At 43.3% G+C, this 57671-nt stretch carries 50 protein-coding genes (1 of these 50 running past the window's edge); 26 read left to right on the plus strand and 24 right to left on the minus strand.

Annotation, left to right across the window (positions count from 1 at the left end; all coding sequences use genetic code 11):
• Positions 1-385, plus strand: a 385-nt coding sequence (locus tag JO154_RS04100) for a T9SS type A sorting domain-containing protein (protein WP_291942081.1), incomplete at its 5' end; no start/stop codon positions are given.
• 57 nt (positions 386-442) lie between these two features.
• On the opposite strand, the gene JO154_RS04105 is transcribed toward JO154_RS04100, so the two are convergent.
• Both JO154_RS04105 and JO154_RS04110 read right to left on the minus strand, forming a co-directional pair.
• Entirely contained in the window at positions 443-2701 is a 2259-nt protein-coding gene (locus JO154_RS04105) for an excinuclease ABC subunit UvrA (RefSeq protein ID WP_291942084.1), read from the minus strand.
• A gap of 99 nt (positions 2702-2800) precedes the next feature.
• Positions 2801-3691, minus strand: coding sequence for a hypothetical protein (locus JO154_RS04110; protein WP_291942087.1), 891 nt, complete (start codon positions 3689-3691; stop codon positions 2801-2803).
• Positions 3692-3856: 165 nt separating this feature from the next.
• On the opposite strand from JO154_RS04110, the gene JO154_RS04115 reads away from it, so the two are divergent.
• Positions 3857-6223: a TonB-dependent receptor gene (locus tag JO154_RS04115; protein ID WP_291942088.1), complete on the plus strand. Its 2367-nt coding sequence runs from the start codon at positions 3857-3859 to the stop codon at positions 6221-6223.
• Positions 6224-6365: 142 nt separating this feature from the next.
• Here the strand turns inward: JO154_RS04115 and JO154_RS04120 are convergent, their stop codons facing one another.
• Positions 6366-6932 carry a hypothetical protein gene (locus JO154_RS04120; RefSeq protein ID WP_291942091.1) on the minus strand — a complete coding sequence of 189 codons (567 nt, stop codon included), beginning with the start codon at positions 6930-6932 and terminating at the stop codon, positions 6366-6368.
• A gap of 311 nt (positions 6933-7243) precedes the next feature.
• Between JO154_RS04120 and JO154_RS04125 the strand changes: the two genes are divergently transcribed.
• A complete protein-coding gene (locus tag JO154_RS04125) occupies positions 7244-8590 on the plus strand; it encodes an outer membrane beta-barrel protein (protein WP_291942093.1) in 1347 nt (448 codons plus the stop codon).
• 54 nt (positions 8591-8644) lie between these two features.
• On the opposite strand, the gene JO154_RS04130 is transcribed toward JO154_RS04125, so the two are convergent.
• Positions 8645-9994, minus strand: coding sequence for a sigma-54 dependent transcriptional regulator (locus tag JO154_RS04130; RefSeq protein WP_291942096.1), 1350 nt, complete (start codon positions 9992-9994; stop codon positions 8645-8647).
• Between the two features lie 26 nt (positions 9995-10020).
• Positions 10021-11097 (minus strand): histidine kinase dimerization/phospho-acceptor domain-containing protein, encoded by a 1077-nt coding sequence (locus tag JO154_RS04135; protein ID WP_291942099.1) that lies wholly within the window; start codon positions 11095-11097, stop codon positions 10021-10023.
• Positions 11098-11419: 322 nt separating this feature from the next.
• Here JO154_RS04135 and JO154_RS04140 point away from each other — a divergent pair, with 322 nt between their 5' ends.
• Positions 11420-11785 (plus strand): DUF4180 domain-containing protein, encoded by a 366-nt coding sequence (locus JO154_RS04140; RefSeq protein WP_291942101.1) that lies wholly within the window; start codon positions 11420-11422, stop codon positions 11783-11785.
• A gap of 19 nt (positions 11786-11804) precedes the next feature.
• Positions 11805-12623, plus strand: coding sequence for a tetratricopeptide repeat protein (locus JO154_RS04145; RefSeq protein ID WP_291942103.1), 819 nt, complete (start codon positions 11805-11807; stop codon positions 12621-12623).
• Here the strand turns inward: JO154_RS04145 and JO154_RS04150 are convergent, their stop codons facing one another.
• The 3 genes from JO154_RS04150 to JO154_RS04160 all read right to left on the minus strand — a co-directional run bounded on the left by JO154_RS04150 (position 12624) and on the right by JO154_RS04160 (position 15107).
• Positions 12624-13343: a metallophosphoesterase family protein gene (locus JO154_RS04150; RefSeq protein WP_291942106.1), complete on the minus strand. Its 720-nt coding sequence runs from the start codon at positions 13341-13343 to the stop codon at positions 12624-12626. It abuts the gene before it with no gap.
• A 133-nt stretch (positions 13344-13476) separates the two neighbouring features.
• The gene (gene bioB, locus JO154_RS04155; protein WP_291942110.1) at positions 13477-14460 is read right to left on the minus strand and encodes a biotin synthase BioB; all 984 of its coding nucleotides are present in this window, start codon (positions 14458-14460) and stop codon (positions 13477-13479) included.
• 35 nt (positions 14461-14495) lie between these two features.
• Complete coding sequence (locus JO154_RS04160) at positions 14496-15107, minus strand: hypothetical protein (protein ID WP_291942113.1); 612 nt, start codon at positions 15105-15107, stop codon at positions 14496-14498.
• Positions 15108-15228: 121 nt separating this feature from the next.
• On the opposite strand from JO154_RS04160, the gene JO154_RS04165 reads away from it, so the two are divergent.
• From JO154_RS04165 to JO154_RS04185, 5 genes are all read left to right on the plus strand, one after another.
• Complete coding sequence (locus JO154_RS04165; RefSeq protein ID WP_291942115.1) at positions 15229-16716, plus strand: PLP-dependent aminotransferase family protein; 1488 nt, start codon at positions 15229-15231, stop codon at positions 16714-16716.
• 95 nt (positions 16717-16811) lie between these two features.
• Positions 16812-17666 carry an alpha/beta hydrolase gene (locus tag JO154_RS04170; RefSeq protein ID WP_291942118.1) on the plus strand — a complete coding sequence of 285 codons (855 nt, stop codon included), beginning with the start codon at positions 16812-16814 and terminating at the stop codon, positions 17664-17666.
• An 87-nt stretch (positions 17667-17753) separates the two neighbouring features.
• On the plus strand, positions 17754-18179 hold the full coding sequence (locus tag JO154_RS04175; RefSeq protein ID WP_291942120.1) for a hypothetical protein: 426 nt from the start codon (positions 17754-17756) through the stop codon (positions 18177-18179).
• 43 nt (positions 18180-18222) lie between these two features.
• Positions 18223-23256 (plus strand): DUF4132 domain-containing protein, encoded by a 5034-nt coding sequence (locus JO154_RS04180; RefSeq protein WP_291942123.1) that lies wholly within the window; start codon positions 18223-18225, stop codon positions 23254-23256.
• Positions 23257-23300: 44 nt separating this feature from the next.
• The gene (locus JO154_RS04185) at positions 23301-23684 is read left to right on the plus strand and encodes a VOC family protein (RefSeq protein WP_291942126.1); all 384 of its coding nucleotides are present in this window, start codon (positions 23301-23303) and stop codon (positions 23682-23684) included.
• 259 nt (positions 23685-23943) lie between these two features.
• Here the strand turns inward: JO154_RS04185 and JO154_RS04190 are convergent, their stop codons facing one another.
• The 3 genes from JO154_RS04190 to JO154_RS04200 all read right to left on the minus strand — a co-directional run bounded on the left by JO154_RS04190 (position 23944) and on the right by JO154_RS04200 (position 26294).
• A complete protein-coding gene (locus JO154_RS04190; protein WP_291942129.1) occupies positions 23944-24771 on the minus strand; it encodes a glycoside hydrolase family 16 protein in 828 nt (275 codons plus the stop codon).
• Between the two features lie 19 nt (positions 24772-24790).
• Positions 24791-25342, minus strand: a complete 552-nt coding sequence (locus tag JO154_RS04195; protein ID WP_291942131.1) for a 2OG-Fe(II) oxygenase — start codon at positions 25340-25342, stop codon at positions 24791-24793.
• Between the two features lie 85 nt (positions 25343-25427).
• The gene (locus JO154_RS04200; RefSeq protein ID WP_291942133.1) at positions 25428-26294 is read right to left on the minus strand and encodes a DMT family transporter; all 867 of its coding nucleotides are present in this window, start codon (positions 26292-26294) and stop codon (positions 25428-25430) included.
• A gap of 311 nt (positions 26295-26605) precedes the next feature.
• Here JO154_RS04200 and JO154_RS04205 point away from each other — a divergent pair, with 311 nt between their 5' ends.
• The 4 genes from JO154_RS04205 (at position 26606) to JO154_RS04220 (ending at position 35677) form a co-directional block, all read left to right on the plus strand.
• On the plus strand, positions 26606-30682 hold the full coding sequence (locus JO154_RS04205) for a DEAD/DEAH box helicase (protein ID WP_291942136.1): 4077 nt from the start codon (positions 26606-26608) through the stop codon (positions 30680-30682).
• Between the two features lie 174 nt (positions 30683-30856).
• A complete protein-coding gene (locus JO154_RS04210) occupies positions 30857-33643 on the plus strand; it encodes an outer membrane beta-barrel protein (protein ID WP_291942139.1) in 2787 nt (928 codons plus the stop codon).
• 8 nt (positions 33644-33651) lie between these two features.
• Positions 33652-34404: a GLPGLI family protein gene (locus tag JO154_RS04215; protein ID WP_291942142.1), complete on the plus strand. Its 753-nt coding sequence runs from the start codon at positions 33652-33654 to the stop codon at positions 34402-34404.
• Between the two features lie 745 nt (positions 34405-35149).
• The gene (locus tag JO154_RS04220; protein WP_291942144.1) at positions 35150-35677 is read left to right on the plus strand and encodes a hypothetical protein; all 528 of its coding nucleotides are present in this window, start codon (positions 35150-35152) and stop codon (positions 35675-35677) included.
• A gap of 79 nt (positions 35678-35756) precedes the next feature.
• On the opposite strand, the gene JO154_RS04225 is transcribed toward JO154_RS04220, so the two are convergent.
• The gene (locus tag JO154_RS04225; protein ID WP_291942147.1) at positions 35757-36188 is read right to left on the minus strand and encodes a thioesterase family protein; all 432 of its coding nucleotides are present in this window, start codon (positions 36186-36188) and stop codon (positions 35757-35759) included.
• Positions 36189-36397: 209 nt separating this feature from the next.
• Between JO154_RS04225 and JO154_RS04230 the strand changes: the two genes are divergently transcribed.
• From JO154_RS04230 to JO154_RS04260, 7 genes are all read left to right on the plus strand, one after another.
• Positions 36398-36940, plus strand: coding sequence for a carboxymuconolactone decarboxylase family protein (locus JO154_RS04230; RefSeq protein WP_291942148.1), 543 nt, complete (start codon positions 36398-36400; stop codon positions 36938-36940).
• A 57-nt stretch (positions 36941-36997) separates the two neighbouring features.
• Positions 36998-37411: a nuclear transport factor 2 family protein gene (locus tag JO154_RS04235; protein WP_291942151.1), complete on the plus strand. Its 414-nt coding sequence runs from the start codon at positions 36998-37000 to the stop codon at positions 37409-37411.
• A 192-nt stretch (positions 37412-37603) separates the two neighbouring features.
• Positions 37604-38437, plus strand: a complete 834-nt coding sequence (locus JO154_RS04240) for a helix-turn-helix domain-containing protein (protein ID WP_291942154.1) — start codon at positions 37604-37606, stop codon at positions 38435-38437.
• Positions 38438-38719: 282 nt separating this feature from the next.
• On the plus strand, positions 38720-39493 hold the full coding sequence (locus tag JO154_RS04245) for an alpha/beta hydrolase (RefSeq protein ID WP_291942157.1): 774 nt from the start codon (positions 38720-38722) through the stop codon (positions 39491-39493).
• A gap of 57 nt (positions 39494-39550) precedes the next feature.
• Positions 39551-40285: a helix-turn-helix domain-containing protein gene (locus JO154_RS04250; protein WP_291942159.1), complete on the plus strand. Its 735-nt coding sequence runs from the start codon at positions 39551-39553 to the stop codon at positions 40283-40285.
• 64 nt (positions 40286-40349) lie between these two features.
• Positions 40350-40895 (plus strand): dihydrofolate reductase family protein, encoded by a 546-nt coding sequence (locus JO154_RS04255; protein ID WP_291942162.1) that lies wholly within the window; start codon positions 40350-40352, stop codon positions 40893-40895.
• 94 nt (positions 40896-40989) lie between these two features.
• Positions 40990-41229, plus strand: a complete 240-nt coding sequence (locus JO154_RS04260; protein ID WP_291942165.1) for a GlsB/YeaQ/YmgE family stress response membrane protein — start codon at positions 40990-40992, stop codon at positions 41227-41229.
• 67 nt (positions 41230-41296) lie between these two features.
• Here the strand turns inward: JO154_RS04260 and JO154_RS04265 are convergent, their stop codons facing one another.
• The 10 genes from JO154_RS04265 to JO154_RS04310 form a co-directional block, all read right to left on the minus strand.
• Positions 41297-41749, minus strand: coding sequence for a nuclear transport factor 2 family protein (locus JO154_RS04265; RefSeq protein ID WP_291942168.1), 453 nt, complete (start codon positions 41747-41749; stop codon positions 41297-41299).
• Positions 41750-41850: 101 nt separating this feature from the next.
• Positions 41851-42720, minus strand: a complete 870-nt coding sequence (locus tag JO154_RS04270; RefSeq protein ID WP_291942171.1) for an MBL fold metallo-hydrolase — start codon at positions 42718-42720, stop codon at positions 41851-41853.
• A gap of 240 nt (positions 42721-42960) precedes the next feature.
• On the minus strand, positions 42961-43803 hold the full coding sequence (locus tag JO154_RS04275; protein ID WP_291942174.1) for an alpha/beta hydrolase: 843 nt from the start codon (positions 43801-43803) through the stop codon (positions 42961-42963).
• Positions 43804-44113: 310 nt separating this feature from the next.
• Positions 44114-44767: an RloB family protein gene (locus JO154_RS04280; protein WP_366935568.1), complete on the minus strand. Its 654-nt coding sequence runs from the start codon at positions 44765-44767 to the stop codon at positions 44114-44116.
• 26 nt (positions 44768-44793) lie between these two features.
• A complete protein-coding gene (locus JO154_RS04285; RefSeq protein WP_291942176.1) occupies positions 44794-46089 on the minus strand; it encodes an ATP/GTP-binding protein in 1296 nt (431 codons plus the stop codon).
• A 131-nt stretch (positions 46090-46220) separates the two neighbouring features.
• Entirely contained in the window at positions 46221-47204 is a 984-nt protein-coding gene (locus JO154_RS04290) for an AraC family transcriptional regulator (protein WP_291942180.1), read from the minus strand.
• Between the two features lie 190 nt (positions 47205-47394).
• Positions 47395-47847 (minus strand): SRPBCC family protein, encoded by a 453-nt coding sequence (locus tag JO154_RS04295; protein ID WP_291942182.1) that lies wholly within the window; start codon positions 47845-47847, stop codon positions 47395-47397.
• Between the two features lie 17 nt (positions 47848-47864).
• Positions 47865-48602 (minus strand): DUF72 domain-containing protein, encoded by a 738-nt coding sequence (locus JO154_RS04300; RefSeq protein WP_291942185.1) that lies wholly within the window; start codon positions 48600-48602, stop codon positions 47865-47867.
• A gap of 40 nt (positions 48603-48642) precedes the next feature.
• On the minus strand, positions 48643-49884 hold the full coding sequence (locus JO154_RS04305) for an MFS transporter (protein WP_291942187.1): 1242 nt from the start codon (positions 49882-49884) through the stop codon (positions 48643-48645).
• 96 nt (positions 49885-49980) lie between these two features.
• Positions 49981-50310, minus strand: coding sequence for a rhodanese-like domain-containing protein (locus JO154_RS04310; RefSeq protein ID WP_291942191.1), 330 nt, complete (start codon positions 50308-50310; stop codon positions 49981-49983).
• 424 nt (positions 50311-50734) lie between these two features.
• Between JO154_RS04310 and JO154_RS04315 the strand changes: the two genes are divergently transcribed.
• A complete protein-coding gene (locus JO154_RS04315; protein ID WP_291942194.1) occupies positions 50735-52672 on the plus strand; it encodes a LuxR C-terminal-related transcriptional regulator in 1938 nt (645 codons plus the stop codon).
• Positions 52673-52716: 44 nt separating this feature from the next.
• Here JO154_RS04315 and JO154_RS04320 read toward each other — a convergent pair whose 3' ends face one another.
• Both JO154_RS04320 and JO154_RS04325 read right to left on the minus strand, forming a co-directional pair.
• On the minus strand, positions 52717-53052 hold the full coding sequence (locus tag JO154_RS04320; protein ID WP_291942196.1) for a DUF4870 domain-containing protein: 336 nt from the start codon (positions 53050-53052) through the stop codon (positions 52717-52719).
• 190 nt (positions 53053-53242) lie between these two features.
• Positions 53243-53911: a metalloregulator ArsR/SmtB family transcription factor gene (locus JO154_RS04325; protein WP_291942199.1), complete on the minus strand. Its 669-nt coding sequence runs from the start codon at positions 53909-53911 to the stop codon at positions 53243-53245.
• A gap of 268 nt (positions 53912-54179) precedes the next feature.
• On the opposite strand from JO154_RS04325, the gene JO154_RS04330 reads away from it, so the two are divergent.
• The 4 genes from JO154_RS04330 to JO154_RS04345 all read left to right on the plus strand — a co-directional run.
• Positions 54180-55295 (plus strand): transglutaminase domain-containing protein, encoded by a 1116-nt coding sequence (locus JO154_RS04330; protein ID WP_291942201.1) that lies wholly within the window; start codon positions 54180-54182, stop codon positions 55293-55295.
• A gap of 211 nt (positions 55296-55506) precedes the next feature.
• Positions 55507-56271: a hypothetical protein gene (locus JO154_RS04335; RefSeq protein WP_291942204.1), complete on the plus strand. Its 765-nt coding sequence runs from the start codon at positions 55507-55509 to the stop codon at positions 56269-56271.
• Between the two features lie 67 nt (positions 56272-56338).
• Entirely contained in the window at positions 56339-56938 is a 600-nt protein-coding gene (locus JO154_RS04340; protein ID WP_291942206.1) for an RNA polymerase sigma factor, read from the plus strand.
• Positions 56939-57032: 94 nt separating this feature from the next.
• Positions 57033-57671 carry the 5' portion of a FecR family protein gene (locus tag JO154_RS04345; protein ID WP_291942209.1) on the plus strand. It continues 327 nt past the right edge of the window, so only the first 639 of its 966 coding nucleotides appear in the window; it begins with the start codon at positions 57033-57035; its stop codon lies off the right edge, out of view.

A 57671-nucleotide genomic window follows, 5' to 3' on the forward strand; every position in this document is an offset into this window, starting at 1 on the left:
AACAGGCACGTATAATATTCAACTGTTCACCCGATTGGGAGAATGTGCGGACGCGATCACGAAAACAGTGATAGTAGTGCCAGAACAGGACAGAGGTACAGCGGATAGCATCTTGGGATATCGGGAAAAACTAATCAGAAATATCACCATCTATCCGAACCCCACTACTGGCCAGTTTAAAGTAGGTGTGGAATTGTCGAAAGAAGCGGCGGTAACTATCCGCTTGATTTACTTCAATGATGGCAACTTGATGGAAATGCGTACTAGTCAAAGTGCGAAGAAGCATGAAGTGCCGTTCAGTATAGGGGCTTTACCACAAGGTACTTACCTGATAGGCGTTCAGGCGGATAAGGAATATGAGGTCCGAAAAATGATAAAACTATAATGCAACGAAAAAGGATTGTCAATGGACAATCCTTTTTCGTTTATACGTTTAGTATCATCATTGAATCACTCCAATATGGTTTTGCAAATAAGTAGCGGTAATAGTGTTGGCATTGTTGATTAAGGCAGACACGGTTCCCTCGAACACAATCTGGCCGCCATATTTGCCGGCTCCAGGCCCGATGTCTATGATCCAGTCGGCCTGCGCAATGATATCCATGTTGTGTTCGATTACTATCAAGGTATTCCCAGCATCGACCATCTCATTCATCATATGGAGGAGACGTGCGGTATCTGCCGGGTGAAGTCCAGTGCTAGGTTCATCCAACACAATAATGCTATTCCGGTTATTCAGTTCTTTAGATAGTTTCAGCCGTTGCCTTTCTCCGCCGGAATAGGTATCCAGGCGTTGACCCAGCGTGATATAATCCAATCCCAACCGGGTAAGTAGCTGAAATTGTTCTCGTATATGCTTCTCTGTGAAAAACTGTGCGGCCTCTTCTACGGTCATGTTCATGATATCCACAATGTTTTTCCCCTGGTAACGATAGGGGAGTACCTCTGGAGAAAATCCGCTGCCATCGCATACATCACAAGTTGTTTCGGTATCGTCCATAAAGGCCATATCAATTTTCAGCACGCCATATCCTTTGCAAGCAGGGCAAGCGCCTTCACTGTTCCGACTAAACAAGGCGGCTCTTTTATGATTGGCTTTGGCCAATAGGTCCCGGATATGATCGGAAATACCCAGGTAGGTGAGGCAGTTGGAACGCACATTCCCCGCAAAGAGAGATTGATCAATCACCTTCACGTCCGGGTATAGCAGGGGCAGCTCATCGCTGATCAAACTACTTTTGCCCGATCCGGCTACGCCAGTAACCACGGTCATCACGGAAAGGGGTATACGCACATTTACATGCTGTAAATTATGAAGGGTAACATCTTTTACTGGTAAATAATCGCTCGCCGTACGTGGGTGAGCGTTATAGGTGCGTGGATGGGAAAAGTAGACCCCTGTTTTTCCCGTAGACTTAGGAAGCCCCTTGAAATCGCCCTGATAAACGATCTCGCCACCATGCGAACCAGAGCCTGGTCCCATGTCGATTATGTGATCGGCTATACGAATAATATCAGGATCATGCTCTACAATCATGACCGTATTGCCTTTATCTCGGATCTGACGGATGATGCGGATGATTTTGTCTACATCCGCAGGATGTAAGCCTATACTGGGTTCATCAAAGATATACAGCATATCGGTAAGACTATTGCCGAGATGCCTGACCATTTTTATGCGTTGAGACTCGCCGCCAGAGAGGGTATTAGTGGTCCTGTCCAGGGTGAGATATTGCAGTCCTATGGTCTTCATGTTCTCGAGTTTCCGACGCACCTCTTGGAGGACGGGTTCATAAGCATCGGCTGTTATCTCCCGTAAAAAATCCAGTAGATCATCCACAGGCATGGCAGTACAATCAGCAATGCTATGGCCTTTTATCTTGCAAGAGAGGATTTTTTCGTTTAGTCGTTGTCCTTTGCAGCTCGGGCAAGGCATTTCAGATACGATCGTAGCAAGGGATTTACTGTGAAGGTCTTGTTCCCTGGAATCTTTTTTTAGGAAAGCCTTCTCAATGCGAGGAATAATTCCTTCGTATTGCACGGTCTTCCCCCAGCCTTGCCCCGGATGTTTGGGCTTATGGGCAGGCGCATGCAAGAGTAAATCCCATTCTTCCTTCGTATAGTCCTGTATTTTTTTATTGACATCGAAATAGCCGGAATTCGCATATCTCGTCCATCTCCAGCCACCAGGCTGGAAAGTCGGGAAACGGATAGCACCCTCCTCCAACGATTTCGTGCGATCAATCAGTTTGAGTTCATCAATTGATTTGACAAATCCTAATCCTTCGCAGGTAGGGCACATGCCGGATGGATGATTAGGACTGAATATATTGGAGTAACCCACGAAAGGCTGGCCTATCCTGGAAAATAGGAGTCGCAAGGATGCGCTGATATCTGTAGCTGTACCTACGCTAGAACGTATATTCCCTCCCAACCGCTGCTGGTTAATAATAACAGGATAGTTGAGGTTTTCAATCTTATCTACCTCTGGAATGCCTAGGTGTAGCAACCTGTTCCTTGCAAAGCTATGTTGCGTTTCATTGATCTGGCGTTGCGCTTCTGCACCAATGGTTTCAAATACCAACGATGATTTACCCGAACCGGAAACGCCTGTGAATACAGTGATACAGCCCCTGGGGATCTCCAGGGAAAGGTTCTTTAGATTGTTTTGCCTAGCTCCCGTTATACTTATTGGTTTCATCTATTAGCATGGTTAGTAGTTCTAAGTTAAGTATTTTCTACACGGGTGTAACAGGTATTGCAAAATAAAAAACGGGCGCCTGTAGAGCGCCCGTGTGGATTATTTCTTCTGTTTGGTGATGCGTTTATTTTCTGGGTCCCAGTTGTAATAGACCTTACCTTTATCGGTGGTTTTCATAATGTGAGCACCGTCTTTACCTACTTTATCTGTGGCTTCCTCTTCCTCCATATCCCAGATCACCATATCCGGCTGACCACCTTTTTCATTGGGGAATATAAATTGCTCCGAATGATAGAAGGCATCAGCATCGCCGATATTGGTTTTGTCTGGAAATCTTACGAGTTGGTTATCCTTTGTTAAAGCAAAATAGTAATCATATGTTGGGATACCGCAAGCTTCTCCGCTGAAAGTCAATACCACTATGTTTTGCACATTGGTGAGGCCCATGCCACTCATGACTTTCCCGCTGGAATAGCTGGCACTTTCATCATCGCCGGTAATAACACTGCCCTTAGCAATCACGGCTCCATTTTGAACTACTTTCAATCGTACAAAGTAGCGACGAACAGTATCCCGCTCTTTGTATTCATTGACATAAGCACTATCCGCCCGGCGTTCTACACCATATACGAATTTGATATCGCCACGGCGCATAGGGGTACAACTGATAAGTCCTTGCCATACATAACCATTACGTTGTTCTCCGTTTTTGTTATATAGAATTTTCAGCCAAGGACCTTGGAGACCGCGGATGGTAAGCGCCTGATTGGTGATTTGGGTAACGATGATATTATCCCCTGCAAACAAGGTATCTAATGGGGCTTGTTTGGTATTCGGCGCTGGACGTATAAACGCAGTATCTGAAAATATATACCGCTCCGAGCTGTCCGAATTAAGGCTCCAGACACGCATGTCCGGAAAATAGGGCTCCTCCTGGGCGTATGCAACATGCCCAAGACAGATAAACAATAAGAATAAAAGCTTTTTCATGGCCGCAAATATCCTAAATATGTGCTTATAGCGGTACTTTCCGAAAGAAGAAATCGTGTCTGGATATAAAAAAATAACAGATCGGGAAAAATATTGCACGCGAAAATTTCCCGAATCGATTAAAGCTCCCGCCTGCTGCAGCTTACCTTTGCGGAAATTTTTTCTATGTCAGCATTTTTTAGGCAACTTATCTTGACCATTGTAGTTATCTGCCCGTTATTCGCAATGGGGCAGTCGGAAGAAAGCAACAAGAACGAAGGGAGTATAGGAGGACAAGTACTGTCGAATGCAGGACAGCCACTGGAGCTAGTATCCGTGTCTATCCAACAACTAGAAAAAAGTACATTGACAGACAACGAAGGTAAATATCTCCTGGAGCATATCCTCCCAGGCACTTATATCGTGCGTATCCAACTGTTGGGCGCTGCCGAAAAGGATTTCCAGGTAATAGTGCGCAAAGGGGAAAAAGCAATTCTGGATTACCGTCTGCCGAAAGAGAATATCCAATCTTTGCAGGAAGTACGTATAGTCGGCAACGTTAATAAATTTTCCAAGAAAGAAAGTAGTTATGTCAGTCGGCTTCCCCTGAAGAACCTGGAGAATCCACAGGTATACAACATTGTACCGAAAGAGCTGATCCAAGAGCAAATGGCGCTGGATTTAGGGAGTATTTCTAAGAATGTGCCTGGTGCGGGGATTCCTATGTTGGCGAACCAGGGTAGAGTTACTTTCCGTTCTCGTGGATTTGAAACGGAGCCTAATGCGCGCAATGGCGTTGCCGGGCAGGCATTCTCCGCTATAGATCCGGCCAACTTAGAAAGGGTGGAGGCCATCAAAGGGCCTTCTGCTACGCTCTTTGGCACCAATGTTTCTAGTAGCTACGGCGGATTGTATAACCGTGTTACCAAGAAGCCTTACAATGGCTTTGGAGGGGAAGTAGCCTACTATGGCGGGAGCTGGAACTTCAATCGTTTAACCGTAGACGTTAATACGCCTGTTAATAAGGATAAAACAATGCTTTTCCGCCTCAATGGCGCTACTACCTTCGAGAAAAGCTTCCAGGATATGGGCTTTACCAAAAGTCTGAGTCTGGCCCCTAGCTTCTCTTATCAGATCACCGATAAGCTCTCTTTATTACTGGATGTAGAATTCGGTCAGGCGAAAGGTACTTCTGTGGTGCGTTTCAACCCATATACCGGCGGTACCAAAAACTTATCCATCGCTACAATGGGATTTCCGTATAACAAAATGTTCCTCAGCAATGATATCGCCTACAATACCCAGATGATGAACATTTTCGCGCAGGTAAATTATAAGATCTCCGAAAACTGGACTTCCCAGACCATCGTTTCCCGCGCTAGATCCTCCATTGATGGGTATATCACCGCGCTCAATGGTCGTACGGATTCCACCCTACGTGCAAATGTGATGGTCGGTAATACCGCTTTCATTGCAACAGATATTCAACAGAACTTCATCGGGGATTTCAAACTGGGTAACTTCCGTAATCGCCTGGTAGTGGGACTGGACTATTACAACAACTCCAATTCCTTTGATAGGGTGGCGGTCAACGGACCTACTGTGAATTTCATAAACCCCGGAAAGAATTATAAAGTATACCGTTATCAAATAGATTCCCTGCTGCCAACAGGTACGCCACGTACAGAGAACAACGGGGACGATAGCTATGCCGCTTATGCCTCCGATGTATTTAACGTAACAGATCGACTCATGGCGATGCTGAGTCTTCGTGTAGACTTCTACCGCAACAGAGGCGTTTATAATATAGCCACTGGCGTTAGAACCGGTACTTATAGCCAGACGGCACTTTCCCCTAAATTAGGGTTGGTATACCAACTAGTAAAAGACCGTGTATCCCTGTTTGGTAGCTACATGAATGGGTTCTTCAATAAAAATGGCTCCGACCTGGATGGTAATAGCTTCAAACCAGAAAGAGGCAATCAACTGGAATATGGGGTGAAGGCGGATGTACTGGATCACCGACTGGTAGGAACAATCAGTTATTATGATATTGAGATCAGTAATGTATTGAGAATTGATCCCCGCGATGTCAACTATTCTATCCAGAATGGTACGCAGCGTAGTAAGGGGATTGAAGTGGAAATTACCGCCAATCCATTACCAGGACTTAATATCGTGGCTGGTTATGCCTACAACGACAGTAAATACCTGAAGGCAGATTCTACTGTGCAAGGGCTTCGCCCTGCTTTATCGGGGCCTGCCAATATGCTGAATGGTTGGATCAGTTATAACTTGACGAAAGGTAAGCTGAAAGGGCTGGGTGTAGGTTTTGGTGGGAATGCCGGCAGCTCTTCCTTCCAAACCAATACGCAGAAAGTGAAAATTACGATCCCTTCTTATGTAATGCTGGATGCATCTGTTTTCTACGATCAACCTAAGTTTCGTGTAGGCGTTAAAGTAGATAACCTGACTAGCGAGAAAGCTTGGTCTGTACGACTTATACCGCAGGCGCCAGCAAGGTTTACGGGTAGTTTTGCATTGAAGTTTTGATAATAAAACATGGGCGCTGAGTTTATCAGCGCCCATGTTTTACTATCTTGATATCTTTCTCCATACATCGCGTTTGAGCGTAAATAAAAAAGCACCTGTAAAAACAGGCGCCATCGTTTGACTCTATATAAAAAAAGCAACTTTACTTTAACAGCCATTCCAGTTTGTACATATGGTGATAGCTGTCGTATGCCATTAATTCATTATCATGTTTAAAGTTCGTATCGAGTAAATCAGCCCAGTCATGTTTATCTGGGAAGGCCGCTTTCAACTCCATACTTGTCAATGGGTGTATAACGCCATCGGCCGTACTAAAATAGTAACTGTAACGATCATTACGGTATTCCCTATTGGAAGATAATGTACGCTTGCGATATAATAGCAGTCGGGCATTTTTGTTCATTACCTCGTAGGTGTCGCCGCCATGGATACAAAATACTTTCCCCTCGATAGTGGCATAGCCAAACAATTGACTTACCGGTATCCGAGAGTTATTGCCATTAAAAGATAAATCCACGTAGTCTTTCGGCGCCAGCAGGTGCAGCTTCAGTTTTCCTGGATTGGCTGCAGATGGGCCATAGCTGGTTATTCCTTTTACATAATCTGCTGGTGTACGGTACAGCGCATTGGTTTTTACCTGCGCATCCCCATTTATGGAAAATAGACATATCACCAGGAGCAGGGCAAAACAATTTAATACTATTCTCATAGATCAGGATCTTGTTGTAGGAAGATAACAGCAATCAGGATGCCTTAGTTACATGGAAGCATTAAATTCTGATTAAAATCAATAGGAGAGGGCAATCCCGCCTAAAATGAGCGCTGTTTCCATTTGCTATTTGCTGCGTATTGACCTTCCCAAAATGATAAAGTTTATCATTTTGATAGGGTCATGCCAACATCGCTTATGAATCATTTGCTACTTGAAACGAAGTACAATGGCGGGTTTGCAAAGAAGTACCTATGGTTGGACATATATTTGAATAGCCTAGGCCCAAATCGCTTAAATAAGCCAAAAACATGAAAAATGGAATTTTAACTGTGCTGGCGCTGGTAGGCTCTCTCACGGCCGGATTCGCGCAGCAGGACTCAACAAAAAGCACTACTGTAGTCCCAGATGGTTCTAATGGCAGAAGTCTGCCTTCTCCTATCTCCGCACCGCCATTCCCTAGCAGTGAATGGGTGGGCGCTTCCCTCATCGGTAGCCCGGCGGACGCCCCGGATTACCCATTAACTAAAGCATTAGGACTGGCGAAAAGTAAAAGTCGCATCAAAGTGTACGGTTGGCTGGACGTCGGCGGTAACTTCAGTACCTCGAGAGTTTCCAACGCACCTACTTCCTATAACCTGGTACCCAACAGCGTTGTGCTGGATCAACTGATCCTCCGGGTAGAACGACAGCCCAATACAGTCCAACAGGATCATGTAGACTGGGGCTTCCTAGTTGATAATATTTACGGAACGGATTACCGCTATACCATCTCCAAGGGGATTGTCAGTGATCAGTTGTTGAAAAAGAATAGTCTCTATGGCTACGATCCCGCTCAAGTATATGCCATGCTCTATATCCCCAAAGTAGCCCAGGGACTGCTGATAAGGGTTGGTAGATTTATCAGTCCCGCTGATATAGAAGCGCAGTGGGCGCCGGATAATTACCTGTACTCCCATTCTCTGATGTTTACTGTAGATCCTTATACTTTCACGGGTGTACACGCTACCTTGCGCCTGAGCCCTTATTGGCAGGTATACCTGGGCGTACATGGTGGAAATGATATGGCGCCATGGAGTAGTTCCAGCAGTGTAAACGGTCTGGCGATGATGCGCTGGGTATCTCATAATAACCGGAACTCTATTTACGGTGGGATCAACTCTCTCGGAAAGGGGAATTACAAGGACGAGCATGATAACCTGCAAATGCTGGTATTCACCTGGGGCCATAAATTCAGCGAACGTGTACACATGAATACGGAGGCTTATTACATGTGGCAGCATCATGCAGCCGTGGGTGGTACTGCTATCGATGGTCCTGGAAAAGATTGGTACATGGGTACTGGCTTAGGCCCAACCATTTCTGGTCTTGCTTCTGCCGTAGGCCTGGTCAACTATTTCGAGATCCAGTTATCTCCGAAGAAAGATTATCTCTCCATTCGTAATGATATGCTAAACGACCCTCAGGGCAACCGTACGGGCTTCAATACTTGCTATTCTAGTCATACCATCGGTTGGGTACATCACTTCAGCCCGTTGTTAAGGATACGCCCGGAAGTCCGTTATGAAAAGGCCTGGACAAACGATCAAACACCATACGACAATGGTACACGAAGGGATCAGTTTACATTAGCTATGGATGCTATTGTTAGATTCTAACGACGACATATAAACGAAAAAGCAGGCGTTTTTTTTATCGCCTGCTTTTTTCGTTTATCCTATACCGTATTCTTCCATTTTTCGGTAGAGGGTGGAAAGTCCAATATTCATGAGGCGTGCGGCCCTGGACTTATTCCCTTTTACATATTCCATTACCCACTTGATATGCATTTTCTCCATTACTGCCAGGTCGAAATTACCTTGCTTCTGTGGGGCCGGACGCTGATCCAGTTTGAATTCCAGGGGTAAGTCGTCTGTAGTGAGGGTGGTGTTATTGGTGATAATCACCGCGCGTTCGATGGTATTTTTCAGTTCCCGGATATTCCCTCGCCACGGATGCGTTTTCAACTGATGGAGAAATTCAGGGCTCATATCTGTTACCTGTTTATTTGTTTTCGCAGCGAAATATCGCAGGAAATGAGCAGCAAAGGTGGGGATGTCTTCTGCTCGCTCTCTCAACGGAGGTAAGGAGATCGTGAATACATTCAGTCGGTAGTATAAATCTTCCCGAAACCTTCCCTGTTCTATTTCTTCTTGTAAATCGCGGTTGGTAGCCGCAATAATGCGTATATCCACTCGCGTTACTCGGGTGTCGCCTACTTTGATGAACTCTTTTGTTTCGAGTACTCTTAACAGTTTGGCTTGTAGGTCCAATGGCATTTCCCCGATTTCATCCAGAAAGAGGGTACCGTTATTGGCTTCTTCCATCAATCCTTTTTTGTTTTTGGCCGCACCAGTAAAGGCGCCGGCCTTATAGCCAAAGATTTCACTTTCCAGGATATCCTTACCTATAGCACTGCAATTGATGGCAAGAAAATCTTTTTCCGCGCGTTTGCTGGCCTGATGAATGGCTTGGGCAAACATTTCTTTGCCGGTGCCTGTTTCACCTAATAGTAATACAGGCGCATCGCTGGGAGCCGCTTTGGCCGCCAGTTCCCTGGCCGCTGCGATAGCGGGAGAGTGACCAATGAGTCCATGGAAGGTGGCGTATTTGTTGGCGATTTTTTCCTGCAAATGTTCCACCCTATTTTGTAAGTGGACGCGCTCCAAAGCGCGATGTATCAAGGGAATAATCCTAGCGTTGTCATTCCCTTTGGTAATGTAGTCGAAAGCCCCTGCTTTAATGGCTTTTACGCTGTCTGGGATATTGCCGTAAGCCGTGAGCATGATGATGGCAGTACTAGACGGGGATTCATGAATATATTCTACCAGGGAGAGGCCGTTGCCATCAGGTAGCATGACATCACAGAGTACCACATCGATTTGTTCTGTTTGCAACTGTTTCCTGGCGACTTTCAGGTTTTCAGCCGTGAGTACACGGAAGCCTTCCAGGGAAATGATTCTATAGAGCAACTGGCGGAGCTTTTCTTCATCTTCCACCAGCAAAATAGTGCCGTTGTTCATGTTTTGGTGTATTGAAACGTAATAAATTATACCGCATCGGAGGGTGGTATGGAGGATATTTTTTCCTCCGTGATATCGAGTAAATCACTGCTGATCTTTAAAATCCGATCTACATCCTCCCGAATACTGTTCAGTAAATCTTGTTGGTTGGGTGCCAATGGCCCGGTGCGACTATCCTGTAGCAGACTTATACTCATCTGCATAGAAGATATGGGCGTTTTGAGTTCATGTGATGCAGCGGCAATGAATCGGGTTTTAGCATGGGCAAATGCCTCCAGGGCGCTGATGTCTCTCAAAACTATCACATATCCCATCGGGTCTCCTTCGTTGGTAATACTGATTTTTTCTTTTATGAAGATGCCATATCCCTCTGCACCGGGTAAAGTAATTCGTTGCTGTGTAGGAAAATTCATCACCGCAAGGAGCATTTCTTCTTTTGTTTTTTGTTGAGCAGTACATAACCGCAGCATTACATCATTCATGAACAGGATATTATTATCCATATCATAGCCAATGACGGCATCTTTCATCTGGTTGATGATGGCCTCTATGCGGTTTTTTTCTGTTTTTATCTGCTGCATTAAAAGCAGTATTGGTTTTTCCACCAACGATGGATAAGTGAAAACAAAGATGATGGATACACCCAGCAGAATAAATGTCACAATGGATAAACCCACAATCGCTTTATCAGAATGGGCAGATAGACTTTCATTTTTATGAATCACTGCTTGCTGGTTGATAGCTGATACCTGCAATATCGCCTCTCTAAGTTGGTTGATCAGTTGCTGATCGTTGGGCTGCTGTTGCAGCGCCTTTACCAAGGCGGCTGCTTTGGCAGTAGCCGTATCTTCTCCTGGTTCGGTGATGTTCTGCTGCTGGAGGCGCAGGTTCTTTTCCAAATCTTCCAGTCGGACCGGACTGGATTCCATAGCCATAAGCATATTGTTGGAAAATACGATGGACTGAAGGTTTTGATGCATGATCAATTTGGCCTCTCCATTCATTTTGTAAATCTGGTATACGCCTTCCATACTAATAGCCAGTGTTAGGAGGAAGAGAAATACAAGACCCAAGGTCACTTTAGTCCTTAAATTAGACAACATATCATTGCAGTGTTAATACTTGATAATTTTCGGGCGCTAAAGGAATGCCAGTTGAAAGAAAGTGATGGTTAAATAGTATTAATTATTGATAGTTAATTAGTTATAATAGATTTGCTAAACGAGGCAAAATGAGAACCATGCCAAAATGGAAGGGTGTTTCCCATTTTGAAAGACTATTACCCAAAATGACTGCTTGGGTTCGTTTTGCTGGTAACAGCTTGGGGAAATACTGCTACAGGTTTCTATGGAGATTCTAATGGAGATTTTCCATTATTTAATCTGGTTATGTATAAATTTGTCTTTTATCCGATAACTAAAAGTAATGGAAGTAATAACACATATAGCTGGAGCGTATAAAATTGCAGAATTGCAGGCAGACACGGTGCTGTTGGATAATGCGGATAACGCTTTGCAAATATTCGTGGATCTTTATTATCAGGATTTCGAGCGAGTGATCGTACATGAACAGAACATCATTCCGGCATTCTTTGATTTGTCGTCCGGGATTGCAGGAGAGATATTGCAGAAATGTTCCAACTATAAAATGCATTTGTATATCGTAGGTGATTTCGAGAAATACCCAGGTAAGAGTATACGCGATTTTATCTTCGAAAGTAATAAAGGGAAACTGGTGAATTTCCATCCTACAGTAGCGGCTGCACTAGAAAAATTTAATCAGTTTAAGTAATTCCCGCCTGTCCCGATTTATGAGAACGATACTATTCTTATTGCTGTCTATTTTGTGCCTCTCTGCAAATGCGCAGCAGGACCCTCTGAAAGTATTGGCTGCGCAAATACAGAAAGAAGGCCCAGCAGCCAAACAGCATGTGCAGCAGAAAATTATTTCAGGAAAAGCCACTGGCACTGATTTCATCAAAGCTGTTTTATTGCTGTATGGCAGTAATAGCGAAGTGGCGGTAAATTTACTCACCGCCGCTATTCCCAAATTATCACCACAAGATCCGCTGTATCGCGAAGCGTTTCGCCTGCGTTCAGAAGCCTATGTGCGACTGGTAAATATCGACAGCGCCATTGCTGACCTGGAAAAGTACCATAAGCTGGCGCCGCATGATGTGGCTTCGATGATAAATTTATCTTACCTCTATGGCTTGGATGAAAACTATCCGATGGCCATTGGATTGTTACAGACGGCGTTACAATCAGATTCAACAAACCCCAATCTATACGCCAACTTGGCCTACTATCATGCAGAAGCCACTCAGTACGACAGTGCTATTTACTATGGCACCCAGGGTATGCGTTTTGCAAAAGATCCCAAGCTGGTAGGGAGTATCCTCAGTAGTGTAGGCTATGCGCAAGGCATGTCTGTTTCAAGAGAAAAAGGGATGGCCGTGATAAGAAAAAGCCTGGAAGTATATCCGGATAATTCTTTCGCATGGTTTAATATCGGGAGGATTTACTTGAGCATGAATAACCGCGATGAAGCCTGCGAAGCCTTTCGCAGAGCGAAAAGCCTGGGAGGTGTAAACTTGACCGCAGCGTATTTGGAGTCCTTTTGTCAGTAGTTATTTACCGAGGAGGAAGTCGCCATAAAAATTGGGTATCTCACTGTTATAAATCGCATCTGCTACGCGATGACGATCATAAGGAACTTTCACAATGGCCGCGGTAGGCCCTTGTGCGCTGATGGAAATAACAGCATAAGAGGCAAGCCTGTCGGCCTCTTTACTTCTGCCCACTGCGCCACAGTTGATCGCGTGAAAACCAGTACGCGTAATGCGATGATAGGAGAGATGGGTGTGACCCATGATAATCGTGTCTGCCTTAGCTTCTCTAAACATACTTTCTACATCCTCCTCTGCATGGTTTTCATAAATGTATTCCTCATTACTGCGGGTACTTCCATGCACGAGCAATACGTTATAACCCTCATGGGTAAACGAAATCTGTTTCGGTAAGGTGGCCAGCCATTGTTTGTTGGATGGGGAGATACGTTCCTTGGAATGAGCAATGGCTGCTCGTCTGTGGCCCGTTTCGATAGCATCATGATGCGGTAGCGGCATCACCTGGTAATCGAATGCTACCCGCTCATCATGATTTCCCAGCAGACATGGAATACCCCGACTTTTGATAATTTCAATCACTTCATTGCCCCATGGCGCGAAATCGACCAGATCTCCCAGGCAGTATATCTCTTGGATGCCTCGTTGTGAAATATCGTCCAATACGGCTTCCAGGGCAGGCAGGTTGGCATGTACGTCACTGAAGACGGCTATCTTCCTCATTCCTTTTTTTGAATGCTAAGGTAACTGTCATGGATATACTGAAATTGTACATTTTCCAGCAATTTTTGTAAAAATCAATAAAAAACCGGCTGGCACTCGTAGCGCCAGCCGGTTATATAAAGATGCTCCTGTATTAGCAGGTAGTAGCTGTTTTCTTATTTTCCATTGGTTTCAGACCAAGGTTCTGGAACATCTGCATGTCTTCTGTAACACCTGGGTTAGGTGTTACCAGTAAGGTTTGACGCTCGCCGGTAAAGATGGAATTGGCGCCTGCCATGAAGCACCATGCTTGTTCCGCTTCGGTCATTTCAATACGACCAGCGCTCAAACGCACTACGGAAGCCGGCATTACGATACGTGCAGTGGCAATCATGCGCACCATATCCCAGATATCCACTTTCGGATTATTTTCCAATGGGGTACCTTTCACGCGAGCCAGCGCATTCACAGGTACGGACTCCGGATGCTTAGGCATAGTGGCCAAAGTCAGGAGCATAGACATACGATCGGCATGCGTTTCTCCCAGCCCGATGATACCGCCGGAACATACAGTAATGCCAGCTTTACGAACGTTATTGATGGTGTTGATGCGGTTATCGAATTTACGGGTAGATATGATCTCCTGGTAATACTCTTCGGATGTATCGAGGTTGTGGTTATATGCATGCAAACCAGCTTCCTGCAGGCGCTGGGCTTGTTCTTCTGTCAGCAATCCCAGTGTGCAGCATACTTCCATACCCAGCTCATTTACGCCTTTCACCATGTCGATCACGCGATCAAAGTCGCTGTTATTGCGTACTTCCCTCCAAGCGGCAGCCATACAAAATCTGGTAGATCCAGTTTCTTTTGCTTTCTGGGCATGTGCAATCACGGTTTCAGTAGGCAATAATGCTTGCACTTTGATATCGGTATGATACCTGGCTGCTTGTCCGCAATAGGAGCAGTCTTCCGGGCATCCGCCGGTTTTGATAGACAGGAGGGTGCATACCTGTACCTCATCTGCTTTATGATACTCGCGATGTACGGTAGCTGCGCGGTAAATAAGCTCCATTAAAGGGAGGTCATATATTTCCTGGATTTCGTCTTTGGTCCAGTTATGTCTGATGGGAGATGTCATAGCTTCCTTATAGATTTTTGAAATATCGTGTATGCTTATGCGTAAACTTGAATATCTTTTTCGATGGCGTACATCCAGTTGATAAACAACTGTTGTTCGAGGGTTTGCACGTGTTGGGCGTGCTTTTCCCAATCTGGGGAGAAGCCTTTCAGTTGGGCCATCATTTCTTCTAAGTGGCCTTCTTCTTCCACGATAATGGAGCGTACCATTACTCTGCTACCCGCTTTGTCTAGGGCCTCTTGGTAGACCGGATACAAGGCGTCTGCCCGTACTTCTATGGCGTAAGTAACAAAGAGATAGGCGGCATATTTCAGCGATTGCCCACTGAGCTTGAATGTTTGTTTCAGGTAGCGGCAGGTCTGCATGTCTAGTTGATGGAGATAATGCTTCGTGGCAAATGGCGCCAGCAAAGAGGCATCTCTATAATCAGGGCAGGCTTTTGCATCCAGCTTACCAATTTGTTTTTTCAGGTAATAGGCATGACGATGTTCTTCGGCGGCATGTTTCAGTTGGATGATATCCACTTTGGTCTTGTCTTCACAGGCGGAAATTTTCCGGGCGCCGGCATTTTCCATAAAAGACAATGTATTTAACCACCTGGTATGTAATTCGTTATGTTCAACTATATGTTGCAGCAGAGGAGACATATATATCTTATTTCGATTCAAATGTAGGGGCTGTCCGGGCTATCAAACTAGGCCGGATTGTATATTTAAGCTAGTCCGGTTAAATTGTGCTATATTGCCGGTCTGTCTAAAAAATAGAAATATGAGTAGTCCGGTGGAGGTGCCATATAAGAGTTTTGTTTCGATAGACCGCCAGTCCACGACAGCAGTCTATCTCCAAATAGCCAACCAGCTCATCAACGCTATACAGCGCGGTTTCCTCCTCGCAGGAACCCGCCTTCCCGGTACCCGCAGCTTCAGTGAGCTGCTGGAAGTACATCGCAATACCATTGTGGCAGTATACGAAGAGCTGGATGCCCAAGGATGGGTGGAAACAAAACCCAATAAAGGAACCTTTATCATCGGGAAAATAGATGCCCGTCCACAAAAAATCCGTACCGCCACCGAAACACAACTAGTACAGTATCCGAAAGTAACAGGGTTTCATTTTCGCAAATCCAGTTTGCTCGATAATCCCTTCGAACACGCCGCCTGCGATTACATCTTCAACGATGGTACCCCGGATATCCGCCTCACACAAGTGGCCCAGTTATCTAGTCTATATAGCGCCAACCTGAAACGGAAAAGCAATCATAAAAAACTGGGCTATTATAACCAGGATGGCAGCGAATTCTTCAAACGCAATCTGTCTAATTACCTCAACCTCTCCCGAGGACTGCATATCTCCAATGATAATATCCTCATTACCCGCAGTACGGAGATGAGCGTTTATATTACCGCGGAAATCCTGCTGAATAAAGGCGATATCGTGCTGGTAGGGGCGCTCAGCTATTTTTCTGTGAATATGATCTTCCAGAAATCAGGCGCCCGTATTATGTCGGTGCCCATCGATGAGGAAGGCATTGATGTGGAAGCCGTACGGCGTATATGCGAGCAACATACCATACGTATGCTGTACATCACCCCGCATCATCATTACCCTACCACCGTGACCCTCAGTGCCAAGCGCCGATTGGAACTCTTGGAACTAGCTGCTGTATTCGGTTTTGTTATTTTGGAAGATGATTACGATTACGATTTCCATTACGATAAAACACCCGTATTGCCGCTGGCCAGTGCTGATAGGAATGGCATGGTGGTCTATATCGGGGCCTTCGGGAAATCGCTGGCGCCGGGCTTCAGAACTGGTTTTATCGTAGCGCCGGAAGACCTGATGGTAGAAATGCGCAAACACCTCGGTATCATCGACCGGCAAGGGGATATTCTTATGGAACAGGTGCTGGGAGAAATGATTGAAGAAGGCGAAATTCACCGTTATTTGAAGAAATCCCTGAAAGTATACCAGGAAAGGAGAGATCACTTTGTGGCGCAGTTGGAAGAGCACCTGAGCGATTATATGACGTTCCGAAAGCCGGCAGGAGGACTGGCTGTCTGGTCGCAATGGAAACAACCGGTGAACCTCCTTTCACTCGCGAAAGAATGCGCAAGGAATAACCTTTTTATTCCCAAAACCTTACTGTATCAGCATAAGGACCTTACCGCTATGCGACTGGGATTTGGCCACCTGACCACTAAAGAGGCACAGGAGAGTATTGCTATCCTGAAACATAGTTTGCTTACCCAACTATAAGATTGACAGATTTACCCCCAAAATTGGCGTTAATACCCCCCATCCAGACAAAATCTATCCGGCATCTTTGTAGTGCTAAGATTATACGCATCCACATGAAAACGGTATATCATCTTTTTGTTACACTCGTATTAATGCTCATTCCCATGATCAGCACTGCGCAAGCCCCTAAGCTGGCAAACACCGGATATGCTCCAGTAAACGGTTTAAAAATGTATTATGAAATTCATGGGGAAGGGACCCCGTTACTGCTGCTGCATGGCAGTTTTATGACCGGACAAATGACCTTCGGTTCCATGATCCCTGAACTAGCCAAACATCATAAAGTGATTGTGGTGGATTTGCAGGGGCATGGGCGTACTGCGGATGGCGCGAGGGACTTTTCCTTTCCCCATTTTGCAGAAGATGCGGCCGCACTATTGCAATACTTACATATCCAACAGGCAGATGTGATGGGCTATAGTTTAGGCGCCACCATTGGGCTCCAGTTGGCCATCTCCCACCCAGAACTGGTACGTAAACTGGTTTTTATTTCTGCTGTGTATAATTCTACTGGCTGGATTCCATCTACACAGGCTGCCTTTGCGGCGCTCACGCCGGAAATGCTCACCAATTCCCCACTGAAAGAGGCATATGATGCAGTAGCGCCGGATAAATCGCACTGGAATACCTTCTTGCAACGCATGATCGCATTCGCACAAAAGCCTTTCGATCTGGGCAAAGAGAACTTAAAAAAGGTGAAAGCCCCTGTATTGATTATCAAGGGCGACAATGACGGGATCGACTACACGCATATGGCGGAAATGTACACTGCGCTGGGTGGAGGCGTATTCGGCGATATGGTGCCCATGCCCGCTTCTCAGTTGGCAGTACTGCCTGGAGCTTCTCATACAGGCATTATCATGATGCCGGAAAAACTCCTAATGCTCATCACGCCATTCCTACAATAATTCAGTATATATCATTATCTTAGCGGCAAGAAGTCATCCGATTTCTTGCCGTTTTTTTATATTTTCGTTGTTACCCAACTTTTTGAAATGAACCTTATAGTGAATGTAAAACAGTTAGGACGGAAACATGCACTGATTGCGAATAAGACCTTAGAGATTGATGATATCGGAGTTAACCCTACCCTGGAAATGCTCATTCTCGCTGTGGTCAAACAGCAGGTCCAGGCGTACAATCAACGTCCTAAAGACAGGCATGTACTTCCTTTCCTTAGTACAAATGAAATCGCCACACAGGCGGCCACCGGAAAAGTGGACTTCGGTGTCAATTACAATGAAACAGTAGCCAATATTACGGAGGCACAGCAAACGGCATTACTGGCTTTTAAAGACGGAATGTTTGCCGTATTTGCCGACGATAGGGAGATACAATCCCTAGCGGAGCAAATTCCCCTGGAATCCACTACTGTCATGACTTTTATTCGCCTGACCTTTTTGGCTGGTAGCTATTGGTAATTGCTTGTTTTAACCCATCATATCATTTTAATCATACCTTAACATGGAGACAAAAGATTTATTGAAAGACTGGGAAGTTCCCGGCTTCAGACAAACATTGGTAGATACCCTGAAGGCTGTTTATACAGGCAGCGCATCCAACGAATTATTAACCCCGTCTTCTGCAAGAGCCGGACTGGTATTGCTGAATGAAGACGAGGAATACCAACCACAACCCAATCAATATCCTCCGAATAAATTTTCATATGGGGATGACCGTTATGAATTCTTTATCAACTATCTCGGCACTGACGACTGGGAAGGCACTGAGAAAGAAGGATTGCTGGTTTTCTTCTTTGGAAAGGAACTAACGCCATATGTAAAATATGCTTGGAATCAAATTCGGTTCCGCAGCTATCAGCGCAGTTATTACCGTCGCTCTTTCCGAGCGCCTAATAACAGGGAATTATATTTCGCTAACCAACTGAATTTCCTGCAAGCCGCCATTTTACAGATGAATAAGCTGGATTATTATGGCGATTCGAAAGCGAATGTTTACATCATGCCATTGGAAGAACAGGTGAGATATAGTTTTTACCTCCCCAATGATAGTATGTTCCTGATCTGGGCAGCCGCCCTGGATGCAGGAAATGAAACCTTATTCCAGACTTTCGAGGATATCGTTTTTAATAAAGATACAGTAGGGAAAGTGACGATGCAAATCCTGAAAGCCTTACTGAACAGTGAAAAAGAAAAGTGCTGGCAACTGGTAGAAAAGCTACTGCTGGCCGCTCAGCGCCAGGAAGGACTGCGGCAAACCATTACAGAGTCATTGGATGAATGTAGTCTCGGCGCAATGAAATACATGATGCGTGTCATCATCGATGAAAAATTATTCCGTTTCGCCGGTATCATACGTGCGCTGGATGTTTGGGCGGGCCTCGGATGGAACGCGGAAAAAGATACCACGGTGAAATCATTCTTCGAAAAAGGGTATCATTATCTCAGCCATCCTGAAGAAATTCCTGCGGCTATCGACAGCCAAAATAACGCAGATGTATATATGGCCCTCTGGGCGCAGGGTGTGGTGGATGTGCAGGCAACCTATCCATACCTGGACAAGCTATTGACGGAGGGCAATGTAGAGAAACAATGCCTGGCGCTTAAATTCGCAGATGAATCCAAACATTTTAACCTGGATATGCCCTTGTTTGAAAAGGCGTTGGCCAGTAATGATATTGCAGTGTTGGGGCTAGCTGTCAGTAGCATTAATTCCCAGGTAGAATATCATAAATCCCATTATAGCAAGCACTTTCCAAACCTCTTCGATCACCTGCACCAGGTGCTGATTCGCGTGAAAGATAAAGCGCAAACCATCGCTGGTAAAGTGTTCTCCTGGACTGTTATTCAGTATGACCGCAACCAGGTGTTGCAGGCTATGAGCTCCCTGATTAATTATAATCCCGCAAAACTGGATATTGTAATGTCCTATTTTGATGAGATGGATGTGAATATGCGGGAAAGACTGACCAGAATTGTATTACCCGGCTATGCCGATTATCATTGGGATAAAGTAGAACTGAAACCAGTAACGCCCCTACAAAGAGATTATGCTTTCCGTATCCTGAAAGATCGTGGGGAATACAATGTGAGAGTGGCTTTTCGCGTGATCGATACATTGGAGCTGACCTTGGAAGACTTACAGGTGTTTGTTGAAATGCTCAAACGTAAGAGTGCTAATATCCGCGCCAGCATCATTCCTATTATTACAAAACAACCAGATGCCATGGTGATCAACCTCACTGGGCAACTGCTCCAAGGGGATGCAGAACAGCGTACAGCCGGACTGGATGTAGCATTGCAACTGAAGAAATCCGGACGCGTACCAGAACAGGTAAAAACCTGGGCAGAGGAATTCAGTAACAGAAAAACGATTGCACAGAAAGAAGAAATCCTGCTCACACAATTGAAAGCAGATGATGGAGGCCTGATACTCTCCGAAGAAAATGGCTATACCTTATATAATCCTGCTAATATTGTACGTACGGAATTGCCGCCAATCCGCCCTGATAGCCTGTATGAGCAATTGCTCGCTAAGAATACGTTTGGCCTATCTATGCCGGTTGAAAAGGTAAGAGAGAAAATGCTGGACTTGTATAATATTTATCTGGCCAACGGTGAACATGAATATGAAGCGGAAAGCTGGGATGGCTCTAAGAATACAATTATCCTGGCTAATTCTTTCCAAAGTAATAAGCCTTACAATTATAAATACGCCACCAAGGAAGAAGAATATAACGCTTATCCATTGCCGGAAGTATGGGAAGCCTGGTATAAAGCCTCCGGACTCACTGATATGGATTTATACATCATCGGTGTGCTTGGCAATGATAGAAAGGATAAGGTTCCGGAAAAATGGCAGCATCTGATCCATAACATTCCTGTCAGGAATGAAATGATGCCTGCAGAGGCGTTAGAGAAATTCACGTATAGAAATCCTTTGCACAATATCATTAATACCCTGCTATTAATACATCCTCCTGCTGATAAATACGACTGGCTGATAGGCGCCTGTACGCGCCTCTTTGCAAGTCTGCCGGAAGAATACCTGCAAGCAAAGGATATGGAACAAAACCGCTATTACTATAAGAATGGCAATGGCTGGCAGTCTACCCATACCATGCAAATTTTCCTGGATTCCTTCAATTCAAAAGAGTTGGCTGAGCATCAGGTAAAAGATGTATGGCAGATTTTCCGCTGGCGGCAGTTTAACGGTCTTCCTGAAAATGTAAATTATTGTAATCCGCCGCTGGGCCTTATTTGCAGGGCTTTCCAGGCTGGTATTATTAATGAAGACGAATTGTACAATGGGCTGATGGATACCGAATATCTGCATACCTTATCCACCAACAGATACGGTAAAAATTATAAGACTTGGTTTGAATCGTATCCGTTCTTAACCGCACCTTTCAATCGTATCCGCGAAACCCTCCTGGATGCAGAGCTGAAACGTGGTGATAGTGCTACCACCATTACTATGAAGGTGCAGCAGTTCGGTATTATCTTCGGTATAAACCGCTTCTTTGAACTGTTGACAGGTTTAGGAAAGACGAACCTCTACAGAGGTTACATTTACTCTCCTCATAATTCAGTTTATAATAAAACAGAGCTCTTCAGCGTCCTCTTAAAAAAATGCCAACCTGCCGAAAACGATACGCAGGAAATCTTTAACAAAGCAGCGAAAGCTGCACAGTTGCCGGAACAACGTTTAATTGATGCGGCCGTATATGCGCCACAGTGGCAAAAATATATCAGCAGTTTTCTGGGCTGGAAAGGCCTGGACTCCGCTATCTGGTGGATGCACGCACATACGAAATCGTCTGGCGTCAACGAGCAAAATGCTGAAGCAGAAAGCGAAATCGCAAAATATTCTGCGGTGGACCTGCAGGATTTCAAAGACGGCGCAGTAGATAAAGACTGGTTCCAACGCGCCTATAAAGAATTAGGAAAAGACCGTTGGCAAATGGTATACGATGCTGCTAAATATATCAGCGACGGGAATGCTCACAGACGGGCACGCCTATACGCAGATGTGATCATCGGTGAACTCAAACTGAAAGAAGTTACTGCCAAAGTAAAAGATAAACGTGACCAGGATTACCTACGCCTCTACGGACTCGTAACACTTGCCAAAGCCAATCCACAAAAGGATGTATTGGCCAGGTATCAGGTATTGCAACAATTCCATAAGGAAACCAAACAGTTCGGCTCTCAAAAGCAAGCCAGTGAGAACCTCGCTTATCGTATCGCTATGGAAAACCTGGCCCGCAATGCCGGTTATACCGATCCATTACGCCTCAGTTGGGCCATGGAAACCAAACAGGTGCAGGAAATCATGGCTGCCAATACACAAATTCAGCTAGATGATGTGGCAATAGGCTTGATTATAGACGAAGAAGGTATGGCAGACGTAGTGGCCTTTAAAGGGGACAAGCAACTGAAAGCCATTCCGCCTAAATATAAGAAGGATAAGAAGGTACTGGAACTATTGGATTATAGGAAAACCCTCCGTGAACAGTTTAGTCGTTCCCGTAAGGCGCTCGAAGATGCCATGGTGCGTGCAGACGCCTTTACCAAATCCGAACTGGAAGCCCTATTCGGCCATCCTGTTATCAGTAAACACCTGGAAAAACTGATCTTCATTTCCGGTGATCAACTGGGCTTCTGGCACAATGGTAAATTATCCGATGCTAACGGTAAGGATTATACGTTGGAAGCAACATCAGAACTGCGTATCGCACACTGTACTGATTTGTATGCTTCCGGCCAATGGAGCGGCTATCAACATTATTGCTTCACGAAGAGCCTGCAACAACCGTTCAAACAAATCTTCCGAGAACTCTATCTGCCACTGGAAGAGGAGCTGAAAGAAAGAACCATTTCCCGCAGATATGCTGGTCACCAGGTGCAGCCGTCACAAACCGTTGCGCTCTTGAAAGGACGCGGCTGGAAAGTAGATTACGAAGATGGTTTACAGAAAGTATTCCATAAAAATGGCTTTGTAGCTAAGCTCTATGCGATGGCTGATTGGTTCTCTCCGGCGGATGTGGAAAGTCCAACCCTGGAAACAATTGAGTTCCATCACCTGAAAACAGGTAAATCCGTACCTTTTGAAGAGATCCCTAGTTATATCTTCAGTGAAGTAATGCGGGATGTAGACTTGGTGGTGAGTGTAGCGCACGTGGGTGGAGTGGATCCTGAAGCTAGTCATTCTTCTATTGAACTGCGTAAAGTACTCGTAGAAGAATCAGCGCGACTCTTCAAACTCAACAATGTAACAGTGAAAGGAAATCATGTCTTCATCAAAGGACATTATGGAGAATACAGTGTACATTTGGGAAGTGCAGTGGTGCATCAGTTGCCAGGTAATTACCTGTCCATTCTACCTGTTCACTCTCAGCACAGGGGAAGGATCTTCCTGCCATTCGCAGATGATGATCCAAGATCAGCAGAACTGATTTCTAAAATACTGTTGCTGGCTCGTGATAACGAAATCCAGGACCCTACTGTATTACGTCAGTTGCAGACTACCGCTTGATAATCGCATAAAATTGGATCGTCTAACCATAAAACCTTTAGTTTATGAAAACAAAAATCTGGGCTAATTTCAGCGTCCGTGATTTAGATCGAACTACCAAGTTCTATAAACAATTAGGATTTAAACATAACGGGGAGTCGGCCCAATTGACGAGTTTCTTCTTTGGCGAAGAAAAGTTTATCATTCATTTCTTTTTGAAGGATATGCTTGAACCCGCCATGAAAGGGCCCATCATCGATTCAAAAGCTGGGAATGAAATCATATTCACCCTTTCTGCGGATAGTAAGAACGCGGTGCATGACTGGGAGGAATTAGTACGCAAAGCCGGTGGAACAATCGTTTCCAAACCAGAAGCGTTTGGGCCAGGTTATTACGGCTTTGTGTTTGCTGATCCTGACGGGCATAAGTTCAATGTATTTCATATGTAGTAAATACCTGAAATCTACTGTCTGTCGGCCCTCCCGCAGTTGACAAGACGACAAAAAAATTGCCCGAAGTAAATGAAGGCAAAACTCTGCCTGTTGCCCTTCCCGCAGTGGGCAAGACGACAAAAAAAATTGCCCAAAGTAAATGAAGGCAAAACTCATCTGTCTGTTGTCCCTGCCCACAGGGCAGGGACAACAAAAAAATAAAAGGCCGAAAATGACGTCGCAGACGTCATTTTCGGCCTTTTATATAGTCACTTTTTTATTGATAAACCTTCACCCAATCTACAATCATTTGTACGGGTAAATCGGCCGGATTGATTTTTCCGACCCAATTACCACCCAACTGTTGATCGATGAGAATAAAGAAAGGCTGATCGTATGGCCATTGAGATGCATTCACTCCCGTAATTCTCGGGTAGGTAAAAGTATCATGTCCATTCACCTGAAACACAATCTTATCCGGATACCAACTGATGCCAAATGTGTTAAACTCCAATGGATTCAATTTCGCGGTGCCAAAATGTGGCGGATGTTCTGTTTGTTTGAGGTCCAGGGTATAGTAGGAGTGGGTCGTTTGGTAGATGATACTATCCCGGTTCAGGTGTTCCATGATATCAATTTCCCCATTGCGAGGGTATTTGCCATATTTGTCCAGTTCTGCGAGCATCCACATGGCAGGCCATGCACCTCCCGCGCATTCCAACTTTGCACGGATTTCTATACGGCCGTATTGGAACGCGAACTTCCCTTTAGACCATATGCCTCCTGTCAAATAAGGACGCTTATCCACCGTGGTATCAGGATTGATAATACCGCGAAGATAGAGCAGGCCATTGTCTAGGCGATAGCAGGCATCATTGCTGCTCATATGCGTATCCCAGGCAGATCTGCCGGGTGGAATGCGCGTCCACTTGGTAGTGTCCAGGGACTTGCCATTGAAATCGTCCTGCCAGACGAGCTTCCAGTCCTTATTTTCCCGTCCTTTTTTCTGGACATAGATATGATTTTTTGGGCCGGAGCGTTCCGTCACTTTGCAAGCGGTAAGTGCGGTAACTGTAGACAGCAGCACCATCAGGATCTTTTTCATTGTTCAACTGTTTGTCTTCCTAAATATCTTTATACATAATGTCTGTACGCAAAACGTATTTCATGCCGCTGTGCAGCAGGCTGCCCTCATGGCGGAGGGGATGGTAAAATATCAATGCGCTACCTGCTTCCGGTTGTACTACTTCTCCACTGTGGAATACGGTTTCTCCACCCTCATAACCATCATTCAGGTATATGAGAAAGGTATATTGACTGGCCTCTGACGGGTTGCGGATATAACTGCCATCCATATGCATTTTAAAGCGTTGTCCTGGCGTATAACGATAGAAACGCAGCAGTTCATTCAAACCACAAGCCACGCGGTTTTGCTTTCCTTCCGGGGCAAAGGGCGCTACCCTTTCCCATAGCCATTCTACATACGTATCGTCTGTAAACATGACCCGTTCATTATTGCGGATACCTTTTATCATTTGTTGTTTGCCGCCGCCTACATCTACTTTGGCTTCCTCATAGCCAAGCGCCTCGCTTCTGTCGATCAAATGTTGACATTCCTCTTTCGTGAAAAAGTTGCTGATAGTAAATATTTCTGGAGAATAATGATGCACTTTCATATATCAATCTTTGGGAGTAGGAAAGGTACAAATTTTTAATAGGATAAAACAGGCAGGTATGCGAACCTGCCTGTTCTTAATCGATTTATCTGGTTTTATGTACCAGTCGCATTTGTAGAAAAACAGAGAGCAATATCAGCATCAAACCGACATAAAAACTGATATTCAGTTCTCGATTTTCATTGAATAGAAAAATTGCCAAAATGATGCTGTATACGGGTTCCAGGTTAAAAGAAAGATTGACAGTAAAGGCGGAAATTTTCCGCAACGATTCCGCTATCATTACATATACTGCAATCGTGCAGCAGGATGCCAGCAACACCAGGTAGATTAGGTCCGTCCCGGTGGGGGTGAAATGCAGTGCGGGCATCAGGTGCTGATAAAAAGGCACTAGTAAACCGATGCCCAGTGTGATCCCTAACATCTGGTAAAAGTTAATCATACCGGCGTCAAAACGTTTTATTAATTGCTCGTTCGTCAGCATGTACAATGCCCCTAAAATGCTGGAAATGGTGCCCAGTATGATTCCCAGCCGGTAGGAGGTGTCGAAGTGAAATACCAATGCCACGCCGGCTACTGTCAGTAAACTCAAGCCCAGTTCTGTGGCGGATAAACGCGCCTTTGTAACGAATGGAGCCAGTAAGGCCGTGAAGAATCCTGTGGTACAAAAACAGATAACACCTACAGAAACATTTGCATATTTAATGCTGCCATAAAAGAATACCCATTGCAAACCCGGTAATAGTCCGGAAATAGTGATCTGTAGCCGCTCTTGGAGGGTGTGCTTCGTAAATCTTCCCGTGGCCTTTAGGAATGGAAATAAAAACAAAAAGGAAAATAGCGCCCTATACCAAACGAGACTGACTTCATTCAACGAGATTAATTTGCCGAAAATACCACTAAAACCCGCCAAAAATATGGCGGTATGCAGCAGCAGAAATGATTTTTTCATCATTAAAAAATATAGCTTGACCAGTGCGGATATGAACGTCGAGATGACTTCGGATCAGCATCAGTTTGATGTGTAATAAATTAAGTGTGAGATATTTGGGTTAACTAAATAGCCAGCAGCTTAGAGAAAGCAATACAAATCATTCTCCCAAATGAATGGGAAGCCATTACATGTAAACGCCGGTTATTTAGTTAGCAGGAAACTACTACAACTACTGGCGGAGGTAATACGTTGGAGAATGATGGTTTATACATAATTTCAAAAATAGTAAAAGATATCCGCTCCAGCAAGGGGATTAAAAAATACTATTTTTGCGAGATATCAGTAGTACCGCCATGTTCGAAGATGTTAGATTCCAGCAGCAATATGACCACTTATCTCCGGAGCTTCGTATGATGACAGATATCCTGTCTATTTACATGTATCCGGTGGATAAACCTACGCTCAATGCTGCCGTGCAGGCCATCCTGCCTACGATGCAAGCAGTAGAAGTAGGGGACTTGTTGCAGCAGTTGGCAGATCAGGAAATATTGGCCCGCAATTTTGCCGGTAATTACTTTCTACCGTTGGAATATTGCTTGCAATTATTCCCGGAAAATATCAAGCAGGCCAAGTACCAGCACATGTTGCAGAAAGTGCCTGCCAATGATTTTAGCTTCTATAGTGCACATGCCGCCTTGCAGGAAACACAACGCTTACTGGTAGCTTATTTCATCGGAGATAGAACGCTGATAGGGCCTCCGGTAAAGAAAATGGAACAGCAGTTGGCGGATTATCTGCCTTATCTTTCTTGTTTGGCGGGAAGAATTCCCTATCGGCCGTTATTGCAGTATTTTTCTGTTATTGCGGTAGATGCCATCTTCTCGCAGGCAATACGGTTTCAAGAGCAGCAACTACAGCCGGTTTCACTGCTGCGCCAGTTACAGGAGGAGCTACAGCAGTTCAGTGCATCAGTTGTCTGCCCCGAAATAAAGCTACTGGATGGTCGTATGTCATCTTCCGCCGAACTGCATTCCGCGGATGATTACTTTGCACAAGCGGTATGGCTCCTCTACCACGATACGCCCGCCAAAGCAAAGCTGGCATTTGAACAAGGCATGAAAAAACAACGCAGTGGCGATAAGAAAAACATCATTCCCACTGGACCTCTATTTGCCTTCTATCATGCGATTCATCTCTGTTTGCTACCCACGGAAGTGGCTACACCGTTGATGCAGAAGATCACTACGCACTACGAACGAAAAACTACGCCGGCCAACGTACCGGCTGTCTCCCTATTATATCTGCACCTCGGAAAAAGAGAAAGGGCAGAAAATCTCCTGGAAATCCTTTTTGAGAATGCTGCCAAAGAGCCAGATAAGCGACTCATGGCTTTTCTCGGATATTGGGCGCTGAAATGGTATCATCCCAACAATAAATTATTGCTGTTACATCAGCCATCCTTGCGGATGCTATTGTCCAAAGTAGTGGCCAATGGTTACCAGTTGCCCGCCTTCGAATACCTGTACTATACGAGGGATGAACATTTTGATGGTTACCAGGAATTTTATGATGACTTTGCCACCAATACTGGTTTGCAGCCATTAGGCGCTTCCTCCGAACAAGTGCCGGAATGGGAGCGGGTACTGAATACGTTACTATCACAGGAAGAAAAGCAAAAAGAGAAAGCCGCTGCTGTGGCTAGGATTGCCTACTTTATTGATATGGATCAGTACAGCATTCAGCCGGTGTTGCAACATTTCAAAGATCCGATTGGCTGGAGTCGTGGTAGGCAACTACCGTTAGGATACCTGAAAGATCCGCAGGCAGAGGGAATGACAGCGCAAGATATTCGTATAGGCGCTACCGTACAAAAAGTAAGTTTTTATAATGCCGGCACAGATGGATGGTCTTTTGATCCTAAAGTCTGGAAGGAACTGGCAGGCCATCCCTTGCTGTTTAATATGTATGATGGGGAGACGCCAGCAGAAGTGGTCACCGGTAGCCCTGAAGTCAATGTGATCACTACTGCCAGAGGGTTTTCCTTTGGTAGCAATGTGCATGATTTTCATTCGCCGGTTATCTTCTTGCGAGAAACCATGAATCGACTGAAAGTCATTTACGTTAGTCAGCGACAACAATATGTATTGCGCACCCTCAACCAATTGCAGTCGGTGCCTTTATCTGGTCGTGATAAACTGAACAGTGTGTTAGAACATTTATCCGCTTCGCTCACTATCCATGCGGATATGCTGGATACGCCAACGGATATACGGAGTATAAAGGGAGACACGAGGATCGTTGTGCAGCTCCTGCCCCTCAACACAGGACTGAAAGCAGCCTTTTTTGTAAAGCCTTTCAGTACAGATCCTCCTTACTGTAAGCCCGGCCTGGGAGGTAAGTCAATATTGGGTATCATGAACGGCGAACGTTGCCAGGCACGCCGCGATCAGGAGCTAGAATTAGCCAATTACCAGCAATTGCTACAATTGATCCAACAAGAGGTAGTACAGGAGCTAGAAGAGGATCAGATCGTGTTTGAAGATCCGGCTGATTGTCTCCAACTCCTGGAAGTGATCCGCCTGCACCCTGATCTGGCAGTGGCCGAATGGCCGGAAGGAGAGAGGTATAAAGTCCGTACGGCGATAGACCTTTCACAACTGCATATCACTATCAAAGAAAAAGACCACTGGTTTACTTGTGAGGGGCATGTGCAGGTGGATGAGTACACCGTACTTTCCCTGAAAGAATTACTGGATAATACCACCCTGCGTAAAAACACCCGCTTCTATACCTTAAAAAACGGCGAAATCGTTTCGCTGACAGATGGCATCCGCAGACGTTTGCAGGAGCTGGCCGCCTTTACCATGGACGATGATAAAGGTCTCAGGATACGTCCTATGCTGGTACCGTTTGCATCCGAAGCCTTGATGGACCTGGAAGCTGTACAAACCGATATGGCATGGCAACGGATGTTGCAGCAATGGGAGGCTTCTCGTGCCGTATCAGCACCGATTCCATCTACTTTACAAACCACCTTGCGCGCCTACCAGGAAGAAGGTTTTCGCTGGATGGTGCAACTGGCCTCCTGGGGCGCAGGCGCCTGCCTAGCCGATGATATGGGATTGGGGAAAACCGTACAGTCGTTGACGTTATTGCTACATCGAGCAGCAGATGGACCAGCATTGGTAGTATGTCCTGCCTCTGTATTGCCCAACTGGATCAGCGAGGCTGCTAAGTTCGCACCTACGTTGAATTTTATAGACCTGAGTGCTGGCAATCGCGCGCATACCATCCGCGATGCTTCGGCCTTTGATATCGTTGTCACTACTTACGGCCTCTTACAATCCGAACGACAACTACTTTCCAATAAAGTATGGGCAACAGTGGTATTAGATGAAGCACATATCATCCGAAACCCGCAAACACGCACTGCTAAAGCAGCTTATGCGCTACAAGCGGGCTTCCGACTGGCCCTCACCGGTACGCCGGTACAAAACAACCTGGGCGAAATCTGGGGATTATTCCATTTCCTCAACCCGGAATTACTAGGCAGTCAAGATTTTTTCAACAAGCAATATGTATTCCCTGGAATACGAAATCCGGAGAGCGCCGTGAAAAAGCAACTGAAGAAATTATTATCTCCGTTTATGCTTCGCCGTACGAAAACGGCGGTATTGGAAGAACTGCCGCCTAGTACAGAAATCGTTAAGCTGGTGGCACAAACCCCTGATGAAGCAGCCTTCTATGAAGCCGTTCGCCGGAATGCATTGGAGGCATTGCAATCGCAAGAAGGGAATAATGCACAACGACATATTAAAGCATTAGCAGAGATTACCAAACTCCGATTGGCAGCCTGCCATCCGAAACTGGTGAACAATCATGTGGAAATCAGTTCCTCCAAATTGGAAGTATTCCTGGAAGTAGTAGACGAGTTGATAGAGAATCAGCACAGAGCACTCGTGTTTAGTCAGTTTGTGATGCACTTGGAGTTGGTGAAAGCGGCTTTACTGCAAAAGGGGATACGTTTCCTCTATCTGGATGGCAGTACACCTATTGCTACGAGAGCCAAGCTGGTACAACAATTCCAGGCAGGAGAGGCAGATTTGTTCCTGATAAGTCTCAAGGCAGGCGGATTAGGGCTTAATCTCACAGCCGCTGATTATGTGATCCACCTGGACCCATGGTGGAACCCTGCCATCGAAGAACAGGCTTCAGATCGTGCCAGACGTATCGGTCAAACGCGCCCAGTAACGGTATATCGACTGGTAACGATGCATACCATAGAAGAAAAAATTCTTACCCTGCACCATACCAAGCGGGAGTTGGCCGATCAGCTCCTCGAAGGAGCGGATAAATCATTACAACTCTCCGCTGATGAACTGATGCAATTACTAAAAAGCTATTGAGTTCTGGTTTTAGGAAGTATTGTAAAGTCATATCCTCTACATGATAAGTAGACTGTTATTTAACAGATGTTTATCAGGCTTGATAACAATTAGCTCCGAATTATTATGGATTTTTGGCCCCGTTGCATCTTTTGATATGACTGTACATTATTCCTAAAACTCTGTGACCCGTTAATGAAAAAACTTACCTCTGTCTTGGCCATGCTGTTCATCATGCATGTAGCCATGGCGCAAAAGGCGATAGTAAAAGGAACAGTGACGGATACCCTGAACCACACACAACTGGCTAACGCGGTAGTATCTGTGCTACAAGCGAAGGATTCCATCCTGTACAAATTTCAGCGAACAAATGAAAAAGGACATTTTGAAATTAAAGATTTAAAACCGGGTAAGTACCTGGTGATGGTCAACTATCCCAAGTTTGCCGATTACGTTGAGTCGGTCACGTTAGCAGATTCCACGGTGCAAAATATGGGAGCCGTCAAGCTGACGCAGAAATCCAGGCTCTTACAAGAGGTAGTCATCAAGCAGCAGGTAGCCGCCATCCGCTTCAAAGGGGATACCACCGAATTTAATGCAGACAGCTTCAAAACCGTTGCCAATGCGAATGTGGAAGATCTGTTGAAGATACTCCCAGGGATATCTGTAGATAATAAAGGGCAGGTCACTGCTATGGGGCAGAAAGTAAAAAAAGTATTGGTTGATGGAGAAGAATTTTTTGGAGACGACCCTACGCTTGTGACTAAGAATCTCCGCGCGGATATGGTGGATAAGGTACAAGTGTTTGATAAGAAAAGTGAACAGGCCGATTTCACAGGTGTAGATGATGGGGAGAAATCTAGGACCATCAACATCACGCTGAAAGATAACAAGAAGAAAGGATATTTTGGGCGAGCCAGTGCTGGTGGCGGTACAGATGGATATTTCGATACACAGTTGATGTTCAACCTGTTCAAAGGGAAGAAGAAATTTGCAGCTTATGGCATAGCAGGAAACACCAATAAAATTGGGCTTAACTGGGACGAAAGAGCAAAGTTTGGTCAGGGAGACGCAGATAATGTGAACTATGATGAAACGATGGGTTATTATGAGTTCACTGGCAATGGCAATGATGGCTTTGGTGGATGGGGAGGACAGTTCGATGGGCAGGGTTTCCCCCTGGTGCAGAATGGCGGCTTACACTTTGAAGATAAATGGAACGAGGACAAACAGCGGGCGAACGTAAATGCAAAAGCGATGCGCTTGGGCGTGGAACAGTGGTCTGCCAATGTGCGTCAGCAGGTCCTGAACAATAGCGTACAGTATGCCAATGATAGCAGCAGTTCAAAGAATGTGGTGAATAAAATGCGGGGAGACGGTATGTACGAGTGGAAAATTGATTCTTTTTCTACGGTGCAGGTAAAAGTGCAGGGAGGAAGAGATAATACCTCTAGCTTTTCAAATTCCCATGGCACTGTAAAGAATGAACTCGGTGAACTGTTAAACGAAAGTACCAACAAGACTTCTGGTTCCGGGCAGAAAGATATGTTTGGATCCAATTTGCTATGGAAACAAAAGTTCAAAAAGAAAGGACGTACCTTTTCTTTGAACCTGGCCCAGAACTATGATAAGAATAACCGGGACGGGTTCCAGCTATCGCGTGCGGATGTATATGCCGGCGGCGTATTGGATACCACTATGATCGTGGATCAGCATAAAATCACTACTGGAGAATCGATGAATGTATCCGGCAATGCTACTTATACAGAGCCATTGGGGAAATACTCCTTATTACAATTTAGCTATGGACTGATTGTTAATAATAATCACTCCGGTAGAAATTCCTTCAATATAGATGGTTCCGGGAAATATGCGCTACTGGATTCTCTTTACAGTAACGACTTTGCGTATAATGTACTGACAAATACCGGAGGACTGGCATACAATTATAATAAAAAGAAATTTCGTTTTAATATAGGCGTTTCCGTAGGATCGAGTAACCAAACGCAGGAGAATAAGTTCACCAATACCGTTTGGAAAAGAAGCTATGTTAATTGGAATCCACGGATGCGATTTACTTACAATATTAAGCAGCAGACAAGGTTCTCTTTTGGTTATAATGGTAATACTGGTCAGCCTTCTATTTCTCAATTGCAGCCACTGGTCAGCAATGACAACCAGATTAACATTTATGTGGGAAATCCCAATTTGAAGCCGGCGTTCTACAATAGCCTATACGCTTCTTTCAGTGATTACAAGATATTGACGGAACGCAATATATGGGTGAATTTTTCCTACAATACCACCTTCAATGATTTTAGTACCAGCAGTGTAACGGATGCGGGTGGCCGTACCAAAACGATGACTGTAAACGTAAATGGGAATCAGCATTTTTCCCTCTATTACAACGGCTCCTGGAAAGTGAAGCCGCTTGGAATAACCGTAGGTGTTGAAGGAAATAGTGGTTTAGGCAAAAGGATCAACTTCGTGAATGGCGAAGAAAACAAAGCCAGCACTTTTAATGCTTCCAATACTTTGTCTTTCTATAAGTATAAGGAGAAAGTGATCAACAGTAATCTTTCTTTCGGTGCCACTTATAATTCCAGTGTATCTTCTATACAGTCAGCCATAAAAACAAGTTATTGGACCTATAACATAACAGGAGAAACCACCGTATTTCTGCCATGGAAGCTGGAATTGACGAATTCACTTGAATATTTTATCCGTCCTAAAACGAATCTCTTCCCTGCTAGCAATATGCCTATCTGGTTTGCTGCTGTGACGAAAAAGATAGGGAAGAAGGATGTATTTTCAGTGAAAGCGGCTGTAGAGGATATATTAGGTAAACGCGTGGGCCTCGACAGGAATATGAATGGCAATACGATTTCGCAGAATACTTATGGCATCATTGGCCGTTATGCCATGCTCTCGTTTATATGGAATTTTAACAAATTTGGGGCTGGAGCAGCCGCCGCAAAATAAGATAGTTTATGAAGACAAAATTTCATGTAATACTGATCTTGCTACTATGCAACGTATTATGGGCAGCGGCACAGCAGGCCATGTTTGTTACGCATGGGAAGATAGAATTTGAACGTCGTAGGAATGAGCATGCCATCATAGATGCTATATCCAGTGAGGGAGATTGGAAGGAAATCGTAAAGAAGTCCACTCCAAAGTTTGCCGTGCATTACTTTGATTGTTGGTTTACGGATAGTACCACCTTGTACAAACCGGGGAGGGATAATCCTGAAAATGGCAGTAATAGCAGGGAGTATCCTGGAGATGATAACATTGTTTATAATTTACTGGAGGCAGGCAAAACGATTACGAAGAAAAAAATTTTTGAAGCCACCTATAGGGTAGAAGACAGTCTCCGTAACATACAATGGAAGATCACCGAAGAAACGAGAAACATTGCAGGATTTGAGTGTAGGAGAGCGAATGCCATTATCATGGACAGTATTTATGTAGTGGCTTTTTATACGGATCAGATTACAACGCCTGGTGGGCCGGAGTCTTTTACAGGATTACCGGGGATGATCTTGGGAGTGGCTTTGCCACATGAACATGTGACTTGGTTTGCCACGAAAGTATTGGTGGAAGAGATTGCGCCGGGGCAGTTACAGCCTTTCCAAAAAGGAAAGAAAACTACCAGGAAAGGCTTGCATGATGATTTGGCCAAGGCCCTTGCTGATTGGGGGAATTACGGCAAGCAATTCATAAAGAATGCAGAACTATAAGGATATTGTATTCATAGGAAAATGCCTCCGTTAGGGGGCATTTTTTATTTCAATAAATTGTTTGATTGTGGATAAATATATTTATTTGGTGGATAAAAAAGAACCTGTTAAATTTGGAGTCCTACGTAAAAATTTCGAATTACTCCTGAGCATTTAACCGCAAGCAATCATTTTAAATTCTTAATCGGAAAATTAGCCTGTATCAATGTATTTAGTTATATGTCTAATAAATAATTGATAAAAGACACTTCTTTTTCGTAACGTGGAATTATAATGAATGAATGCGGAGTGTTCCCACTCCGCAAATTTTTCAGACACAGCATTTTAATGGCAACTATGAACCTGGTATTCGAGAGGCAATGACCTGTTGATGGTGTATATTGTTGATTAAAAAAAGCATATCCTTATGAAAATTGAAATCTACTCGACAGAGATCTATAGCCGCAATGTCGTTTCAAATTCATGTAACCGTAGTATGAAGGTTGTTTTCGCTTAATGGAGCAACGATTCACAGCGTGCAGGATTTTCTCAAACAGACTGGACCGGGAGTAAGGTTTGCAACATTACATCGGCATCTGGTAATCATGTGAAGCCCTCATCATTTGACCCCGGAAGAATAGGTGTTAAGATAGTTACAACAACGGCGACATCGTATGTGTCCTAAACAGGCCAGCTTTGGCCTGCGGTGATTTACGCCTTTACGGCAACAGATCTCAAGTTACCTATCACCATAAAACATATCGCTATGAAAAATTTGTTTTGTTTGTTTGTTGTTATGTTCGCCGCGATGGGTCTGTATGCACAGACTACACCGGTAGTCATGCCAATTGAGGAGGGAGATATCATCAATGAGATCTTCGGAAAAAACAAAGATGCCCTAATGCAGGATTATTTACGTATATCGCCTGTAGAAGCTAGATCATTCCATGAAGCGTTGTTTGATTATGAGACAGAGAAGCAGCCCTGGCAGGCAGAGCGTTTGAGTTTGTTACGGATGTATAATGAAGAATTCTCTTCTCTAGATGAAAAAAAGTTGAATTCACTTACTAAGCAAATTATGGCAAATGACATGGAGTATAGTCATTTGCAGATGCGTTATTTCAGAAGAATGAATAAGTTGCTGGGAGCCACTCGTGCAGCGAAATTCTTCCAGTTGGATAGCTACTTTGAACAGTCCACCAAATCATATATACAGAACAACTTACCTTTTATTAAGGAGTTGGAAGCAGACCGGCAGGTTTATTTCCGTGATAAGCCGGTTTCAAGTCGCTGATTGATCCTCAAACACTGGAAAGTCCGCCCCGTGTACCTTTGGGGCGGACTTCCTTATTTAAGTACTTTATCGTAAATGTTTACTCTTCTACATAATCTTCTGTTAACGGTAGGGTACTGAAACGTTGTTGTAGTTCAGGCGGGAGTGTACCGAGTTTTCGTTTGGCGGTATCCATCCAGGCGCCATCTACGTTAATGGTAGCTGCTTTCACACCATCTTGACGGAAGAGTTCATGGCGGATAGACCAGCGGGAGCCATCTTTTTTTGTTTTTGCAATCCGACAAGTCACTTTTAGATAATCATTAGGGCCTACTTCCCGATGATAGATTAGTTCTTCTCGGAACAGAATCGGTCCCAGGTGTAGTGCCACCAGGTCTCTAGCCTGAATTCCCACTTTATCCAGCATATTCAGCCTGGCTTGGGCAGCAAAGTCGGCATAAGCAGAATGCCGCATATGCATATTCGCGTCTAACTGCGCCCACATTACGGGCCCTTCAAAAAATATATCCATTCTTAAATTTACGAAAACCGGATGATACGGAGGGCAATTTTCCGTTACCTGGCGGTTATCTGCTTGCCCTTGGATATATGGTTAAAGGCGAAGTCATATCCAGGGAAAATAATCCATGGATATGCGCCGTCTGTCCATTTTACAGTTATTATTCTTATCGCAATTTTGGGTTGTCAATTATCATACAAAATCATTCAAAAATTCAAGTTATGACAACAACAAAATTTAAAGTACCTGAAAGGGAAGATGTATCTCCGAACAATCAGGTTATTTTTGATAACCTAAAAAAAGCGTTAGGGTTTGTTCCTAACCTTTACGCCACTATAGCATACAGTGATACCGGTCTGGAAAATTATTTGAACTTTCAAAATGGGAAGACTTCCTTAAGCAAGAAGGAAAAAGAAGCGATTAACCTTGTGGTGAGCCAGATAAACAATTGCGAGTATTGTTTATCGGCACATACGTTATTAGGGAAAATGAATGGCTTTACTGAAGAACAGACTATTGAATTAAGAAAAGGTAGTGCTTCGTTTGACAGTAAATTAGACGCATTGGTAAAGTTTACAAATGAGGCTACCGTTAATAAAGGAAAAGTAAGCGAGCCAACCTTGGCTAATTTCTTCAAAGCTGGATATGGAGAAGCAAGCATTATTGATGTACATATTGCTATTGCTGAAAAGGTAGTGATGAATTACATTCACAATCTTACGCAAATTCCCATTGACTTTCCTTTGGCTAAACCCTTAAATTAAATGATATGTTCAAAGCTGCAGGTGTTGCGCTTGTAGCTTTGTTTTAAAAAAATATATATGGAAAATCAACGTCCTCCTCTGCCGCCATTCACACTGGAAACGGCATTACAAAAAGTACAATTAGCAGAAGATGCATGGAATACAAAGAATCCTGAAATCGTAAGCCTTGCTTATACAGCAGATACGGAGTGGCGAAACCGTACAGCGTTTATCCATGGACGTGAAGAGGTGAAGGCTTTTTTGAAACAAAAGTGGGAGAAAGAACTGGATTATAAATTAAAAAAAGAACTTTGGGGATTTCGGGAAAATCGTATGGCTGTGGCATTTCAGTACGAGTGGCATGATCATACAGGGCAATGGTATAGAAGTTATGGAAATGAGCTATGGGAATTTGATGAAAACGGTTTGATGCGTAAACGTTTTGCGAGCATTAATGATTTAGCGATTAAAGAGGCGGAGAGAAGAATATGAATTCCAAGACCACTTTTTATTAATTTTGTGCATCGTATGTGATGAGAGATAAAAAGTTAAAAGCAATGAATACCGCAATTCACTTAAAAGTGGAATTAATGTAACAAGTTTTTCATTATATTTAATTTAATGCTCAAAGAATAAATGCGGAATACAAGTAACCATACATTAATAAACCCACAGAATGGCAACTTGGCTTTTAAAGTCTTTGATTTTGAAAGTAACGAACATTTTGACCATATCCAACGAAATAATTATTATTCTTTAATTATTGTAAGGAAAGGTACTGGGACGGTAAAGGCGGATTTTACAAGTTATGCATTCCAAGAAAAATCCGTCTTTGCATTTTCTCCCTATCAACCGTTTATGTTTACGGTAAGTGGTGAGTTTATTGGAGTTGCAATATATTTTCATCCGGATTTTTTTTGTATTCATAAACATCAAAAAGAAGTTGCTTGCAACGGAGTTTTATTTAACAACATATACCATCCTCCTTTTATAACATTAAGTTTAAAACAAGAACAACAACTTGATTTGATGATTGCGCAACTCAAAGATGAAATTCGGAACGTTGCTTTGGCGCAATATGAATTACTTGTATCACAGTTGAAAATTCTATTGATTCAATTGTCAAGAGCAAAAGTAGACCAACAACCGCAGGTGGCTATTGATATTGCCGAGAACGATCAGCCTTTTATTTTACAAAATCTTAAAGAAGCAATTGAAAATAATTTTAAAACCAAGCATACTGCAAGTGATTATGCAGATTTACTGCATATTTCAGCAAAGGCATTAGCAAGAATAGCAAAGACGCACTTTAACAAGACACTTACAGAATTGATCTCGGAACGAATTATAATTGAAGCAAAACGGGAACTGTATCTTACATCAAAAACAATAAAGGAAATAGCTTATGAATTAGGCTATGAAGATGAATATTATTTTAGCCGTTTTTTTAAAACTAATACCGATGTTTCTCCGCAGCTATATCGCGAAACTGTTGGTTTTGCAGCAGCAGAAAGGTGAAATTGTTTACAGTTGTATAGCATAAAACTGATTAGGGAAGACAAAGAAAGCTCAGGACTGGTTCGCAGATCTGAGCTTTTTTAATGGAACAATTTCCTTGAACAAACCGTTTAATAGATTGCTGACGTATATATGAAGGTAATTAAGTGATCATTAAAGGATTTTACTTAACCACATTAGAATAGAATTTTAGAAAAGGTTACTAATCAGTTGGATAAGAGGATTTGCCCCGGATACATATGTCTTTTTTTTACAATGAAAATAACGGAAAACTAAAAGAAAATGTACAATCAAGTTGCATCAAAAACAATAGTTTTCGCTCACGGGTTATTTGTAACGGCTAAATGCTGGGATGGTTGGGTAAAGTTTTTTGAATCGAAGGGTTATACCTGCTATGCTCCCTCCAACCCTTACCATGAGGGGACGGTGAAAGAGATGTGGGAGCACACGCCAGCAGAATTGGGCAATGTAACTTTTAAAGATGTGGTAGAGAAGCTGGCGTCCTTCATTGACACATTACCGGAAAAGCCTATTGTCATTGGTCATTCCTTAGGTGGACTCTCCGTTCAAAAACTGGTAGCAATGGATAAGGCATCTGCCGGTATTTGTATAGATGGCGCCGCTCCAGCAGGAATACTACCTACACAATGGAGCTTTTTAAAAGCCAACTTACCTGTATTAAATCCGCTAAAAGGTAATTCGGTTTTCCGTCCATCGAAAAATTGGTTCTATTATGCTTTTGGCAACAATCTGCCCAGGGAAGAATCTGATAGGGCCTTTGATGAGTTTGCGGTACCAGAAAGCAGAAATATACCCAGAAGTACTACCGGTAAGTTTGCAAAAATAGATTTTAATAAACCACATGTTCCTTTACTTTTTATTGCTGGAGAAAAAGACCACATCATTCCCCATGGCCTCAATGAAAAGAATTTTAAGGCTTATAAAGACGCGAACAGCGTGAAGGGTTTTAAAATATTTGAAAACAGAGGGCATTTTATTTGTGGCGATAGAAACTGGAAAGAAGTAGCTGACTATATTTACAATTGGATAAAATAACATTCATAAAATTGATCGGCATCATTCAGATGATAAATAGCCAATTAAGTTGTAGTAATGGAGTATAATGAAGTGAAACCTTGCCAGGAATTGGCGGCCTATATCCATTCTTTTTGGGAATTGAAAGGCGATGAAAGCGATGAACAATGGGAACGAATATTTCCAGATGGGTGTCCGGGAATAGTTATTAATTTAGGGGGACCTGTTAAAACGGATAATGGTTTAACGACTATGGATTATGGTAAAACATACGTAGTAGGAGCAATGACTTCTTTTAAGGAAAGTTTTGTAGATGCCAGTGCACATCTATTAGGAGTATGTTTGAAGCCATCTGTATTCTCGTCTCTTTACAACTATGCATCACAACATGAAATAACGAATCAAACTGTTGAATTTGATTTATCCCAATCATTTGAAATGGGAAAGTTAAACAAGGAGCCCTACGCTTATTTCAATAGTTATTTTTTGGATAAGAGAAGTAGTGTCAATCCAGTTCTACAGGCTGTCCTTAGCGATATTCATGTCTCCAAAGGAAATGTACGCATCTTTGAAATTGCTAAAAGAAATTTTTTAACGGTCAGGCAGTTAGAGCGGATGTTTAAAACCCATATTGGCTTGACTCCGAAGGAATATGTTAATATAATTCGCTTCCAGTCGGCACTTGCTATGATGAACAATTTAGGTCAGCAAAAAAAGTTATCTGATATAGCTTTTGAATGTGGCTTTTATGATCAGGCGCATCTTACCAACGAAATAAAACGACATACAGGTCTAACTCCTGGTCAGTTGTAATTTTGTCGTATTTTTCCAAAGTATAACATAGGGCAGTTTTTATTTTTGCTTAAAATTATATTGTATGAAGAAAATAATTTTGAACATAGCTGTTACTTTGGATGGATTTATTGAAGGCCCAAATGGAGAGGTAGATTGGTGCATCATGGATGATGATATGGATTTTGGAGGATTCTTATCCAGTATTGATACTATCTTATATGGAAGGGTAAGTTATGATGCCTGGGGGAATTTTCAGCCAGATGCCGCTGCTGGTCTGGCAGAAAAAGAAATGTGGCAAGGCATCCATTCAAAGCAAAAATTTGTTTTTTCCCGTCAAAATAGGGGGGATGACAATGCTACCTTCATTCATTCCGATATCGTTAACCGAGTTGCTGCCATCAAAGCGCAAGGAGGCAAAGATATATGGCTATATGGTGGAGCAAACCTCATTAAGACATTTATCCATGCAGGACTTATAGATGTATATAAGGTATACGTACATCCGGTAGTGTTGGGAGAAGGTAAGCCATTGTTTGAAGATGTAAAAGAGCGAATAGGTTTAAAGCTGACCGACACCAAGGCTTTTAAATCAGGTGTGGTGGAACTCATCTATGTACCTGGAAAATAAGTTAAGAGGCAGTCTTCCAGGAGGCCGATCATTTAAAAAAAACTGGGTAAATGCCATTTAATTGTTATATTTAATTATCAAAAAAATATCCAATATGTTATGGACTTTACTCATCGGCGGCATTGCAGGCTGGCTCGCCGGTAAATTAATGCGAGGAGAAGGATTTGGAGTGCTGATAGATATCCTAGTTGGTGTTGTGGGTGGCTGGCTGGGAGGCTGGTTATTCGGCAAACTGGGTATTCACATGGGGAATGGCCTGATTGGTTCCCTGATAGTAGCCTTGGTAGGCTCGGTGATCCTTATCTGGTTGCTACGCCTTATCAAAGGGAAGTAACAGGTTGGAGTCGAGGGAAATGTTTTTACACGGCGTTGGGATTTAATAAATCACAGCGCCGTGCTTCTTATTTGGATTCGTTTAGTTTTTGCATTTTTTGTGTTGCCAATGCCGGCAGCTCCGTGTTCCCGCTTTGCTGCGTGAAATTAAATTTTTGCCCTGTAATCAGCCAGGAACCATTTATCAACTTCAGATTGGTATGATAAGTACCTTCCACCGTCCAAATTTCTTGATTAATAAAATGATCTGCTTTTCCGGCGTAATCGGCGGTTGCTAGATCACCATCTATCGTAACTGAAAAATTAGATAGCTGGTGGTGCGTGCTATCGAAGCCAGGCAAGAAGGCAGCCCATGCATTAGTAATATCGTTTGGCGTGAGGGAAATGGCCGGGTTGCCGGTCATAGAGGAGTAATCAAGTGTTATCGTATCATTCATTACGGCTTTCACTTTTTCCCAATCTCGTGCATCGGCCCCTGAAAAAAGGTTTTTTATCTGTTGGATTATGTTATTCTCCATCATTTTTTAAAGTTGTTATTATGTAATATACCAACTTTCCAGACACAACTAAAAAAGCCTTCCATTCATAAGAGTGGAAGGCTTTTTAGTGTCAATGTGCTGTATTATAAGGACACTACTTTTCCTGCTGGCACAATTCTTAATCTCTTCGCATAAGTGGTGGTATCCAATGTTTGCTGCAATTTAGCAATAGGCTCTATGTACATGGAGAAAGTGGAATGATGTACGGGTGCAATCACATCAGGATGCAGGGTTTCTATTATCTTCAAACAATCCTGTGCATTCAATCCACGGCGCCCAATAGGGCCATCTGAACCTACAGCACCCATATCGGGGATAAACAGATTGATCTTTCCGTAACGAGTATAGTGCTGCATGTCATCAAACCAAACGGTATCGCCGGTCCAATATACCCGATATACCTGGCCGTTTACCGTATACTCGATGATGTAACCATTTCCTTTACCCAGCTCCGTTTTTAATGGATCATCTTTGGCATGCATCGCTTCTACCGCAATGATTCGAAGGGATTCATTTCCTTTTTTAAATTCGGTAGTATCGCCCCAATTGAGTCCTGTAAGATGCATAAAGCCCCAGTCTTTTAAAGTAGAGGTCTTGGCCCCCGGAGCTACCACTTGCAGGTGTTTATTCAAGGTATTCCTTGCTTCCCGGTCAAAGTGATCCGCATGTGGATGGCTTACCAGGAGGATGTCTATATGGGAAGTATCGAATGTCGCTGGTGCAATATAGCGCTGAATATATGCGTTGGCCACTCCGGTAGAAGGATGCTTTTTAATCATAAATGCGGAATCGCCTTTCGGGCTAAACATAGGATCTGTCAGTATTTTAAAGCTACCCAGTTGTAATACATAAGTAGGCCCGCCTATCCATTGAAATGTTTTTTTATGTTGGGATTTTACTGATCCTGCGAGGAGGATGCCAAGGATAAACAAGTAGATTTTTAAGGATTTCATCTTATAGTGCTTTTATTGTTTTGTCGATTTGACAGAACAAAGCTATTGCACTTCCGACATGGAGACCATGGACAAACATGGCTAATGCATGGATAAATCGGTTCGAGGGTTTTCTCTTCACGTAACCATGAAGCAACTATATCAAGAAACCAGCAGTGAGGTTACGGCTGGTTCCTTGATCTTTTCCTCGTCCCTGCCCGCCTGGCAGGGACGAGGAAAAGAGTGTTTTGCTAAGGTTGATTATTTCACCCGGTTATTCACCCAATCTAAAATATCATTCATCACAATTTCTTTGTCAATGTCGTTGAGTAAATCATGGTAATGGCCTTCGTAAAACTTAAGCGTTTTATCTACGGATGTTGCATTGTCGTGGAAGTATTGGCTGCCACTTGGTTTGGTAGCTTTATCAGCGGTTCCGTGAAGTATAAGTAATGGCAGTTTAATAGTCGGAATTTCTGCTTTTAATCTTTCATCAGCCAGCGCCAATTGTTGTACTGTTTTCGTAGGTTGTACTTCGTGGGCGATGAGTGGGTCGTTGTTCATAAAATCGACCACCTCTTTATTCCGTGAGAAATCTTCATTTTTCAATTTCAACACGTGCGCATGTGGAAAGACATAACTGAGTCCTTTCAAAACCGCCACTGCGAAATCGGGCGCTGGCACCTGAAAAGCAAAACTCTCACAAATGAATCCATTCAGTTTTTGCTGATGGTCCAATGCATAGATAGTGGAGAACACCCCACCGGCGCTGTGCCCTAACAGAAAGGTAGGTAACCCTGGATGTGAGGATTGTGCTATATCCACCAATTTGTCGATATCAGCAGCAAAGGCATTATAGTCTGCAATATAATAGCGTTCTCCGTCGGATTTTCCTCTACCGGGGAAATCTAATGCATACACTTCAAAACCTTGCGTAGTTAATTGTTCTGCTGCCCACTGATAGTAGCCGCTATGTGAATTGAAACCATGGGCTATTACCATGAGTCCCTTTGCTGGGGCGTCTGATTTCCAATTACGATGGAATACATTCAGACCGTCTTTACCGAGGAAAGTACTTGTTTGGGATTGATTGGAGGCTTGCATATTTGTTGATTATTATTAGTGTATTTATAATCGTGTAAGCGGAAATTAGCCAGTCTCAAAGCCTTATGCTGATTGTGTTATGCATTGATATTAAAATCCAATGGGTGAGGTGCTCCTTCTCAGCCGTTAAAGTCTTGAACCCAAGGCGTTTAAAATCAAACGTTATTAAGGGAATTGGGGGATTAGCATATCAATTTACAAAAAAATGCTCATTTTTATAGGCTTGGTCATGGAGGGAGTAAAATTTAATATGGTCATTAAAAAGCCTCTTCCAATAAGGAAAGGGAAGTTAATACGGAATAGAGGTATTTTATCTCCTTAAGTTATTATTCAATTCAACCACTAATGCATAGACTAAAGTAACAGGATTCTGCTGATGATAGGGGAGATCCTTTTGGTCGATATGTAATTTTATGGCCCTTTCAATTGCTTTCTTTTGGCAGGAATTAGTGTCATTTGCAAGCAGTTGATATGTTTTCAAGCAAAAGTCATACTTCTTGCCATCCCTCGTGTAATTCAAATTGAATTTTTTACTCAGTTCTTCATAGTAAAATGTACGAAGTTGTTGGGCTTCAGAATGTGTATAATGTAAATAAAACCAAATCTCAAATGCATCATTTGAATAGGCTACTTTATACTTGAGTAATTTAGCTTTTTGGATGGCATTGTCAAAATCTGAAAATTCATCTTTTCCTCTTTGGACATCCATATCAAATACACACCAAACTTCGTCATAAGTTTCATGGGAGTTTTGAAGTATATCCTGCGTTGTCTCTACTAATTTTAGCTTCGATTGTCCTTCCAGATTGATAACTTTAACCCTTGCTCCCAATACAGGAAATGATTTAAAGTACAGTTCCTCTGTTTGTCCCTCACAAGTAATCAGAAAAGTCTTATTTAAAGGAATTGTGGCTATACGATAATCACTGGGTTGGGCCCTTTCTATTCCATGCTTTATCCTTATCCGTTACCTTAATAGCTCTTGTACTCTTAGGCATTATCAAGGGTTATTAAAGTTGTAAAATCTCCCAAAAATGGAATGGCACCATATTTCCCTTGGATATAATCCTTCTCAAGAGATGCATTATTCCTTACGCCCTTCAATTCAACAAGCGTATAAAGATGGCTCGCTCCATATCTGTCCTTCTCCACAAAATCAATTTGATCCCTTCTTAGCAATTCTGAAGATAATAAATTGGTATCATGCGTGATAAAGATAATCTGGGCGTTGGGGTTTTGGGAAGAATTAAATAATTCCACAATTTTTTTGGTTAATAGTGGATGGAACCTCGCATCGAATTCATCGATAATCAGGGTGGAACCTTCTTTGAGGGAACGATAAATAAATGGGCTCAATTCAAACATCTTTCTCGTTCCTTCTGATTCTTGCAGTCCAAAGGAGAAGCGGCTTAGTCCATCAGATTCTAAGTTAGCATTGTATTTAGTTCTACTGGACACAATTATTTTTCTCTTTTTCAATGCATTCTTCACTTCAATCTCCCAGCTTTCAGGTATATCCTCGCTGGCAATTTCGACCGTATCTAGATCTTCAATTCCTACATCTGCATTTTTTAAAAAATCTAAGATGAATTTCTTTTGAACCGCATCACTTAATGCATTTCCAGCAGCTCCATACATTCCACTATGGCCCAACCCACTAATAATGGTAATCTCTGATAAGGACTGAATAATCCTCTTCGATAATTTACCAAAACCAAAAGATGCTAATGATGATAGAAATAAAGAATTATTTCTAAAAATTTGATCATTATTATCTCCATCCATTAGAGACATGGATTTGTATCCTTCCTCAAAATGCTTTTGATTAATAGTGATGATTTTATCCTCCTCTCTAATGAATAAAGGTTGTTCTCTTTTGTTCGGGGTAGAAAATAACCATTCACTCTTAATAGATTCGGCATCTGCTTCAAATCCGTATCTGTATCGCGTGTTTTCTAGTCTAAAAATAATTTGAAAGAAAGAGGGTTTCTCTGATGTTTCTGTGGAAAGTTCAAATGACATGATTCTCTCAAGCGCTCTATCATCTTTGACAGATTCCATGACAGTCTTGATAAAAGCACCTATTGCCTTAATAATATTGCTCTTACCGCTCGCATTTGCACCATAAATAGCTTTCGCCTTTAACAGTTGTACATCTTCGTTTACACTAATGACATTATCTATATCCAGAGAAGGGTGGAAGGATTTGATCTTTGCAGCGGTCATCTTTAAAGTCTGGATATCCTTGAATGACCAAAAGTTTCCAAAGCTAAATTCTTCAATCATATTCTCTTATTTTATTTTTTGCTGAATTTATGCAAAATTAAGAATAAGGATTGAAAAGTGGTTCATTTTTAGCTTTTTTATGCCATTTTATAAGTTTTTTGAAGTAAATGTAGTATGTATTTTATTTATTGTTATTTGTACCTCCCTGGCGTCACTCCAAACTTCTTCTTAAACGCTTTATTAAAATGCTGCACCGAAGAATACCCCGTCAACAGGGCAATATCATTAATGCTTTTCTCTTTTGCCGCCAGCTCTCGCACTGCCATTTCCAGCCGCTTATCACCTAGGTATCCGAAAACCGTGTTGCCAAACATTTCCTTAAACCCGTTTTTTAACTTAAACAGGTTAATTCCTGCAATACGGGAAAGCTCCGCCAAGCTAGGAGGGGCGTCCATATGCTCCAACAGGTACTCACGGGCGAAGACAATTCTCTCTTTATCGTAATCGGTTTTGATGATTTTATGACTGTCAGCGCGATTCCTATGATAAGCATCGGCTTGAAGGACTAACAACTCCAGGCATTTGGAGAAAAGGTACATCTGCCTGATACCACCTGTATACGGACAATTTCGTATATCCTCAATCGTTTGTGCCAGTTGGCCATCGATGTATAGATTTTCTGGAGAAAAAGCGCAAGGGTAGCCGCTGGTGATCAATGATCCAAAGTGCTGCAAGGATTCATTGGAATCTTTTATCAGCTCCAGGAACTTCTCCACCTTGTACTGCACCATAAAAATAATCAACTTGGAATCATGACTTTTAATGATACCATGACTTTGTGGGGCATAAATTAAATTGTGTGTATAGTTGCCTAACGGAAAATCTTTCCCATATACATGAATGTCTGTACTCACTTCTCCACGCAGATTGAAATATTGGGTCACCAAGTCTAGATCGGCTTTCCATTCAAAATGCATATCCTTTTTGAAGTTCCATTCAGAGTAGCCGATACGAATGCCATCAAACCAACAATTCTGCGACTGTAACTCCATCTCAGGAGTAACGAAACTGATATTCTTCTCCGTTAATCCAGGAGAATTATATCCGTCTTGCACATAGCTGTTGGCAAACAACGATTCCAGTGTATCCGTTCCCGTGAGTACATTTTCGCCCATAAAATGATGTGATAGGAGCGTAAAAATAATCGTTTCCCCGCTCCCAAGGAGGACGGCACCGCATATAATCCTGCTGATATAAAAAGTAATCCCTTAAGTATAAAAGGCTGTTTCATTCCTGCGAACCGTTGTGAGAACCAGGAAACAGGAGAGCTGGCTGTCTCCCGAAAGCTAAAATATAGAAACCCTACTATAGCGGCATACGTTCATCTAGGATGTTCAGTATTTTGGTCCAACTCTCTTTGGTACGATCTGCATATGGCGCCCATTTGTTATCCATATCATGGGTCAATGTAAGCGTACAGCCAACTTCCGTAGGTTGTATATCCAGACTAACCATACTGTCGTCCCCGGAATCGATGTCTACACCCCAGCTAAATACCAGGCGTGTAGGCCGGTCTATCTCCAGGTAGGTACCAATATGGTCCAGCTCCTGATCTCCTCGCTTGACTTTATAGCTAAACTTGCCACCAGGATAGAGATCATTGGTAAGATGGATAATTTCCTCTTCCCTGACAGAAGGGCCAAACATCCATTTGTCTAGTTTCCAGATATCTGTCCAGGCATCGAAGATGGCTTCGGCGGTATGGTGGAAATCCTTCTGTACTTGTATTGAAAAGGTATTGTCGGATGTTTGTTCCATATCAATGAATTTTAAGATTATCGGTGAGACAACATATCCTGTAGCTTCCTGGCGTTCTCGGCGGCAAAGCCTTGCTGATCATTGTCGAAATAAATATACACATCTTTCTTTTCCTTATTCCAATGTTGGCATCGATACGCCCATTTCCGAAGCGCAGTTGTACTGTACTTTCCCTGATATTTCCCATCAGGGCCATGGAGCCGGATATACACCCAGTCTGCCGTCACTTCCATTGGAGAAAGCTGTCCGCTCAGTTCATAAATACAAAAGGCACAATTATATTGTTTCAATAGTGCGTATATGCTGGGAGCCCACCAACTAGGATCTCTGAACTCAAATGCATAACGATACTTTTGGGGCAACAGGGTAAGAAATGATTGTAAGCGGTCCGGATTAATTTTCCATCTGGGCGGCAACTGCCACAATATAGGACCCGTCTTGGTTTTCAGGTGGGCGGCATTGGAGATTAATTTGTGAATAGGTTCGGCATCCACCTGCAATTTCTTCATATGCGTGATATACCGACTTCCCTTAATGGCAAAAATAAACGCGCTGGGAGTAACTGCTTTCCAGTCGCGAAACCTTTCTGGTGGCGGTAGATGATAGAAAGAATTATTTATTTCAACGGTATGAAACGTTTGTGCATAGACGGATAATTCATCTGCTTCTTTGATATCTTCCGGGTAGAAGACCCCTTTCCAGTGTTTGTACTGCCACCCGGAAGTGCCTACATATGTCTGGCTGCTGCGTTTCATAATGAAGAGCCATCAATTTCTGCACCAACCAATCAGCATATTATTTTTTCATCGTTTCTTTCATCCTGATCCATACCACGACTCCGGAAAGGAAGGTGACGAATCCTGCAATATGCACTGCCCAGATAAGTCCCAGGAAATGCGCTACGATACCCGCCATCAATGCGCCTACGGCATAACCGATATCTCTCCAAAAACGATATACGCCCAGGGATGAAGCTCTCCAGGAGGGATGCGCCGCATCGCTTACTGCTGCCAGCAAGGCCGGGTATACCATGGCAGTACCCATTCCCAAGAAGACAGACCCCACCAAGCCGGATGTCAATGGGGAGAAGAATTCCAGCCCGATAACGATATGTCCCAATACCTGGACAAACATGCCCCATACGATTAATGGCTTTCTCCCTATACGATCCGCCAATGGCCCTGTAATAATCTGACCTACGCCCCATACTACCGGATAAACCGCTTTAATCCAACCTACACCTTCCAATCCTACACCCATGGAAATAAACAGTAATGGGAAAACGCCCCATGACATGCCATCATTCAAGTTATTGATCAAACCAGCCTGAGAAATGGAAAAGAGATTTTTATTGCGGAAAGTTGTTTCTTTAAATACCCATAGCAGATTTGGTTTATGCACTTGTTCTCCGGAAGTAGTGGCTGTTACCATGGCAGATTCCAGATGTGCATGCTGGCGGGTGTCCTTGATCACCAAGATCGACAGTATCAGCCCGGCAATCGTATAAAATATACCGATGTAGAATGGCTGTGGTCTTAATCCGTAGGTGGCAGCAAGATACCCAGTCAGCAGGGCCGTGAGACCTACAGCGCCATAGCCAGCCGCTTCATTGATACCCATTGCGAAGCCGCGTTTTTTAGGCCCTACCAGGTCAATTTTCATGTTCACGGTCATAGACCAGGTGAGTCCCTGGCTGACGCCCAAGAGGATGTTGGCCGCAATAATCCAATTCCAGCTAGGGCCCCAGGCCAAAAGGAAAGGCACTGGCAACCCGATAATCCAACCCAATATCAGTACGCGTTTGCGGGTGTATTTATCCGCCAAAACCCCGGAAATGAGGTTGGTAAAGGCTTTCACCACGCCAAAGGCAATGATGAAAGAAAAAACTACTATGTCCGATCCAATCTTAAACTCTTCTGTACCTACCAATGGAACAACTGTTCTTTCCAATCCCACCATTCCACCTACCAGCATATTGACCAGTACGAGTAATGAGAATTGCCTCCAGTTTTCTTTTAATCCTAACTTTATATCCACTATTGTATGGTTGCTTTAAATAAAACTACCTGAAATAGCCGTGTAGCTATTTCCGTAGTAACAGGTTGATTTTCTATTTACGAAATGGCCCTGGTATCAGTTCCTACCAAATTTGCTTTCCCAGGCTTTCATGCCGCCTTCCAGGGAAAGGGCATGGACGCCTCTTTTTATTAATGCTGCTGCCGCTATGAGGCTCAGTCCTCCGGCGCCACAGATGGTGACTGCGAGGGTGCCTTCCGGTATATCAATGGCATCCAGTGCGGAATAGTCGCCTTCACGTAGATGGTTATACGCATCTACAAACTGACTGCCTGCTATTTGCCATTCTTCTCTTTGTGCTTTCGGACGAATATCCAGCATTGTTACAGCCTTTCCTGTTGCCAGCATTTCGTGCAGTTCTTCCACTGTTATGATAGGATTGCTCATGATTTACCTACTTTATTAAACTCAAAGGTAGGAAATAATATCAACTATTCAATAATTTCATTGAATAGTTGATTTATCGGGAGATGAAAGTCGCTTTGATTATATAAGTCACTTAAAACCAGGGAGTGGTGAATGGGGCTTCTCCAAAAATAGAGAGGCCACCTCTTGGGGAGGCGGCCTCTTTATGGGTTAAGGAAATATTTGGAATAACTAAACAAAGGACGAAAGGCCGTAGACGTTAGGTTAAGTTCAGCCTACGGGTCCAGGTTTTTCAATTGATTATTTTACTATCCTTTCTGTAGATGAACTCTGGTGCAAAAATATATGCTCATGGCGGATTTCATGGATTTTGAGCCTCTACAAGGTGACTACACTACATCATTTTTTGCATCTACAAAACATCTACAAATGTTATTTTTGCCGAATGAACCGTATCCAAAAAAGCCTGGTATTACTATTATGTACCCTGATGGGCTTGTTGTATAAAACTAACGTGGTTGCCCAAACGGTGGTAGACTCACTACAGAAAGTGTTGGCCCAACCTACGCTCACACCGGAGGAGCAGGTGTTGACCCGGTTAAAATTGAGTCGTGCCCTATTGAGTACAGACCGCAAAGGCGCCTTGACGAACGCGCAAGTGGCCTTGTCTATGAGTCACTCGTTGAAGGACAGTAAGTATGCCGCACAATCTCATTCCTCTTTGGTGTCTATTATGTATGGGCAGGAAGATATTAAAGGTGTAAACCAGCAACTGGACAGTGCCTTTCTATTAGCGGAGCAATCCGGCGATCCACTCACTATGGAGAATGTTTGGTACCGTAAAGGTTGGATGGAAACGAGAGTGGGCAAGCCACATGAGGCGGTGAAGAGCTTCCAACAAGCCTTGAAATTCGGAGAAAAAAGGCCTCCTAACAGTTATACCACCAGCATATATTATAATCTTTCGGCTATTTACGCAGATTGGGACGACCTGGATAACCAGTCCAGATACGCGTTTGCCTGCTTGGATGCGGCCAAGCAAGTCCAGGACCCGGATGATATCTGTAATGCCTACCAGGCCGTAGCTACCAGCTATGAGCATAGGTTCGGCAAGGATAATAATGCGCGGGAACTGTTGGATTCTTCCCTGTATTACAATCGCTTAGCGATTCAATTTTATCAGCAAAACAAGAACCGGATCAGTTTTTCCAGTACGCTAGGGGTGATTGCTCTCAATACCGCGAATCTCTATGCGGAGTTTTTCCCTCGCAATTTCCGCGATTCCGCCCAACATTATCTGAAGATCGCCCAGGATATTGGAATTGCTACCAATCAACAGGAAGTAATTGCCAGTAGTTACGGTATGCAAAGCAGCTTCGAGCTAGCGGATGGTCATTATGATGCAGCGGCAGGATTACTACTAACGGGATTGCATATACTACAGGAATCGCCGGTACCAGATAATAATCTGATGGCGCATTTTATGAGTAGTTTGTCGGAAGTCTCGGAGAAAAAAGGGGACCTGGCAGGCGCCCTGCATTATGAAAGGGAACATACCAAATACTATGCTGCGGCCTTTGATGCAGAAAAAATGGCCATTGCGAAAAGACTGGAAGCCCAGTACCAGACCCAACAAAGAGAACAACAACTGCTAACATTGCAGGAAAAAGCGGCTTTCAATAAGAAACTGAATATTGTCTATATCATATTAATCATCGCTTCTATATTGGCGTTGATCTTCCTGTTCCGATCTTACCATTTTCACCTCAAATCCACTATTCAGCAGCAGGCATTGTTGGAAAAAGAAAAGCAGGATGCCGTATTACAGGTGCGTCTGAAAGAGGAAGAAGCAAAAACATTGGAGTTGGAAAAACAGGAAGCTGCCCTTCAAGCACAGTTGCAAAGCGAGGCGGCAGCCCGATCATTGGCGGAGCAGCAATTGATACAGGCGCAGAAGGAGCAACTCCAGAAAGACTTACTGGCGGGCACTTTGCAAGTGGAACAAAAGAATGAACTGCTGCAAACCCTCCAAGCCAAATTGCAAGAGAAATCTGGCGACCGTAACCTGATTGGGCAGATCAATCGTATGATAGACCAGGATCGGCGGATGGATGAGGATTTTGAAACGGCGAAAACAGAATTGGAAAATATTCATCCGGAGTTCTTCTCCCGATTACAATTGAAGGCGAATAATAGTCTTACCAGACTTGATTTAAAGCATTGTTCTTATATATCTATGGGGTTGTCGACCAAGGAAATTTCTTCGAGGTTGGGAGTGGCGCCTAAGAGTATCTTGATGTCGCGGTATCGAATCAAACAGAAGCTGGGACTGGGGAAAGACGAGGGGCTGGATGCCTATTTGATGAAAGAAGCAGGTAATTAAAACAATAAAACGGGGCCGCTGCTATAGCTCGCGGCCCCGTTTTATTAAGCTTCCTGTAAGAAAGCGAATTTGTTTTGGAAGAATTTACCAATTACGGGAATTGGTTTTTGTACACCGTTATTGGCATTGATGATTCCAAAAACCATAAAGATAATCGGCAATAATCCTGCAATGGATAAAATACCAGCCAGGGCAGCAGGTAAGATCGCAATCACGATACTCAGAGCAATACACCACACCATACCAGCGATGGCCAATCCGAGGGCCTGTTCCAGGTGATAGCTTACCAGGCTGCTTTTATTGTCTTTACTTTTCACATATGCTACAATCCATCCGATAATTGTGATATAAGCGATCATAGCCCATTGATTTGTTTTCATAGCTGAGGTTTTTTGTTTAAGAATGATTTCCAGCAAAATTAGATCGCCGGCCCTTCAGCGCGAAAAATGTAGCTACTACAAGACATCTACAATTTGCAGAAAATAGCGCTACAAAAAAACTACAATGGTTTTATATGATTGATTATAAATTAATTGTAAATATGTAAAATGTGCATATTAGTATATGCGTCTACGTGGTAGTATGTTCAACGGGGAGACCTCTGAGTGCCCAATCGGGATAGCCTTCGTTCATTCGCACAGCATTAAAACCTTTCTTTTTCAGCATGGCCACCGCTTCATCGGCGTAGACACAGAATGGTCCGCGGCAATAAGCGACGATCATTTTATTTTTTTCCAGGTGTTTTAATTGTTCGTTCAGTTTATCTACAGGGGCAGAAATAGCCCGATGGATATGTCCGCGGTTATATTCCTCTTCTGGTCTTACATCCAGGAGGATGACTTCCTCTTTCTCGATCTTTTTGACAAGGGAGGCCGCATCTACAGAGGTCACTTCTCCATGGCCTTTTCTGAAATCGGTGACTACTTTTTCAACTTCCGCATTGTATTCCAGTCCTAATTCCCGGAGTCCTGCCCAAGCATGGAAGACGCTTTCTCCTGCCAGGCTATAATGAATAAAATTGCCGTTCCGGCTGATCTTAACCAGTTTGGCATGCTTTAATGTCTGCAAATGTTGGGAGGCATTGGCAACAGACATACCCGTGTAATGGGCGATTTCTTCCACTGAAAATGGCCCTTGCGCCAAGAGGTCTATGATCTCCAAGCGATGGGGATTACTCAAAGCTTTGGTTACTTTGGATAATTCCCCATACACTTTATCTTTAAAATCTCTCTTATTCATACCATGATAATTTGACCAGATACCCTGCCCCTCAAAGCGATCATTTCTTTCTCCGCTGCTCACTTGTAAAATTCATAAATGAAGTGCTGTTTCGGATATTGCTTGTCCTTTCTGCAAAGGTAAATAAATCTATTCAATGGATAAATTGAATGGTTTTTGGGTGGGGAAAAGGCAGTAGGAGAGACTGTTATCTCCCTAAAATAATTTATGGAACTCGGGATGCAACTTTAATTTAATCCATTCGTCTTTATCCAAATATTCCACCTATATGCAATTGAAAACTGTATTAATAATTTCGGGATTGTTGTTTTCCTATACCGTCTTTGCACAAAAACCTATCCCTGTTATCCGGGCTACTGCCAAAAATGTAAAGATTAAAGTTGACCACCAATTTACCAATGACAATTGGACGATTGCACCGGAAGCCAAACCGGATATCTACCTCACTTCCGGGAAAACGGTAACGTTCCTGACGGATATCGATTCCATTACTATCCGTGTAAATCAGGCAGTTCCGAAGGATTTTTATATTCTCTTGAATGGAAAAGATTCCGCGCTGACGAGGGTGAAGTATCAGCCATCCCGACTGGAGATGTTGAAACAAGGCAAAGCCTATAATAATAATGAAAACAAGGCATTACCAACGTTTACTTATTTGTCGGCCGAAGATCCTGCGCTAAAAAAGATTCGTCAGGATCTTAACCTGGATTCCATTGCAGGCAAAGGAAATGAGGTCTCCCAAATGATCAATCTGATGCAATGGGTGCATAATGTTATCAGGCATGATGGTAATAGTAATAATCCCAAATTAAGGAATGCTTTAGATATCATCAGTGTATGTCATAGTGAAAAACGCGGTGTGAACTGTAGGATGATGGCTACTGTATTAAATGAATGTTATCTGGCTATGGGCTTTAAATCCCGGTTTATCACCTGTATGCCTAAAGAGCTGCAATTTGACGATTGTCATGTGATTAATATAGTCTATTCAGAAGAACTGCAGAAATGGGTTTGGATGGACCCTACTTTCGGTGCTTATGTGATGAATGAAAAAGGAGAACTACTGGGCCCACAGGAAGTACGGGAACGCCTGATAAATAACAAACCGCTGATCCTGAATCCAGAGGCCAACTGGAACCGGTTGGTCACTAAAACGAAAGAACAGTATCTTGAAAAATATATGGCTAAAAATCTGTATCGTATAGAATGCCTCGTAGCCAGCGGTTATGACAGTGAAACCAGAATTGCTGGTAAAGAACTGGCATACATTCAGTTGGTACCACTGGATGCACTGAACCAGAAAGGGGAAGTATCAGAGAGTGGAAAAGTGACAGTTACCCATGAAGTAACAAATAACCCGAATCTCTTCTGGAAAAAGCCATAATATAGCATGCGCTTGTCTTGTACGCAAGACAAGCGCATTTGTTCCCCCAAATATTTCGTATATTCATTTCCGTTTTAGGGAGATGAATGCTGCTCCCCACCGCATTTGTTTCACGTAGCTACTGTAGTATCAATATTATGCCTATCTGAGAGTATATAGCTTTCCTATAATTGTCAGATAAAAACTACTAGACAACATTATTATTTTTCCGATGAAGCATATTATCATTTTTATTTTCCTGCTGTTTCCCGGCTTCCAATTGCGGGCGCAGATTATAAAATTCACATCGCTTCATCCTCCCAATGTATGGATAAAAACCAAATACTTTAATGGTTATGGAAAGGGATACTGGTTGCTGGAAAAAACAGATTCTTTGGGTAGAGTAGTGGAAGAGAAGTCTTACCAAAAGAAGGTGTTGACAGGGAAATACTTATATACTTGCAATGATCACAATGATCTAATCCTACGGGTATCTGTATACGATTTCAACAACCCCGGAAGAAAAGACACATTGGAAAATAAATATTCTTATCGTGGTGATATCATCACCAGGCTCGTTTGGCAGATAAATGCTATCACGCGGTTGTATGAGCTTAAAGCGCAGCATGATTCTGTATTGAAATATTTGCAAACTGATTATGCTGATACCGCGCTTACAAGAGTCACCGATTCTACTGAAAAATATACTGAACTGACCTATAGTAATGGCCTCCTCATTAAAAAAAAAGAAATAAACGGGAAACAGGACAGCACGACTACTCAATTTGAATATTTTCCGGATGGTCGCCTGAAACGTAGGGTTATTAACAGGGATCCTGAGCCAGCATTGAAAGCTGTTTACTTAGGTTCTCCGGGAGCAGATGATCAATCATGGTATTATGAATTTGACAAAAAAGGTCGTGTAATTCGCATGTATAATATTGTAAATGGAAAGACCTATCTGCGGAAAACATACAGTTACAGGAAAGTGAAGTGATATAACGGCATTTTTGTTATTAACAATTATTTCATCTGCAAATCATCCTCCTGCTGATTACTTTTGAATGGAAATTGACCGTATGGGAATCGACATGGGATGCCTTCCTGATGAAAAGGAGCTGATATACCAGCTAAAAACAGGAGATGCAGCAGCTTTCCGGGAAATTTATGATCGCTATTGGGAGCAACAGTATGATCTGGCTTTCTATAAGCTAGGATCTAAAGATGCTGCGGAAGAAATTACCCAGGAAGTATTTGTGACACTCTGGCTACAAAAAGATGAACTGGACCCTCAACGGCCGGTAGCAGCATGGTTATATGGTGTCTCCCGAAATCTGATTCTTAAAACCTTCCGTAAACAAGCTATTCATCAACGTTATCTCCAACAAGCCCAACTCACTGAAATTACCCACAATACCTCGGAACAACTGGCATTCAATGAACTGCATGCCATGGTGCATCAACAAATCAATCAGCTACCGGATAAATGCCGAGAAGTGTTTACGCTCAGTCGCGTGAACGGACTGAATACCCAACAGATCGCTGACACGTTGAATATCTCTCCCAAAACCGTTAACAATCACCTGGTGAAAGCGATTAAAATCATGAGAGGCAATCTGAAAGATTATATCATGATTATGGTGATCCTCACCGTTAGGCCGTAACATTAATTTAATACAGGATGCAGTAGGTGTTTCTTTCCTGCAAAGGTAAATAGTATGTGAACTGTTGCTATTACAGCAGTTGCACAAAGAATGTATGCAGGAAGATCCTATTATTCAACGCATAGATAGTTATTTATCCGGTCAGGCTACACCGGAAGAGGAAGCAGCGCTCCAGCAATGGTTCGATGAATTGCATACGCCGCCACTGGATGATTCCCAGGAAGATAAAGCCCAGTTGGGCGAACGGATGTATGCTGAGATCTCCGACCGGATCGGCATTACACCGGTTGTTAAGAAATTCCAGGTATCGCGTAGTACCTGGTGGAAACTGGCCGCATCTGTGCTATCGGCCGCAATTGTGACAGCAGGCGGATTGCTGTATAAAAGTAGGAGTCCTCAGAAACCGCCGGTAGCAAAGCTCATTGATGTATATACCCGCAAAGGTCAACTGACCAAAATTATTCTCACAGATAGCTCTGTGGTATGGCTGAATGCGAATAGCCATTTCCGTTATCCAGAACAGTTTGGCGCAAACCGTACCGTCTACCTGCAAGGAGAGGCCTACTTTGATATTCACCAAGATCCTGCACATCCATTTACTATTGAAAGTAATGGGTATCGTACACAGGTATTGGGTACCACTTTCAGTATTCGTTCTTATCCCGCACCGAATATCTACCGGGTCACGGTGGCTAGCGGAAAGGTAATGGTATGTAGGGCGCAGGACAGTTCC

Origin of the sequence: Chitinophaga sp. (genome assembly GCF_019236475.1) — a bacterium.
In the GTDB taxonomy this organism is placed as follows: domain Bacteria; phylum Bacteroidota; class Bacteroidia; order Chitinophagales; family Chitinophagaceae; genus Chitinophaga.

Coding starts and splice junctions, on each gene's coding strand:
- JO154_RS04105 (WP_291942084.1), bottom strand. CDS start 2,701: ATGAAACCAATAAGTATAACGGGAGCTAGGCAAAACAATCTAAAGAAC.
- JO154_RS04110 (WP_291942087.1), bottom strand. CDS start 3,691: ATGAAAAAGCTTTTATTCTTATTGTTTATCTGTCTTGGGCATGTTGCA.
- JO154_RS04115 (WP_291942088.1), top strand. CDS start 3,857: ATGTCAGCATTTTTTAGGCAACTTATCTTGACCATTGTAGTTATCTGC.
- JO154_RS04120 (WP_291942091.1), bottom strand. CDS start 6,932: ATGAGAATAGTATTAAATTGTTTTGCCCTGCTCCTGGTGATATGTCTA.
- JO154_RS04125 (WP_291942093.1), top strand. CDS start 7,244: ATGAAAAATGGAATTTTAACTGTGCTGGCGCTGGTAGGCTCTCTCACG.
- JO154_RS04130 (WP_291942096.1), bottom strand. CDS start 9,994: ATGAACAACGGCACTATTTTGCTGGTGGAAGATGAAGAAAAGCTCCGC.
- JO154_RS04135 (WP_291942099.1), bottom strand. CDS start 11,097: ATGTTGTCTAATTTAAGGACTAAAGTGACCTTGGGTCTTGTATTTCTC.
- JO154_RS04140 (WP_291942101.1), top strand. CDS start 11,420: ATGGAAGTAATAACACATATAGCTGGAGCGTATAAAATTGCAGAATTG.
- JO154_RS04145 (WP_291942103.1), top strand. CDS start 11,805: ATGAGAACGATACTATTCTTATTGCTGTCTATTTTGTGCCTCTCTGCA.
- JO154_RS04150 (WP_291942106.1), bottom strand. CDS start 13,343: ATGAGGAAGATAGCCGTCTTCAGTGACGTACATGCCAACCTGCCTGCC.
- bioB (WP_291942110.1), bottom strand. CDS start 14,460: ATGACATCTCCCATCAGACATAACTGGACCAAAGACGAAATCCAGGAA.
- JO154_RS04160 (WP_291942113.1), bottom strand. CDS start 15,107: ATGTCTCCTCTGCTGCAACATATAGTTGAACATAACGAATTACATACC.
- JO154_RS04165 (WP_291942115.1), top strand. CDS start 15,229: ATGAGTAGTCCGGTGGAGGTGCCATATAAGAGTTTTGTTTCGATAGAC.
- JO154_RS04170 (WP_291942118.1), top strand. CDS start 16,812: ATGAAAACGGTATATCATCTTTTTGTTACACTCGTATTAATGCTCATT.
- JO154_RS04175 (WP_291942120.1), top strand. CDS start 17,754: ATGAACCTTATAGTGAATGTAAAACAGTTAGGACGGAAACATGCACTG.
- JO154_RS04180 (WP_291942123.1), top strand. CDS start 18,223: ATGGAGACAAAAGATTTATTGAAAGACTGGGAAGTTCCCGGCTTCAGA.
- JO154_RS04185 (WP_291942126.1), top strand. CDS start 23,301: ATGAAAACAAAAATCTGGGCTAATTTCAGCGTCCGTGATTTAGATCGA.
- JO154_RS04190 (WP_291942129.1), bottom strand. CDS start 24,771: ATGAAAAAGATCCTGATGGTGCTGCTGTCTACAGTTACCGCACTTACC.
- JO154_RS04195 (WP_291942131.1), bottom strand. CDS start 25,342: ATGAAAGTGCATCATTATTCTCCAGAAATATTTACTATCAGCAACTTT.
- JO154_RS04200 (WP_291942133.1), bottom strand. CDS start 26,294: ATGAAAAAATCATTTCTGCTGCTGCATACCGCCATATTTTTGGCGGGT.
- JO154_RS04210 (WP_291942139.1), top strand. CDS start 30,857: ATGAAAAAACTTACCTCTGTCTTGGCCATGCTGTTCATCATGCATGTA.
- JO154_RS04215 (WP_291942142.1), top strand. CDS start 33,652: ATGAAGACAAAATTTCATGTAATACTGATCTTGCTACTATGCAACGTA.
- JO154_RS04220 (WP_291942144.1), top strand. CDS start 35,150: ATGAAAAATTTGTTTTGTTTGTTTGTTGTTATGTTCGCCGCGATGGGT.
- JO154_RS04225 (WP_291942147.1), bottom strand. CDS start 36,188: ATGGATATATTTTTTGAAGGGCCCGTAATGTGGGCGCAGTTAGACGCG.
- JO154_RS04230 (WP_291942148.1), top strand. CDS start 36,398: ATGACAACAACAAAATTTAAAGTACCTGAAAGGGAAGATGTATCTCCG.
- JO154_RS04235 (WP_291942151.1), top strand. CDS start 36,998: ATGGAAAATCAACGTCCTCCTCTGCCGCCATTCACACTGGAAACGGCA.
- JO154_RS04245 (WP_291942157.1), top strand. CDS start 38,720: ATGTACAATCAAGTTGCATCAAAAACAATAGTTTTCGCTCACGGGTTA.
- JO154_RS04250 (WP_291942159.1), top strand. CDS start 39,551: ATGGAGTATAATGAAGTGAAACCTTGCCAGGAATTGGCGGCCTATATC.
- JO154_RS04255 (WP_291942162.1), top strand. CDS start 40,350: ATGAAGAAAATAATTTTGAACATAGCTGTTACTTTGGATGGATTTATT.
- JO154_RS04260 (WP_291942165.1), top strand. CDS start 40,990: ATGTTATGGACTTTACTCATCGGCGGCATTGCAGGCTGGCTCGCCGGT.
- JO154_RS04265 (WP_291942168.1), bottom strand. CDS start 41,749: ATGATGGAGAATAACATAATCCAACAGATAAAAAACCTTTTTTCAGGG.
- JO154_RS04270 (WP_291942171.1), bottom strand. CDS start 42,720: ATGAAATCCTTAAAAATCTACTTGTTTATCCTTGGCATCCTCCTCGCA.
- JO154_RS04275 (WP_291942174.1), bottom strand. CDS start 43,803: ATGCAAGCCTCCAATCAATCCCAAACAAGTACTTTCCTCGGTAAAGAC.
- JO154_RS04285 (WP_291942176.1), bottom strand. CDS start 46,089: ATGATTGAAGAATTTAGCTTTGGAAACTTTTGGTCATTCAAGGATATC.
- JO154_RS04290 (WP_291942180.1), bottom strand. CDS start 47,204: ATGGGCGAAAATGTACTCACGGGAACGGATACACTGGAATCGTTGTTT.
- JO154_RS04295 (WP_291942182.1), bottom strand. CDS start 47,847: ATGGAACAAACATCCGACAATACCTTTTCAATACAAGTACAGAAGGAT.
- JO154_RS04300 (WP_291942185.1), bottom strand. CDS start 48,602: ATGAAACGCAGCAGCCAGACATATGTAGGCACTTCCGGGTGGCAGTAC.
- JO154_RS04310 (WP_291942191.1), bottom strand. CDS start 50,310: ATGAGCAATCCTATCATAACAGTGGAAGAACTGCACGAAATGCTGGCA.
- JO154_RS04315 (WP_291942194.1), top strand. CDS start 50,735: ATGAACCGTATCCAAAAAAGCCTGGTATTACTATTATGTACCCTGATG.
- JO154_RS04320 (WP_291942196.1), bottom strand. CDS start 53,052: ATGAAAACAAATCAATGGGCTATGATCGCTTATATCACAATTATCGGA.
- JO154_RS04325 (WP_291942199.1), bottom strand. CDS start 53,911: ATGAATAAGAGAGATTTTAAAGATAAAGTGTATGGGGAATTATCCAAA.
- JO154_RS04330 (WP_291942201.1), top strand. CDS start 54,180: ATGCAATTGAAAACTGTATTAATAATTTCGGGATTGTTGTTTTCCTAT.
- JO154_RS04335 (WP_291942204.1), top strand. CDS start 55,507: ATGAAGCATATTATCATTTTTATTTTCCTGCTGTTTCCCGGCTTCCAA.
- JO154_RS04340 (WP_291942206.1), top strand. CDS start 56,339: ATGGAAATTGACCGTATGGGAATCGACATGGGATGCCTTCCTGATGAA.